This is a genomic window from Ruegeria sp. E1 (assembly GCF_056534225.1).
The window spans coordinates 57,672-114,891 of record NZ_JBQFPE010000006.1; the positions used below are offsets into that span (position 1 = coordinate 57,672).

The window sequence follows — 57,220 nt, forward strand, 5'->3', positions numbered from 1 at the left end:
TTTCGCCAGTTGCCATATTCAGCCGTGATTTGCAGCGGCATACCACGCCGTTTGAAAACCCAGTCGATTCGATGGGTCAGGGACGGGCCGCGCCGTACATTGCCCTCGGCCGCTTTCATCGAGACATAGCGTGGCAACGGCAGGTTCGTGACCGGGCCGCGCTGATCCTGCGCCGAAGCCATCAGAGGGCAGCACGCTAGAAGAAACGCAGAGATAATCGCCAAACAAAGGCGTTTCACCAAAAAAATAGCACTCACTGCCTGCCTGCTCTTATGCCTGTTTGTCGTGCTTCTAAAAAAGGTCGCGTCAATGCGCATGGGGTTCTTGTGCCCCGTCTGATCCTGCGCCACGATGCCATGGCGCGCAACTGTTTGCAAAGCGGTAGGAGGTCCCGGGTGCCAAGAGAACGTCTGAGTGTTGTTGTTACGCGACGGTTGCCTGCGGCGGTTGAAACAAGGCTAAGCGAGCTTTTCGACGTCAAACTGCGCGACACCGACATACCGATGACGCGCGAGGAACTGACAGCTGCCGTGAAGCAGGCAGATGTGCTGGTTCCGACCATTACCGACACGATTGATGCGCGGATTCTGGGGCAGGCGGGCGATAAACTGCGCCTGATCGCCAACTATGGGGCAGGGGTCGACAATATCGATGTGGCAACGGCCCGGCAGCGGGGCATTCTGGTTTCCAACACCCCCGGCGTGTTGACGGATGATACAGCGGATATGACCATGGCGCTGATTTTGGCGGTCACGCGGCGCATCCCCGAAGGGCAAAGCCTGATGCAGAAAGGCGATTGGAACGGCTGGGCCCCGACTGCGCTTTTGGGTGGCCGACTTGGCGGCCGGCGGCTGGGCATTCTGGGCATGGGCCGGATCGGTCAGGCCGTGGCCCGCCGCGCCAGTGCGTTCGGAATGCAGGTCCACTATCACAACCGCAAGCGCCTGCGCGCCGAGATTGAAGATGCGTTAGAAGCCACCTATTGGGACAGTCTTGACCAGATGGTCGCCCGGATGGACGTGATTTCGATCCACTGCCCCTCGACGCCCTCGACGTTCCACCTGATGAATGCCCGCAGGCTCAAGCTGTTGAAGCCGACTGCTGTGGTGGTGAACACCTCGCGAGGCGAAGTGATCGATGAAAACGCCCTGACGCGCATGATCCGGGCAGATGAAATCGCGGGTGCGGGGCTGGACGTGTACGAGCGCGGGACAGATGTGAACCCGCGCCTCAGACAATTGCCGAACGTGGTTTTGCTGCCGCATATGGGCTCGGCCACATTGGAAGGCCGGATCGAGATGGGCGAAAAGGTCATCATCAACATCAAGACATTTGAGGACGGCCACCGCCCGCCGGATCAGGTCGTGCCGGCGATGTTATGAACATATTCTGAGATCAGGGGAAACAGGATGGTGCAGGCAGCCACTTTGCCGCGCAATGACACGGGCATCGAAACTGTGGTCGGTATTCTCAAGCAACGTTTCGGGGACAGGCTGCAAACCGGCGCGGCGATCCGTGAACAACACGGGCACACGACCACTTGGATCGAAAACCAGTCCCCCGACGCCGTGGTTTTCCCTCATTCGACCCAAGAAGTGTCCGAGATTGTCAAAACCTGTGCCGCGCACAAAGTGCCGGTGATTGCGTTTGGCACAGGCACTTCTCTGGAAGGGCATGTAAATGCACCGGCAGGTGGTGTTTCGGTGGATCTGAGCCAGATGAATAAGGTTCTTAAGGTGAACTCGGGTGATCTGGACTGTGTTGTTCAGCCCGGTGTGACCCGCGAAGATCTGAACACCCATTTGCGCGACCAGGGTCTGTTCTTCCCCATCGATCCGGGGGCCAACGCGTCTCTGGGCGGCATGGCGGCGACGCGTGCCTCGGGCACCAACGCGGTGCGCTATGGCACGATGAAAGACAACGTCCTGAGCCTGGAAGCCGTCATGCCTGACGGGCAGATCATTCGCACCGGGCAACGCGCCAAGAAGTCGTCGGCCGGATATGATCTGACCCGCTTGCTGATCGGGGCCGAGGGTACGCTGGGCATCATCACGGAACTCACCTTGCGTTTGCAGGGCATCCCCGAAGCGATCACCTCAGCCCGCTGTTCCTTCCCTACAGTAGATGCGGCCTGTCAGGCGGTGATGATTACGATCCAGTACGGCATCCCCGTAGCGCGGATCGAACTGCTGGACGAGATGTCGGTGCGCGCCGCCAACGCCTATTCCGGGCTGGCCCTGCCCGAAACGCCACTGTTGTTGCTCGAATTTCATGGATCAGACAACGGTGCCGCCGAACAGGCGGAAACCTTCGGCCAGATTGCCGAAGAGTTTGGCGGCGCGGATTTTACTGCCACATCGACCACGGAAGAGCGTAATAAGCTGTGGCAAGCCCGGCACGACATGTATTGGGCCAGCCTGCAACTGCGCCCGGGCGCGCGTGGTATCTCCACCGATGTCTGTGTGCCGATCTCGCGGTTGGCTGAATGCGTGACCAAAGCTCAGTCAAAAGCCGAAAAGCTTGGTCTGCTGGCCCCTATCGTGGGCCATGTGGGCGATGGCAACTTTCACACCTTGCTGCTGATCGATATGGAAAACCCCGATGAAGTCGCCAAGGCCGATGAATTTGTTGGCTGGCTGAACGAACTTGCGATCTCGATGGAGGGGACCTGCACGGGCGAACATGGGATCGGTCAGGGCAAACGGCCCTATCTTGTCAAAGAACTGGGTGCGGCAACACAGGTGATGGCTGCAATCAAGGCCGCGCTGGACCCGGACAACATCATGAACCCCGGCAAGATCGTCTGAAAACGAAATTCATCTTTTCCCAAATACTCAATCGCAACGGCGGCCACGCTGTAAAAGGCCGCTAGTTTTTCACCGGCGTCGGTTTTGTGCGCAATTGCGTCGGATGGACTTGGCGGTTTGGGCTCTGGTTGGGCATAAACCTTGCCAAACAGACTCAATCCGGAGAACGGGCTCATGAAAACCCAAGTCAAAGCACTGGTCGTTGGCGGCGGCGCCGTCGGGACGTCGATCGCTTATCATCTGGCCAAGGCAGGTTGGGATGATGTGATGTTGATCGAACGGGACGAGCTGACGTCCGGGTCGACCTGGCACGCAGCTGGTCTGCTGCCGCTGTTCAACATGTCCTACGCGACAACGCATATCCACAAATACTCGGTCGATTTCTACAAGCAGCTCGAGGAAGAGACCGGCCTGAACGCGGGCTTTGCTGTCGTCGGCAACCTGCGCATGGCGCAAACGCAAGAGCGCATGGACGAATACATGCTCTATGCCTCGACCGCCGAAACCTGCGATGTCGCCTATGAATGGCTGACCCCCGAACAGATCAAAGAGCGCTGGCCGCTGATCGAAACCGGCGATCTGAAAGGTGCGATCTATCACACCGAGGATGGCTATATTAACCCTGCCGACGTGACACAGGCGATGGCCAAGGGCGCGCGCCAGCGCGGGGTCGAGATCGTGCGCAAGCTACAAGCCGATGCTTTCCACTGGACCGGCACGCATTGGGAAGTCACCTGCACCAAGATGGTGGAGAAGGGCGGCAACCTGGTTGAAAGCGACGAGCAGGTGGTGATCACCGCCGAGCATGTCGTGACCGCATCGGGCAACCACGCGCAGCGCACGGCCAAGATGCTGGGCATCAAGATGCCAGCGATCCCGGTCGAACACACTTTCATCGTCATGGACAAAGACCCTGAGCTGGTCAAATGGCGCGAAGCAGGCAACCCGGAACATCCTGTCGTGCGCGACGCCGACAATGAATCCTATGCGCGCGAAGAACGCGGCGGTTGGATTTTGGGCATCTACGAACACGGCGCGCCGGCCCGGTTCGAACATGGTGTACCGGACAGCTTCCGCGCCGACCTGTTCCCGCTGGATATCGACCGGATCGCGGATCAGTACATGGCAATGGCCGAACGCGTGCCGTCTTGCGCTGAATCGGGCCTCAAAGACGATTTCAACGGCCCAATCTGCTACACCCCCGACGGCAACCCGTTGGTTGGTCCGGCTCCGGGCCTGCGCAACATGTGGCTGGCCGAGGGCTTCAGCTTTGGGATCACCGCAGCAGGCGGCACCGGCTATTATCTCGCGCAGATGATGGTTGATGGCGAAGCCGAAATCGACATGGCCTCGCTGGACCCCAAACGGTACTCGTCCAACTGGATGACCACCGAATTCGCGGCGCGCAAGAACGAAGAGTGCTATGAGCACGTCTACATCCTGCACCACCCCGACGAAGAACGTGAGGCCTGCCGCCCGCTGCGTACGGTTCCGGCCTATGACCGGCAGAAAGCGCGCGGTGCTCAGTTCGGCTGGGTCAATGGCTGGGAGCGCCCCAACTACTTTGGCCCCGTCGACGCGCCAGAGAACTTCGACCATGACGCCCGCAGCTTCCGCCGCGGTGGCTGGTGGCAATATGCCGTCGACGAAGCCAAGGCGATCCGCGAAGGCGTTGGTCTAATCGACGCGTCGGCCTTTACCAAGCACGTCGTCAAAGGCCCCGGAGCGACTCAGTTCCTGGATTGGTTCACCTGCAACAAGCTGCCCAAGGTCGGTCGGATCAACCTGACCTACGCGCTGACTTCGCACGGCACCACCCGCACCGAATACACCATCGTCCGCAATGGCGAGAATAACTATTACATTGTCTCTGCCGGTGCCTGGACCGAGTATGACGCCGACTATCTGCGCAAGGCGGCCGAGGACAAGATGGAGGAGTTCGGCTACATCGAGATCCAGGACGTAACCACGCAGTGGGGCGTCTTTGCCATCGCCGGACCCAAATCGCGTGACGTTCTGAAAGAGGTCATCAAGGACGCCGATCCGGAAACCGCTCTGTCCAACAAGCGCTTCCCATGGCTGTCGGCCCGTCAGATCGAACTTGGTATGTGCCCAGTCAACGCAATCCGCGTGGCCTACACCGGTGAGCTAGGCTGGGAACTGCACCACCCGATCGAGATGCAGAACTATCTGTTCGACCTGCTGGAAAAAGCCGGTGAAAAGCACGGTATGAAGCTGGTTGGCGCGCGCGCCCAGAACTGGCTGCGTCAGGAGAAATCCTATCGCGCATTTGGCACTGAATTGGGCCGCGACGCGACCCCGCTTGAGGCCGACCTGCCGCGCTTTGTCGATCTGTCGAAAGACTTCTACGGCAAAGTTAAGCTGGAAGAGACCGGCGTGCGCTTTAAGTGCTGCACCATGCTGATCGATGGGCCGGATGATGCCGACCCTTGGGGCCGCGAGGCGCTTTATACCCCGGAAGGTGAGCGTGTGGGCCGTCTGACCTCGGGCGGATATTCCGTCGCATTCGAGAAATCCATCGGTATGGGCTATGTGAAGCCTGAGCTGGCGGTCGAAGGCACCAAGCTACAGGTCAAGATCCAGGACAAGCTGTGGGATGCGGTCGTAACCTGCGACAGCCCTTATGATCCGAAGAACGAAACCATCCGCAAGGACGGCTGAGTTTGGTCTGATCCAAGCGCGGCGCATCGTGAATGTGCCGCCTCTGGCGGCCCATGCCTCCGGCGGAGGTATTTATTAACAGAAGAAGCGGGGGGCTGGTCACAAGATCCAGCCCCCCTGCTTTTGGCGAGGGGGGCCTTCTCCTGTTGCGGCCATCGGCGCCTCCGCCTGTGCCGCAAAGACACTATGCGCCTTGGTAGGTTAACAAACCGTTTCTTCTTCTGTTCAAAAATACCTCCGCCAGAGGCAAGCCTGCGTAAGCAGGCTTTGAAGCCGCGCCGATGTGCTCAGGTCTTGGGTTTGCTTGCTATGAAGGCCAGATTATTTGCGGGCATCTCTACAGCATCAACCATGATCAGTTTGCAGCTCTGCAGCAGATCGATCATGTCGGTGTCGTTCTTGTAACCGATTTCTATATCCTGCTGGATCAACGCGTCATGGAACCGTTTGTCCCCGTCGCTTGTCAGAGTGCCGTTGCGCATGAATGGGCCATAGAGGATCAAAATCCCCTCAGACCGCAGCGCTTGCGCCGCTTCCGCAACCAATGTCTGAACCTCCGCCCAACTGATCAGGTGCAGTAGGTTGATCAAAACGATCAGGTCCTTCTCGCCATGATGTTGGTGCCACCCTTCAGCGGTCGCGTTCAGGTCGACAGCCGGGGCGACGTTTGGCAGGCCCCTGGCGTAGACATCGATGCTGTTACGGCGTTCGCGATCCACTTCGCTGGGCTGCCAATGCAACCCGGTCAAACGCCCGGCGAATGCGGCGGCGTGTTGCCCGGTACCGCTGGCAAGTTCCAGCGCTCGACCTGAGGGTGGCGCGTAACGGGCCACAAGATCGCACAAGGCGTCGGCATTGCGGCTTGCGGCGGGTGCGACAAGGCGGCCATCCTGACCTTGGGTTGCAACGCTTGCATTTGGTGGCAGTTTTCGTCCTGTCATGCGCGTAACCTGTCCGGTCGTAGGGCTGTTATATCCGCCATGTCCAGATCAGGTTGATCGCCAACCGTCAGGTCCGCAACCAGCCGAGACGCCGCGGGTGAGGTCTGGAACCCATATCCCCCCTGACCTGCGGTCCAGACAAAGCTGCGATCTGCCGGATCAGGCCCCAGAACTAGCGTTCCGTCTGGGGCAAAGCTGCGTAGTCCCGCCCAATTTGTTTCGACCCGCGTGACCGTTTCTGTAACCAGCGCCTCATACCGGGCCAATCCTTCAGCCAGAACCATATCGTCAGCATATGCGTCCTGCGGCGGGACCGGGTCGGCGTCTGCCGGGGAAACCAGAAGTTTTCCAGCGTCGGGTTTGGCGTACCAGCTTTCTCCTGCGCCCAACATCATGGGCCAGCCCGATACGTCATGTCCGCCGGGGGCAGGAAGCCGTGCCATGGATCTGCGGCGGGGGGTTATTCCGATTGGATCGATCCCGGCCATGACAGCAATTTCATCCACCCAGGCACCGGCCGCGTTCACAATAATCCGGGCGTCAAAACTATCCTGCGCTTCGACGATCCAGTGACCATCCTTGCGGATGCGGGATACCTTGCGGCGGGTCAGAACCGTACCGCCATTGGCCCGTATGGTTCGTGCAAAGTCTTGCAGCAGACGATCGGTGTCGATGTCGGATGCGGTCTCATTGAGGGCGGTGAAAGCGACAGTTTCAGGGTTAATGATCGGCACGCGGGTACAGGCCTGATCCAACGGGATCGGATCCAGCTTCAGTGCTTCGATGTCGGTTTGGAATAGATCGGCCTGATCGGCTCCGGCCAGCAGCATAAGACCGCGCGGGGTCAGATACCCACCATTTTCAGACTTCAGAAACTGTGCGCCGGCCCGGTTCAGGGCTGTCACGGAAGGCGGCCCGTAGTCTTCCTCGAACATAGCAGCAGACCGCCCCGAACTGTGATAGCCAAGCGCGTCTTCCCCTTCGAGTACCGTAACAGACCCATGGCCGGACAGGCGAGCGCCTGCGCTGAGCCCTGCAATTCCACCGCCGATAACAAGAAAATCGATCATGGCCTTTGATCCCACACGAACAGGACGACTGCAATCAAGTTGCGCTTTTGTCGACCATTGGGGGCTTGCCAGAAACAGGCAAAAACCTTCAAGGACCACAAGCAGCCTTGAATTTGTGCACCAACCGCTCCAAACAAGATGCAGTTAAAAGACAGGAGGACAGGGTGAGCACTGCGGATCTACACCCAATGGCCACGGGGCATATTCCGTCCTATGTGACCCAGGCGGATGGAAGCGATTTTCTTTTTACTTTCATGCTCATATTCACGGTTGTCGTGATTATATTGATCGGGGTGGGCTATTTCACCCTGCATTCGATCCCCGAAAAGATCGCGCATGAATCGAACCATCCGCAGTTTCAGTTGGTTGGTATTCTGGCTCTGCTGGCACTGTTTACCCATAACGGCCTGTTCTGGGTGGCGGCCATACTGGTGGCAGGTTTCCAGTTCCCGGATTTTGCGGCGCCCCTGCGTGGGATTGCCGATGCGATCCGGTCACTTGCGCCACAAAGACCGCCCGAGCCCGCGCCTGTAGTCGAGGAGCCCGCTGCCGTTGAACCCACCGCGACGCAGGAGCACTAGGATATGTTGGAAACATTGATGTGCGCCCTGGTTACGGTGCTGCCTGACTATCTGTTCCGTCGCTTCGTTCAGGGCAAGCGGATCGGGCACGAGATTACCCTGTTCACGATGTGGTACGAGTTGCGCTGGGGCCTGACCACCTGTGCCATTCTGGCGCTGACGGTGATTACGACGCTGTTCTACTTCCATCCCTCAAGCAGCGCCGCAGCGTCCTTCTTTCGCACCGTGACGATCCTGCCGCAGGTCGGCGGGCGCGTGTCCGAGGTGTATGTGCGCAATAACGAGCAGGTCGTTGCCGGTCAGCCGATCTTCCGGATCGAGGATTTTACCCAGAAAGCACAGGTTCAGGCCGCAAACGCGCAAATCGCGCAGGTTCAGGCCTCGCTGAAGGTTGCCCAGACCGATCTTGCCGAGGCCGAGGCGGGGATCGCAGGGGCCAAAGCCTCGCTGGATCAGGCGCTTGAGGATCTGGAACGTAACACCACCCTGCGTGACGAAGGATCAAGCGCCGTTCGCATGGCCGAGATCGACCGGCTGGAAAATCTGGTCGCCGAGCGTGAAGCTCAGGTGACAGCTGCGGAATCCCAGCGTGCTGCGGTTGTGCAGCAGATTGAAGAGTTGATTCCGGCGCAGTTGACCAGCGCCAATGCGCAGCTTGATGCGGCGCTGACCGAATTGGACAAGACGGTGATCAACGCTGGCGTCTCGGGCCGGGTCGAACAGTTTGGCCTGCAGGTTGGCGATTATGTTAATCCCCTGCTGCGGCCTGCGGGTATTCTTGTGCCGTCGCATTCCGGCCATGACCGGTTTCAGGCGGCGTTCAATCAGCTTTCGGCACAGGTTATCAAACCCGGCATGATCGGCGAACTTGGGTGCATGACCAAGCCCTTCACCGTGATCCCCGTAGTGGTGGTCGAGGTGCAGGATGTCATCCCCTCGGGCCAGATCAGACCGTCGGACGAGTTGCGGGATGTGCAGACCAACACCAATCCGGGATCGATCCTTGTGTATCTGGAACCTCTTTACAAAGGCATGGCGGATGACATTCCACCGGGCAGCAATTGTCTGGCGAATGTCTATACCGACAACCACGAACGGCTTGAACATGGCGAACATGGTTTTTGGGAGGGTGCGTTCCTGCATGTGGTCGATACGATCGGCGTGGTTCATGCGGCGGGGCTGCGTTTGCGGCTGATCCTGATGCCGGTGAATACGCTGGTTCTGAGCGGCCATTGATGCCTGATCAGGGGCGACTTGGGCTGCCAAATAACCTCAGTCGCCCGCAGGCCAGTGTGAAATGTCTGTAGTTCACAGCGACAGGCCCCTGCTGGCCGCGGGACTGATGATCGGCGCGATGGTGATTATCGGGGTGATCGACAATTTCATCGCGCCCCTGTCCCAACATATCGGATTGTGGCAGTTTCACCTGTCGCGCGCGTTGATGGCCTGGCCACTGGTGGCTGTACTGCCTCTGTTGGGGTTGGGTAGCCTGATGCCCGTCCGGTTCTGGACCGTGGCCCTGCGCAGCCTGTTGGTCGCCATCTCGATGCTGTTCTACTTTTCAGCGCTTGCGATGATGCCGATTGCACAGGCATTGGCCGGGTTGTTCACCTCTCCTATCTTCATCCTGTTGATTTCAGCCGGAGTGATGGGGCAACGCATCGGCATCTGGCGGATACTGGCCGTCGCAGTCGGGTTTCTGGGGATTATACTTGTGCTGCAACCAGACCCGTCAGATTTTGACCTGAACGTTCTGATCCCGGTTTGCGCGGGGTTCTTCTATGCGCTGGGCGCCATTGCCACACGCAGCCTGTGCGCCGGAGAAAGCACCGTAGCGCTGTTGGCCGGAATGTGGATCATGCTGGGGCTGTCTGGGGCGGTGGGCACCGCCGCTCTGGCTGTTTGGCCGATCTGGCAGCCCGGTGATGAGGTGCTTTTTGTAACCCGGCCCTGGGTCTGGCCGATGTGGGACGCTGTGCCGCTGATCCTGATGCAGGCCGTGGGGTCCGTGTGCGGTGTTTTCATGATCATCAAGTCTTACCAACTGGGCGAGCCTTCCTATGTCTCGGTGTTCGAGTATTCGGTCATGATCTCAGGCCCAATGTTCGCCTGGATCGCCTTCGATCAACCGGTCGGAGGTTGGCAGGCTATGGGGATCGGCTGCATTGCTGCCGCAGGATCGATTATCGCCCTGCGCTCGCGCTGATCCGTGCAAGCATACTGCGTTGGAGGGCGGTGGGGTTGATTGTTGCTTTGCGGACAAAGCCGAAATTCATTCGTTGCGAATTTGTGCATTTGGAAAGAGCTTCTGGATAACAGAGCGTCGCATTTGCATGGCAAGTGGATCATGAAAGATTTCTAGTGCGTTGGCTGCCTGTTCTGACGTTAACCAGCCGTCCGAAATACGCCACCGACGAAAGAACAACCAATCGATACTATTGCTTCTTGATAAAGCCAGACCACGTCGTGCCCGTTCTTCTGTCCAAGGCTTACCGAGTTGGGCCTTCGAGCCGTACCTTGCTCGCATCTGTTCGATTGACGCCTTGCTTTGCGCCACGCTGTCATCAACATCTTCGTCGGTTATTACTGTAAGGCGGGTCAGTTCATCTCGAATGTCAGCAGGCATCGTTTCACAAGCCTTTGCCAGAGCATCAACAAAACGCGGGTCAGTTGAGATGCTCATGTCCCAAGTCTTGGGTTGAACGCGCCAGAAAAGCAGCTCCGCTTTTTTTGTCCAAGTGTTAGTTCCAAAAAGACCTAATGCACCGAGAACCTTAAGAACTTTATCGTCAGCGTGTGCACAGCCAAGTCCGTTGGAACGGTTTATGTTTACACTAGGAAGCGGAGGGCCACCTACTAGAGTTACGACAAACTGTTCCTTTTTGGGTGGCGGCAGGCTTCCGTCAAGTAGTCTGTACGACAGTTCATTTCGCTGGCTTGCCAGATAAAGCACTGCAACGCAGATATCGTCCCAACGAGGTAACACAGCAGGACGTCTAGGCGCATCAAGTGGAACTGCGCCCCATTCGGTTTCGCGGGCATAGCCGAGTTTTGCGAGCGCCTCACAGCCCATTTGGAATGCACTTGAAAAGCTGTGATCCCAGCCCTTGCCGTTGTGAGCCAATGGCAGGGCATTCGATAAATAATCACAAGCCGCTTCGGGCCATTCAGGGTTTATGTTGTCTGAAAACATTGCTGGTTTGGCTACTTACTTTCCTTGAGATAACCACCCAAAACTATTTGTGCTTATACGTCAATTTGGGCTCATTGCGGCCCTCTGAAAGTAAGTTGAGCATCCGCGCAACAGGCTAATAAACTTCACGGATGTCCACACAAAAAAAGACCCGCGCAAGTCGCGGGTCTTTTCTAAGTCTTGATGGGTCATCCGTTACTGCGGAATTTCGCCTTCCAGCCCTTCGACATAGAAGTTCATACCAGCCAGAGTACCGTCATCGGCCACTTCGCCCTCAGCCAGCCAGTCGCTGCCGTCCTGCTTTTTCAGCGGGCCGGTGAACGGGTGGTATTCACCCGCAGCCATTGCTGCTTTCAACGCCAGTGCTTCTTCTTTGACGTCGGCCGGAACCGCGTCCGAAATCTCGCCGATTGCAACCATGCCTTCCCGGATGCCATCCCAGGTGTTCGCGGTTTCCCAGGTCCCATCCATCACGGCCTTTGTCCGCGCGATGTAGTACGGAGCCCAATCGTCGATGATCGAAGACACGCGCGGGAAGGGCGCGTATTCGCTCATGTCCGAGGCCTGACCGAAGGTGACAACATTGCCAGCCTCTTGCGCAGCCGCTTGCGGCGCGGTCGAGTCGGTGTGCTGCAGGATCACGTCTGCGCCCTGTTCGATAAGAACGGTAGCGGCGTCAGCCTCTTTTGCCGGGTCAAACCATGTGTAGGCCCAGACGATCTTGAACTCGACATCAGGGTTTACCTTTTTGGCATGGACATATGCCGAATTGATGCCCCGGATCACTTCGGGGATCGGGTACGAGCCGATGTAGCCGATGATGTTCGACTTGGTCATCTTGCCCGCGATGTGGCCCTGAACAGCGCGACCTTCGTAGAAGCGTGCCGAATAGACCGAAACGTTCGGCGCAGTCTTATAGCCGGTGGCATGTTCGAACTTCACGTTCGGGAATTTCTTGGCCACGTTGATGGTCGGATCCATATAACCGAACGAAGTGGTGAAGATCAGATCCGCCCCTTCCAGCGCCATCTGAGTCATGACACGCTCGGCGTCCGGGCCTTCGGGAACGGATTCGACAAAGACGGTCTCAACTTTGTCGCCGAACTCCTCTTCAACGGCCAGACGACCCTTGTTGTGTTCATAGGTCCAGCCTCCGTCACCCACCGGGCCGACATAGACGAAACCGACCTTGGTCTTATCCTGGGCCATGGCCCCCGAGGCCAGACCCAACGCCATGGCGGCGCTAGCTAAAAGTGTAGTGAATTTCATGTGTTACTCCCCAAGTTGGTTCAGTTGGCCCCTAGTGTGAGGCATGGAAGGTTCGGCCCAGCGAGGCAGGTGCACTGCTCTTGTCCGCCGAAAGGATCACAAGCACAAGGATCGTGATGATATAGGGCGACATTGCCAGATACTCGACAGGGATGGCAACGCCCGCTGCCTGCAAATTAAGTTGCAAAACGGTGATGCCGCCGAACAAATAGGCGCCCAGCAAGACACGCCACGGTTTCCAACTGGCAAAAACCACCAGCGCAAGGGCGATCCAGCCGACACCGGCGGTCATACCCTCGGTCCATTGCGGCACGCGGATCAGGCTGATGTAAGCCCCGCCCAGACCTGCGCAGGCCCCACCAAACAGGATCGCCATGATGCGGATCTTGATGACCTTGTACCCCAGCGCGTGTGCGGCATCGTGGTTTTCACCCACCGCGCGCAGGATCAGACCAACGCGGGTGTATTTCAGCGTGGCCCAGACAGCGGCGGTCAATGCGATCCCGACATAGAGGATTGGATCATGCTGGAACAGGATCGGACCAAGAACCGGAATATCACTGATCAAAGGGATGTGAATGTCCTCCATATCCGGCGGTTTGATCCCGACATAACGCTGCCCCATCAGGGCGCTGAAACCGAGGCCAAAGAGCGTCAGCGCGAGACCGCTGGCCACTTGGTTTGCAAGCGCCACCTGCGTCAGCACCACGAACAGCAGCGACAGGACAGCCCCGCCAATGGCCGCCGCGACAAAACCCAGCCAGGGTGAGCCGGTCTCGACCGAGATCGCAAAGCCGCTGATAGCGCCAACGATCATCATGCCTTCGACCCCAAGGTTCAGAACGCCTGCCTTCTCGACAACCAGTTCTCCGATCGCTGCCAGCAGCAGGGGGGTTGCGGCCACCATCAATGAGGCCAGCAAGAGCACGGGATTGATTTCAGTAAGATCCATGTCACGCTACCTCGCTACGGGCCGCACGAATGCGGTAATTGGTCAAAAGGTCGAAGGCCAACAGGAAGAACAGCAACATCCCCTGAAACACCTGAATGGCGGCAGCGGGCAGACCCAGCTGAGACTGCGCGATTTCCCCGCCGATATAGGTCAGCGCCATCAGGAAACCGGCCAGCAGGATGCCCACAGGGTGCAGGCGGCCCAGAAAGGCTACGATAATCGCGGTAAAGCCATAGCCCACGTTGAAATCGATGCTGACCACGCCAGACGGTCCGGAGACCTCGAACATCCCTGCCAAGCCAGCCAATGCGCCGGACATGCCAAGGCAGAACAGGATCAGCCGCGCCGGATTCACACCTGCGAATTTCGCCGCCCGCGGGGCTTCACCCGTCAGGCGGATGTGAAAGCCCAACATATGGCGGTTCAGCAGAACATAGGCGAAAATCACCGCGACAAAGGCCGCCACGACCCCCCAATGCATCCCCGAGCCCGCAATCAGCTCGGCATTATGCGCACTCTCATAGGATTGCAGATTGCGCGACCCCGGAAAGCCGAACCCTTCGGGGTTTTTCAGAAGCCCCAACGAGACCGAGGCCAACATCTGCTCGGCCACATAAACCAGCATCAGTGAGACAAGGATTTCGTTGGTGCCAAAGCGGACCTTCAGAAAGGCTGGGATCATTGCCCACAGCCAGCCACCAAAGGCGCCCGCGATGACCATGATCGGAAAGATATAGAACGCGTCTAGGGGATAAAAGGCCAGCCCGGCTCCGGCCCCAAAAATGGCGCCCATAATGTATTGCCCCTCAGCACCGATATTCCAGATACCCGCGCGAAAGCCCAATGAAAGGCCAATTGCGATCAGCACCAGCGGGGCACCCTTCACCAGCAATTGCGGCCGGTAATAGAACGAAAACTCCCCGAACAACGGTTCCCAGAAGATCGTCCCGATGGCCTGCACCGGGTTTTTGCCCAATACGGCAAACAGAATGCCACCAAACACCATCGTCGCGATCACCGCGACCAGCGGTGTAGCATAGGACCATGCTTTTGACGGCTGTGGCCGTTTCTCCAACACAATCATCTGCTTGCTCCCCAACGTTTTTCATCTTTTTCCAAATACTCTCGCCGAAGGCGACGCCACGGATCACACATGCGCCACCTCCATCCCATGGGCTCCACCCATCATCAGGCCGATCTCGTCCACGGTCAGACCCCTGGTTTCGCGCGGCGCGCTCAGCCGTCCTTCGTTCAGGGCGGCAAAACTGTCCGAGATTTCCATCAACTCATCCAGATCCTGAGAAATACAGACTACGGCGGTGCCTTTGGCGGCGAGGTCCAGAATGGCCTGTCGGATGGCGGCTGCGGCAGCGGCATCCACACCCCAGGTCGGCTGGTTCACCACCAGTACATCAGGGTCTTGCAACACCTCGCGACCGATCACGAATTTCTGCAGGTTCCCGCCCGAAAGTGACCGCGCAGCATTGTCCGGACCCGGAGTGCGCACATCGAACGCCTCAATGATCTTCTCGGCAAAGCTCTGTGTTTCAGTCCATTTCAGAAAACCGTTTTGTTCCAACCCTTCCCGAACCGATCCGGTGAGCAGGGCGTTTTCCGTCAGGCTCATATCCGGAGCAGCCGCGTGACCCAGCCGTTCTTCCGGCGCGGTCAGCACACCCAGCTTGCGCCGCGCGGTTGGGCCCAGCTTGCCGATGGCCCGTCCGTTGAATTTGATCGCATCTGCAGCGGTCAGGATTTCACCGGACAGCACGCCCAGCAATTCGTCTTGTCCGTTCCCGGCGACGCCGCCGATCCCCAGAACCTCGCCCTTGCGGACGGTCATGTGGATATTCCTAAGCGCAGTCCCGAACTCGGACGGAGAAGGCACCGACATTCCACTGATATCCAGCGCAACGTCTCCGAACTCCCGCCCCGAACGCTCAGGGGTTTGCAGGGTCGAGCCCACCATCATCTCGGCCATGTCCCGCGCCGAAGTCTCAGACGGAACGCATTCACCGACATTCTTGCCCAGACGCAGAATGGTCGCGTGATCGCACAGTGTCCGGATTTCTTCCAGCTTGTGCGAGATATAGAGGATCGATGTGCCCTCGGACCGCAATTTGTTCAGGGTTTCGAACAGAATTTCGACCTCTTGAGGGGTCAAAACCGAGGTCGGTTCGTCCATGATCAACAACTTTGGATCCTGCAACAGGCACCGAATGATCTCGACCCGTTGCCGCTCGCCCGCCGACAGATCGCCGACAGTGCGATAGGGATCAAGCGGCAGACCATAGGTTTCCGATACTTCGCGGATGCGCGATGCCAGATCACCCATCGGTGGCGGGTTTTCCATCCCCAGCGCGATGTTCTCGGCCACGTTCAGCGCGTCGAACAGCGAGAAGTGCTGGAACACCATTGCGATCCCGTCAGCCCGCGCTGCACGGGGTTCGGGCGGGGCATATGGCTGACCGTCCAACCGCATCGTACCGCTGTCAGGCTTCACCAGCCCATAGATCATTTTCACCAACGTGGATTTGCCTGCGCCGTTTTCGCCCAGCAGGGCGTGAACTTCGCCCTGACCGATGTCAAAGGACACCTGATCATTGGCCACAACGCCGGGATAGGCTTTGGTCAGCCCTTGCAAGCTTAGCAATGGAGTGGTCACGCGCTTTGGTCCTTCTTCAAGTCATTCTGCCGAGCCGGGCGCAGAATCTGCGCAGCGACGCCCACGGCAATCATTTGCGGGTGCTTGCCCAGACCTGGATCGCCAATCGGGCAGATGATCCGGCCGATCCGCTCGTGCGGATGCCCAAGGGCCGCCAGCCGCGACCGGAACCGCGCCCATTTCGTAGCCGAGCCAATCAGCCCCGCAAAGCGGAAATCCTGCAAAAGCAGCCGGTTGCACAGCTCCAGATCCAGAGTGTGCGAATAAGTCAGAATCAGATGTTCGGCATCAGATGGGGCGTGGCGGACCAACTCGGCAGGTTTTGCCGTGGGAATGTCGGTTACACCTTCGGGAATAATGTCTGGAAATCTCTCAGGGCCGGTATCGATCCAGGTGATTGCAATGTCTGGGAGAGGAGACAGAACATCCACCAGCGCTCTGCCTACATGGCCCGCGCCCCAGATCCACATGCTGCGGGTCGGTTTGTGAACCGGTTCGATCATCCAGTCATCGATCAGTTGCGGCTTGGGGGTGACGCCCTGATTGCGCGCCTGTGCAAGAACCCGTTTGACCGCCATCGGTTCGGCGCCGGAAACCTTGAAGGTTTCCGGACCGTTTTCCGGTACGGAAAACGGCACCGCAGGTCGGGCGATGTACTCCCCACCAAGACGGGCGACGGATACGGCGTCGTAGCTTTCTGACAAGAGCGAAACCGCACCGCCACAGCATTGCCCCATCTCAGGTCCCAGCGCGTGATGTGTCAGACAGGATGCCACGGTCTGTGCCCGCGCGGCCTGCGCCGCCTGATATTCCAGCGTACCACCCCCGATCGTGCCGCTTTGCCCGTCTTTCCAGACAAGCATCGCAGCCCCTACCTCACGCGGGGACGATCCCTTGATACCGGCGATGACCACCCGGACCACGCGCCCGTGGGTTTTGACCGCCTCCCTCAAAGCTTCCAGATCAAATCCCATCAGATGCCTCCCTTCATCCTCTGGACGCCATTCCAGACTTCCTCGGCTGTGGCGGGCGCGTCCAGCGCGGGGTAAGCGTCTCCGCAGGCTGCTACCGCATTCGACAGCGCAAGCCAGGCGGAAATACCGAGCATAAATGGCGGCTCACCCACCGCTTTCGAGCGATAGATCGTGTCCTCGCGGTTCTCGCCATCCCAAAGTGCGACGTTGAAAATATCGGGCCGGTCTGAACAGGCGGGGATTTTATAGGTCGAGGGTGCGTGTGTGCGCAGATTGCCTTTGCCGTCCCAGACCAGTTCCTCGGTCGTCAGCCAGCCCGCACCCTGAACATAGCCGCCTTCGACCTGCCCGATATCCAGTGCCGGGTTCAGCGATGCGCCCGCGTCATGCAGGATATCGGTGCGCAGGATGCGGTTCTCGCCAGTCAGCGTGTCCACAGCGACCTCGGTGACCGAGGCACCGTAAGCGAAGTAGAAGAACGGGCGTCCGCGTCCGGCGATCCGGTCCCATTCGATCTTGGGCGTCTTGTAAAACCCGGTCGCCGACAGGCTGATGCGGCCTTGATAAGCCAGCGCAGCGGCTTCGGCGAAGGAATAGCGTTCTTCGCCAACTGAAACTTGGCCGTCAGAAAAGGTAACAGTCGACGGATCGGCCTGATGACGCTCGGCCAGATAATCGGCCATCCGGTCGCGGATCGTATCGCAGGCCGCTTTCACCGCCATGCCGTTCAGGTCGCTACCCGACGAGGCCGCAGTTGCCGAGGTGTTCGGCACCTTGGCGGTGTCGGTGGCGGTGATCTTCACCATCTCAAGCGGGATGCCAAAGCGCGAGGCCGCCACCTGCGCGACCTTTTGGAACAGACCCTGTCCCATCTCGGTGCCACCGTGATTCAGGTGGACCGAGCCGTCCTGATACACATGCACCAGCGCGCCCGCCTGATTGAGGTGCGTTAGCGTAAAAGAAATCCCGAACTTGACCGGAGAGAAGGCGATGCCCTTCTTGATCACGCTGTTCTCGGTATTCCATTTCGCGATGGCGGCTTTCCGCGCGGCATAGTCGCTTGATTTCAGCAAGGCTTCGGTCATGCCATGCAGCTCGAAGTCGCTGACCTCCATGCCGTAGGGGGTTGTATTGCCCCCTGCGGGTAACGGGCGAATGGGTGCGTCGCCCATCTCAACCGCGCCCCGGCTGGTCAGGTCTTCGTGCGGGTCGGGATGGCCCAGCGGTTTCTCTGCCGGTTCGGTTTCGGCAACTTTGTGCGCCGGTTCATAGTAGTTCCGAAGGCGCAGTTCGACCGGATCCAGCCCCAGCACATACGCGGCGTGGTCCATCACGCGTTCGATACCAACCATACCCTGAGGGCCGCCGAACCCGCGATAGGCGGTGGCGGATTGGGTGTTGGTCTTCAGCCTATGGCTTTCGATCCGGGCATTTGGCAGCAGATAGGCGTTATCCGAATGTAGCATCGCGCGGTCGGCGACGGGCAGCGACAGGTCCTGCGCCCAGCCGCAGATCGCGTGATGCAGGAAGGAAACTCCCTGAATATGACCGTGCTCATCAAACCCGGCCTTGTAAGAGATGCGGAAGGCGTGGCGCTTGCCAGTGATGATCATGTCATCATCGCGATCATAACGCATCTTGCACGCCTTGCCCGTCGCGCGCGCTGCCACGGCGCAAGCAACCGCCAAAGCGTTGCCCTGACTCTCCTTGCCGCCAAAGCCGCCGCCCATGCGCCGGGTCTCAACCCGGATTGCGTGCATGGGAACACCCAAAGCGTCTGCCACCTTGTGCTGTATCTCGGTGGGGTGCTGGGTCGAGGAATGCACCAGCATATCCGCGCCTTCGTTCGGCACAGCAAGCGCGGCCTGACCTTCAAGATAGAAATGCTCCTGCCCGCCCAGTTCGAAAGACCCCTCGATCACGTGGCGCGCGCTGGCAATAGCCGTGTCGGCATCACCTTTGACATAAATGCGGGGACCATCTTCAAACCGGCTGTTGGCGGCCAGCGCTTCTTCGACCGTCAGTATGGGGGTCTCTTCGGCGTAGTCGATCTTGCCCAGACGCGCGGCTTTGCGGGCGGCCAGATGACTGGTTGCGACCACAAGAAATACCGGCTGGCCAATATAGTTTACCGTGCCATCAGATAGTAGCGGCTCGTCATGGATCGAGGGCGAGACATCGTTGGCAAAGGGCAGATCAGCCGCCGTCATGACCATGACGACGCCTTTCGCGGAGTTGACTGCGGACAGGTCCATCGAGGTGATCTTGCCCTTGGCAATCGGGCTGAGTCCAAACGCCAGATGCAATGAACCTTTAGGCGTCGGGATGTCATCTACATACCGCGCTGAGCCAGACACATGCAGAGGTGCCGCGTCGTGGGGGAGGGGCTTGGTCACACTCATGCCGACACCTCCAGCACATTGGTCACTTCACCCTGATCTTCGAGGAAGTAGCGTTCCAGCATGGCCTTAGCCGTTTCCAGACGATAAGTGGCCGAGGCGCGCATGTCCGTGAGTGGTGAATAATCGTCGGCAAAGGCAGATTGCGCGCTCTCAATGGTCTCACGCGTCCACGGTTTGCCGACCAGCGCGGCCTCGACATGGGTTGACCGCTTCGGAGTTCCGGCCATACCGCCAAACGCGATGCGCGCTTGCGTGACCGTGCCGTCCGAGACGGTGATGTTGAAACAACCGCAAACGGCGGAAATATCCTGGTCGAACCGTTTGCTGAGCTTGTATGTCTTAAGTCTGTCCGGTTGACGGGGGAAGCTGACAGCCTCGACGAACTCACCGGGTGCGCGGTCTTGTTTCCCGTAGTCGATGAAGAAATCTTCGAGCGGGATGGAACGGCGTGTGTCGCCCTTACGCAGATGCAGGGTTGCGCCCAATGCGATCAGAGCGGGCGGGTTGTCTCCGATGGGGGAGCCGTTGGCGATATTGCCGCCGACGGTGGCGGCGTGGCGCACCTGAACACTGGCATAGCGGCGGATCATCTCGGCATAGGACGGGTGGTGGTCTGCCAGAGCTTCGCCCATGCGATTCATGTCGACCATCGCTCCGAAGCGAATTTCATCTTCGGTGATCGTGATCTGTTTCAGGTCCTCACAGCGGCTGAGGAAAATCACGGGGTCGAGGTCGCGCAGTTGCTTGGTGACCCAGAGGCCAACATCGGTGGCGCCAGCGATGAGGGTCGCGTCGGGGTATTCTGCATAAAGCGCCGCCAGTTCGTCGGCGGTTTCGGGTAGGAAGGGGGGCTCTGCCCCCCGGCCTGCGGCCTCCCCCCGAGGTATTTCCGAACAAGAGAAGGACTGGTCGTTGGTGACCCATTTGGGGACGGGGTGGGGTTCGGCGGCTTGAGCCGCGCGGATGATCGGGGCGTAGCCAGTGCAGCGGCACAGGTTGCCTGCAAGCTGGGTGTCGTGGTCGGTCGCGCCATTGGCGTGGCCTGCGACCATCGACATCACAAAGCCGGGGGTGCAGAAGCCGCATTGTGAGCCGTGCAGATCGACCATCGCCTGTTGTACAGGGTGGGGTTCCTGGTTGGGACCGCTGGCACCTTCGACGGTGCGGACGGCTTTGCCGTGTAACTGCGGCAGGAACAGGATGCAGGAGTTCAGGGCCTTGGCGCCGTCCTTGTCGGACACCATCACCGTACAGGCCCCGCAGTCGCCTTCGTTGCAGCCTTCCTTGGTGCCGGTCAGGCCGCGATCCTCGCGCAGCCAGTCCAGCAGGGTGGCTGTCGGATCGACATCCGCCAGGTCCACTGTCTCTCCGTTCAGAAGAAACGTGATATTCATTCGAGAAACCCGTCGCCTTACCCTGTTGCGCCCGTTGGGCCCTCCTTCGATGCGACGTAGAAAGAGTGGCGGGCGTATCGCTTGCCGTTTGATGTTAGAAACAGCGCGGGTTGTCTGGCAAGAAAAACTACCTATGTGATGCACCATTAACCAGCAGCAGCGCGTCCGCGTCGGTGTTTTTCAGTGTTCAGGCGTTTGAATCTAAAGCGATTTCTGGAACTGGGCGCTGCTAATCCCCGAAGCACCTTCTGGAAAAGCCGAATAATCAACGTCGATCTTTTTGGCGTCTCAGCGCAATGGTTCCTGCTTTTGCAGCGCGTTCCGGTAATGTAGCGTGACGGGTATGAGCAGTTCCCCCCGATTCATTCACCTTCGCGTTCACACCGAATATTCCCTGCTGGAAGGCGCCGTGCGGCTGAAAAAGCTGCCCGGCCTTTGCGAGAAGGCCGAAATGCCTGCCGTAGCAGTGACCGACACCAATTCAATGTTCTCAGCGCTGGAGTTTTCAGTGACCGCCAGCGGCGCTGGAATTCAGCCGATCATGGGGTGTCAGGTCGATTTGACCTTTGTGCAGCCGCAACCCGGTGAGAAACCGAAAGCACCCGCGCCGCTGGTGCTGTTGGCGCAGTCCGAAGTTGGGTATGAGAACCTGATGAAGCTCAGCTCATGCCTTTACGTGGATAAAGGCGGGCAGTTGCCGCAGGTCACTTTGGATGAATTGTCCGAGCGGTCTGATGGTTTGATTTGTTTGACTGGCGGGCCGGATGGGCCGGTTGGCGTGTTGCTGCAACAGGGTCAGCGCCCGGCGGCCGAGGCTTTGGTCGACCGTTTGGCCGGGATGTTCCCGGATCGGCTCTATGTCGAGTTGCAACGCCATCCGGGCGAGGATGGCCAGCCCGAGGCCGAGCGTTTGACCGAGCGCGGCCATTTGGAGATGGCCTATGCCAAGAACCTGCCTCTGGTCGCCACCAACGACGTGTATTTCCCGACCTCGGATATGTATGAGGCGCATGATGCGCTGATCTGTATCGCCGAGGGGGCGTATGTCGATCAGCAGGAGGGCCGCCGTCGCTTGACTGCACAGCATTATTTCAAGTCGCAGCAGGAGATGGTGACTTTGTTCGCCGACCTGCCCGAGGCCGTCGAGAACACGGTTGAGATCGCGCGTCGTTGCGCCTTCATGGCCTATCGCCGCGATCCGATCCTGCCGAAATTTGCCGATGATGAGGTCGCCGAACTGCGCCGTATCGCCAATGACGGCCTGCAGAAACGTCTGGCCGTGATCCCACATGCCGTGACGCCCGAGGAATATCAGGAACGGCTGGATTTCGAACTTGGCATCATCGAAGGCATGGGCTTCCCCGGCTACTTCCTGATCGTTGCTGACTTTATCCAATGGGCCAAGGATCACGACATCCCGGTTGGGCCGGGACGGGGCTCGGGCGCGGGGTCGCTGGTTGCTTATGCGCTGACGATTACCGATCTTGATCCGCTGCGCTATTCGCTGCTGTTCGAACGGTTCCTGAACCCCGAGCGGGTGTCGATGCCTGACTTTGATATCGACTTTTGCATGGATCGCCGGGAAGAAGTGATCCGCTATGTTCAGCAGAAATACGGGCGCGACAAGGTGGGGCAGATCATCACCTTTGGTGCGTTGCTGTCCAAGGCCGCCGTGCGCGATATCGGGCGGGTTTTGCAGATGCCTTACGGGCAGGTGGATCGCCTGTCCAAGATGATCCCGGTGGAGGGTGTCAAACCTGTTTCCATCGAAAAGGCGCTGAAGGATGAGCCGCGCCTGCGCGAAGAAGCGCGCAGCGAAGAGGTTGTAGATCGCCTGTTAAATTATGGCCAGCAAGTCGAGGGATTGTTGCGCAACGCCTCGACCCACGCCGCTGGGGTTGTGATCGGAGACCGTCCGCTGGATGCATTGGTGCCGATCTATCAGGACCCGCGCTCCGATATGCCGGCGACCCAGTTCAACATGAAATGGGTGGAGCAGGCCGGTCTGGTGAAGTTCGACTTTCTGGGTCTGAAGACGCTCACCGTGATCCAGAACGCGATGGATCTGATCTTCAAATCCGGGCGGGACTTGCACATCGCCCCTGACGGCACCGAGCTTTATGAACCCGCCGAAGGCGCGGTGAATGAGATCAACGCCATCCCGCTGGATGATGAGGCGACGTATAAACTCTATTCCGCAGCCAAGACGGTTGCGGTGTTCCAGGTGGAAAGCTCGGGCATGATGGATGCGCTCAAGCGGATGAAGCCCGACTGTATCGAGGATATCATCGCCCTCGTCGCGCTGTATCGCCCCGGTCCGATGGAGAACATTCCCAAGTTCTGCGAAGTTAAGAACAAGCTGAGCGAGCGCGACACGCTGCACCCCTCCATCGACCATATATTGGACGAGACCCAGGGTATCATCGTTTATCAGGAACAGGTGATGCAGATCGCGCAGGAAATGGCGGGCTACAGCCTTGGTGGCGCCGACCTGCTGCGCCGTGCGATGGGTAAGAAAATCCAAGAGGCGATGGATGCCGAACGGCCCAAATTCCTAAAAGGCGCTGCCGAAAATGATGTGGACGAGGCCAAGGCGACTGAGGTGTGGAACCTGCTGGATAAGTTCGCCAACTACGGTTTCAACAAATCGCACGCTGCGGCCTATGCGGTGGTCAGCTACCAGACCGGCTGGTTGAAGGCGAACCACCCGGTCGAGTTCATGGCCGGTGTGATGAACTGCGATATCCACCTGACCGACAAGCTGGCTGTCTATTTCGAAGAGGTCCGCAAGGGGTTGGAACTGCCATATGTTCCGCCCTGCGTGAACCGGTCTCAGGCGACATTTGATGTGGTTGACCAGCATTTGATCTATGCGCTGGGCGCGCTCAAGAATGTGGGCGTCGAAGCGATGAACCTTGTTGTTGAAGGGCGTCGCATCGGAAGCGCACAGGATGAAAAGAGCGACAAACCATTTGTGAATCTGTTCGACTTTGCGCGCCGGGTCGATCTGAAGAAGGTCGGCAAACGTCCACTGGAAATGCTGGCCCGCGCCGGGGCCTTTGACGAGCTCGACAAGAACCGCCGCCGGGTTTTCGAAAGCCTCGATCGGCTGGTGCAGTATTCGGCAGCGATCCATGACCAGAAAAACTCGAACCAGGTTTCGCTATTTGGTGAGGCAGGGGATGACCTGCCGGAACCGCGCCTGTCTCCGTCGCCCGACTGGTTGCCCGCTGAACGGCTGAGCGAGGAATTCAAGGCGATCGGATTTTACCTCTCGGGTCATCCGCTGGACGACTACATGCCCGCGTTGAAGCGCAAAGACGTGCTGACGCTGGATCAGGTGACCGAAAAGGCGCGCTCTGGCCCGTTTATGGCCAAGATGGCCGGTGTCGTCGCCGGACGGCAGGAGCGGAAATCAGCACGTGGCAACCGCTTTGCTTTCGCGCAGTTGTCGGACCCGACAGGCGCGTACGAAGTCACACTGTTCTCAGACACGCTGGAAAAATCACGCGAGTTTCTGGAAACCGGCGCGCAGGTGGTTCTGACCGCCGAAGCGACGATGGAGGCGGACCAGTTGAAACTGCTGGGCCGCTCGGTCGGTCCGGTCGACGCGGTTGTGGCCGAGGCCGGGGCGACAGGGCTGCGCATCTTTCTGGATGACGCGCAGGTCCTGCCCACTGTTGCCAAGGTTCTGGCCGATGCGGCGGACGCAGCCAAGAATGCCGCGCGCGGGCCGGTTCAGCTGCTGCTGATGGCCCAGGGCCTGCCCGGCGAGGTCGAGATGGATCTGGGGCAGGGCTTTCCGATCAACCCGCAGATCAAAGGCGCGATCAAATCGCTGGAAGGCGTGATCTCGGTCGAAGAGATCTGATCCGGGCTTTGTTGCCAGACAGTTGGCACCCCGCTAGGCTGGACGAATAAAATTGGTTTCGGAACAGGGCACGGGAGGGTGTTCACATGACGATTTCAGGTATTGGGGTCAGAACGATCACGTTGGCGGTGATCGCGTCGTTTGCAGTCGCCTCCGCCGGTTTGGCGGATGACAAGAAGAAGAAAAACACAATCGAAGGCGCGCTGATCGGTGCCGGTGTCGGTGCCCTGATCGGAGACGGCAAGGGCGCAGCCATCGGCGGTGTAGCCGGGGCGATTATCGGACATAACTGGAAATGAATGCGATGCGTATGACCGTAGCTAAATCCGCTATTCTTGGGCTTTGTGTTTCTTTGCCAAGCGCTGTTTTGGCCGATGAGACGGCCGAGCAGATGGTGCAGGACGCCTTGCCGGTGATGCACTATACCTGCGCCTCGATTGCAGAAGAGGCAGATGGCGACGAAGCCTTTGTGGTGGAGGTTGTCGGAAAGATGACGGCCCTGTCGCTCTATAATCGTCAGATCAATATCGAAGATCATGCGACGAATGACGAGGACAAGGCCCAACTGCGCGAAGCTTTCATCGCCGCGCTGTCCGAGGGCTGCGCTGCGGACAAGGATGCCCTGTTGGGCGGCGTGGTCGATAATGCTGTGAAAACGACGTTGGGGTTGTGACCCTTCAATAATGCGGCGGACGTTCGTCGCCTAGAATGATGCCGCCCGAGCCTTCCTGTGCCCGTTCCGCCTCGCGCTGTAGCAACATCTCAACCCGGCGGGTCAGGCGGTCGATCTCGGCCTGTTGTTTCGTCACAACCGCGTTCAACTCGTCCACGGTGCGGGTCAGGTGGGCGATCTGTTCTTCCAGATGTTGCATGGCGGTCTCCTTCTCCGCCGGTCATAACGGCCCTCATAGCTCAACGCCAGCGAAACCCCGCCTTGCCCCGATGCGGGGCATGGGATAGACCGCGCGCGGAACACTAAGCCCCAAGGACGCCCCACATGGCCAAGCCCAAGAAACAGCCCCGCCCCAAGGCCGTCACGCCGAAAGGGTTCCGCGACTATTTCGGCCAGGAAGTCTCGCAGCGCACCGAGATGCTGCGGACGATTGCGGGTGTCTATCATCGCTATGGGTTCGACGCCTTGGAAAGCAGCGCGGTTGAGACCGTCGAGGCGCTGGGCAAGTTCCTTCCAGATGTGGATCGCCCCAACGAGGGCGTCTTTGCGTGGCAGGAGTTTGACGAGGGTGGAAACGGCGACTGGATGGCCCTGCGCTATGATCTGACCGCGCCTTTGGCACGTGTCTATGCGCAGCACCGGAATGACCTGCCCACGCCTTATCGCCGCTATGCGATGGGTCCGGTCTGGCGGAATGAGAAGCCGGGGCCGGGGCGTTATCGTCAGTTTTATCAATGTGATGCGGATACGGTGGGTACAGCCTCGATGGCTGCGGATGCCGAGATTTGTGCGATGCTGTCGGATACGCTGGAGACCGTCGGAATTCCGCGCGGCGACTATCTGGTGCGGGTCAACAACCGTAAAGTTCTGAATGGCGTCCTTGAGGCGATGGGTCTGGGCGAAGACGCCGCCGCCCGCGACAATGTCCTGCGCACCATCGACAAGTTCGACAAGGTGGGTGAGGCCGGTGTGCGAGAGCTGCTGACCAAGGGGCGTCTGGATGCCTCGGGCGCGTTTATCGATGGCGTGGGACTCAGCGAAGATCAGGCCGAACCAGTGATTGCCTTCCTGACATCTAAGGCCCCGGATACTGCGGGAACGCTTGCGAACCTTCGAGCAGCCGTGGGTGACAGCAAGATCGGCGCCGCTGGGATCGCCGAGTTGGAACAGATCGGTGCGTTGCTGGATGCGGGCGGCTATGGCTCTGACCGGATCGAGATTGACCCATCGGTTGTCAGGGGCCTCGGATACTATACTGGGCCGGTTTACGAGGCCGAACTGACCTTTGAGATATTCGATGAGAAAGGCCGCAAACGGCAGTTTGGATCGGTGTCAGGCGGCGGGCGCTATGACGATCTGGTCAAGCGGTTCACAGGGCAGGAAGTGCCTGCAACAGGTATCTCAATCGGCGTGGACCGCCTGCTGGCCGCCCTGCGCGAGAAGGGCCGGATCACCGCGCAGGCGACGGGCCCCGTGGTCGTCACGGTGATGGACCGTGACCGGATGGCAGACTATCAGGCGATGGTGGCCGAGCTGCGCAATGCGGGTATCCGGGCCGAGGTTTATCTGGGCAATCCGAAGAACTTCGGCAACCAATTGAAATACGCGGACAAGCGGAACGCGCCGATTGCGGTGATCGAAGGTGGCGACGAAAAGGCCAGCGGGATCGTGCAGATCAAGGACCTGATCCTAGGCGCGAAGATCGCCGAAAGCGCCACGCTTGAGGAATGGAAAGAACGCCCCAGCCAGTTCGAGGTGCCGCGCGCTGATTTGGTCGCCAAGGTGCGCGAAATTCTGGACAGTCAGGACTGAGCGATGCCCAACCGTTCCCAGATACAGGCCCGCGCCGCGATGATGCGCGTCCGGTTCGAGGCAGCGGGCGCGCAGGTGGTGGATACGCCTCTGCTACAACCCGCCGGGACGTTGCTTGACCTTTATGGTGAAGATATCCGCGCGCGGGCCTATGTGACCTCGGACGCGCTGCGCGGCGAGCAGATGCTGCGCCCGGATTTCACCCTGCCGGTAGTGCAGATGCACATGTCCGAAGGGGCCGAGCCCGCGCGCTATACCTACTCTGGCGAGGTATTCCGTCGTCAGGAACACGACCCGGATCGCTCGAACGAGTACATTCAGGTCGGGTATGAAGTCTTTGACCGCAATGATCCCGCCGGGGCCGATGCCGAAGTATTCTCGTTGTTTGCCCTTCAATTGCGTGGGATACCATTGCGCGCGGCGACCGGGGATATTGGCATCCTGACTGCCGCCGTTGCGGGGCTGAAAACCACTGACCGGCGCAAAGCCGCGCTAATGCGGCATCTGTGGCGTCCGCGTCGGTTCCGGGTGTTGCTTGATCGCTTTGCGGGTCGCAAGCCGGGTCCCGAGGGGCGCGACGCCCTGCTGGACGCAGCGGACCCATTGGCAATTGACGCGCCCATGATCGGCAAACGCCGTGCCTCTGAGATTGAGGCGCGCATCGCCGCGCTGCGTGAGGACCGGGATACCCCGCCTATTTCAGATAGTGAACTGGTGGGGCTGGAAACGCTGCTGAACGTGCGCGAAACCATGCCCTTTGCTTTGGAACAACTGCGCGACGTCGCGGTGGATCTGCCCCAGATCACCCCTGCGCTGGATCGGCTGGAAGGTCGGATCGCCGCGCTGCAGGCGCGGGGCGTCGATGTCGAGCGGTTGGATTTCGAAGCCTCCTATGGCCGTACGTCGATGGAGTATTATGACGGTTTTGTCTTTGGCTTTTACGCCGAAGGCCGCCCGGACCTGCCGCCGATCGCCACCGGTGGGCGCTATGATGCACTGACCCGGCAATTGGGTGGCGGCGCAGAAATCCCCGCAGTGGGCGGCGTACTGCGCCCCGACCTGATGCTCGAGATCGAGGAGGGCGCGCAATGAGCCTGAAGCTAGGCGTGCCCTCGAAGGGCCGGTTGATGGACAAGACCTTCGCGTGGTTTGAAAAGCGCGGCATCACTTTGTCGCGTAGCGGATCGGATCGGGAATATGCGGGCAAGGTCGAAGGGATCGACGGTGTTTCGCTGATCCTGTTGTCGGCCGGGGAAATTCCGCGCGAACTGGCGGCAGGGCGCATTCATCTGGGCGTTACCGGCATCGATCTGGTGCATGAGAAACTGCCGCGGTGGGAGCAACAATTGGAAGAGGTCGCAGCACTGGGGTTCGGCAAGGCGGACCTGATCATTGCGACCCCGGCCTGTTGGGTCGACGTAGATACGCTGGATGATCTGGACGCGGCAGCAGCGGCGTTTCGCAAGACACATGGTCATAGGTTGCGGATCGCGACCAAATATCACCGGCTGGTGCGCGAGTTCCTGACGGACGCGGGCGTGGCCGATTATACTCTGGTCGACAGTCAGGGCGCGACCGAGGGCACGGTGATGAACGAAACCGCCGAGGCGATTGCAGATATCACCTCGACCGGCGAGACGTTGCGGGCGAACCACCTGAAAATCCTGACGGATGGGCAGATTTTGCAGTCACAGGCGACTTTGTGGCGCAGTCGGGTGGCGAAATACGACATGGGTGAAAAAGCAGTTTTGAACGACCTGCTGGACCGACTGGGTTAAAGCACGCCGATATCGGCCAGCGCGCGGTTCAGATCGTCGGGCAGAGCATCGTCCTGCTCGCGGGTTTTCGGCAGATCGGCGGGCGTGTCTTCGGGTTTCAGATAGCGCCAGCCCTGAAACGGGCGCTTCAACGCGTTTTGCGTGCGATGCACCTCGGGGTCCAGCACGATGGCGCAGCGGCGAATACCGTCCTCGCCGCGCACTTCGTCCAGACGCAGGATACGCTGTCGGCATTGGACAACGCCTTTGATCACCCAATAGATTGATCCGCCATTCAGAATCTCGGCCTCGCGCTTGGGCCACATGCGGGTCACGTGGCGCGGGCAGCCGTCCTGATACAGCGGTTTGCGGCTGTCCTGCCACGCCATCAGCGTGTCGACGCTTTCTGATCCGACGGATAGTTTGATGAGGTTAACGTACTTATCCACAGCTTTCCCACAGAGTCGTCCATCGACTATCTATCCATTGTAGCTCATGCGCGATTGTCATCAAGGTATAGTGGATGATAGTCTATATCTCTTCGCCAACACAGGGAATCACCAATGAGCCGCTTTGCCGCCCCCATCGCCGAGCAGATCTGGGACATGAAATACCGCTTTAAACAGGCGGATGGGACACCCATCGATCAGACGGTCGAGGACAGCTGGCGGCGCATCGCCCGCGATCTGGCGCGGGTGGAACAGGACCCGGCCCATTGGGAAGAAAAATTCTACACCGCATTGGAGGATTTCAAATACCTCCCCGCCGGGCGCATCACCGCAGGCGCTGGTACCGCGCGTCAGGTGACGCTGTTCAACTGCTTTGTCATGGGCACCGTGCCCGACAGCATGGGCGGCATTTTCGACATGCTGAAAGAGGCCGCGCTGACCATGCAGCAGGGCGGGGGGATCGGCTATGATTTCTCGACGATCCGCCCGCGTGGCGCGGATGTGAAGGGGGTCGCGGCGGACGCATCGGGGCCGTTGTCGTTCATGGATGTGTGGGACGCCATGTGCCGCACGATCATGTCCGCAGGCTCGCGCCGGGGGGCGATGATGGCGACCATGCGCTGCGATCACCCCGATGTCGAACAGTTCATCACGGCGAAATCCGACCCGGCGCGGCTGCGCATGTTCAACATGTCGGTGCTGGTGACCAATCCGTTCATGGAGGCCGTCAAGGCCGACGGCCCGTGGGAGTTGGTGTTCGACGGCAAAATCTATCACACCATTCAGGCCCGTGATCTTTGGAACAAGATCATGCAGGCCACCTATGACTATGCCGAGCCGGGTGTGATCTTCATCGACCGGATCAACAAGGCCAACAACCTAAACTACGTCGAAACCATCGCCGCAACCAACCCCTGTGGCGAACAGCCTTTGCCGCCCTATGGCGCGTGTCTGCTGGGTTCGATCAATCTGGCGCGTCTGGTGGCCGAACCGTTCGAAGGATCGGCGCATTTGGACGAGGCGGCTTTGCAGGAGTTGGTCGCCACTGCCGTGCGGATGATGGACAATGTGGTGGATGCGTCCAAATTCCCGCTGGCCGAACAAGAGGCCGAAGCGCAGGATAAGCGCCGCATCGGGCTGGGCGTGACCGGTCTGGCCGATGCACTGCTGATGCTGGGCCTGCGTTATGGGTCCGACGAAGCGGCGCGTCAGACCGAGCGCTGGTTGCACGCCATCGCCCGCGCCGCGTATCTGGCGTCGGTCGATTTGGCCAAGGAAAAAGGCGCGTTCCCCCTGTTCGAGGCCGAGAAGTATCTGGCCAGCGGAACGATGCAGCAGATGGACGAGGACGTGCTCGACGCGATCCGGAAACATGGCATCCGAAATGCTTTGCTGACCTCCATTGCTCCGACGGGGACGATTTCCCTTTATGCGGGCAACGTGTCGTCGGGGATCGAGCCGGTCTTTGCCTATGCCTACACGCGCAAAGTGCTGCAAAAGGATGGCTCGCGCACCGAGGAAGAAGTTGTGGATTACGCCGTCCAGATGTGGCGCGACAAGTTCGGCGATGCCGAGTTACCTGACTATTTCGTCAACGCGCAGACGCTGACTCCGGCGGATCATGTGAAGATGCAGGCGGCGGCGCAGAAATGGATCGACAGTTCGATTTCCAAGACGATTAACTGCCCCGAGGATATCAGTTTTGACGCCTTCAAGGATGTCTACATGCAGGCTTGGGATCAGGGCTGCAAGGGATGCACGACCTATCGCCCCAACGATGTGACCGGATCGGTCCTGACCGTATCGGAAAGCGACGACAAGGCCCCCGGCGAAAGCGCCGATGCCCCGCATGGGACGGACGGAGGTGAGGTTGTCTATATGTCCGAACCTCTGGACCGTCCGCAATCGCTGGAGGGGTCGACGTATAAGTTGAAATGGCCCGATAGCGAGCACGCGATCTATCTGACCATCAACGACATCGTCATCGGTGGGAGGCGGCGTCCGTTCGAGGTGTTCATCAACTCGAAGAACATGGAACACTACGCCTGGACACTGGCCCTGACCCGGATGATTTCGGCAGTGTTCCGGCGGGGTGGGGACGTATCCTTTGTCGTCGAAGAGTTGAAGGCCGTATTCGACCCGCGCGGCGGCGCATGGGTCAAGGGTAAATACATCCCGTCCATACTGGCTGCGATCGGCGGTGTTATCGAGCAGCACATGGTCAATATCGGCTTTCTGGAAGGTGAGGGCATGGGCCTGAAATCTGACCCTCAGGCGCAGGTGGTGAACATGGACGCCCCGCGTGGCAAGGCGTGCCCGTCCTGTGGTCAGTTTGACATGGTCATGATCGAGGGCTGCATGACTTGCCGCAGCTGTGGTCATTCCAAATGTGGTTGAAACTGTGAGCCTGACGCCAAAGACAAATCCCCGAACCAGCTGTTCGGGGATTTGGAGTTTCAGAAACTGATCGGCATTGATGCGCTCGGCGGAGGGTCAGGCAGCGACGACCTTCTGTCGTTGAACGCCTAACCCTTCGATCCCCAGTTCCATTGTGTCGCCGGGTTTCAGATAGGTCTGTGGATTCTGACCCATGCCCACGCCCGGTGGGGTGCCGGTGGAAATCACGTCTCCGGGCTGCAGCGACATGAACTGTGACAAATGCGATATGACGGTCGCGACCCCAAAATGCATCGTGCGGGTCGAGCCGTTCTGATAGCGGTGGCCGTTTACCTCAAGATACATCGGCAGGTTCTGTGGGTCGGCAACCTCGTCCCGCGTTACCAGCCATGGGCCGATGGGGCCGAACGTATCCGCCGACTTGCCTTTGACCCACTGGCCCGAGCGGTGCAGCTGAAAATCGCGTTCAGACAGATCGTTGACTACGCAGTATCCGGCGACGTGATCCAAAGCTTCGGATTCCGAGATGTATTTGGCCTCTTTCCCGATGACTACACCCAGTTCGACCTCCCAATCGGTTTTGACCGATCCGCGCGGGATTTCGACAGTGTCGTCGGGGCCGATGATCGCCGAGGTCGCCTTGAAGAAGATGACTGGTTCCTGCGGCAGTTCCATGCCGCTTTCGGCTGCGTGATCGGCATAGTTCAGGCCGATGCAGATGAACTTGCCCACATGACCAACACAAGCTCCGATCCGCGGTGTCCCGTCGACCTTCGGCAGGCTGAAAGGATCCACTGTGCGCATCCGGGCAAGTGTTTCATCCCCAAGCACATCGCCCGAGATGTCATTGACCACACCCGAAAGGTCGCGGATTGCACCCTCGGAATCCAGCAGTCCGGGTTTTTCAGCGCCCTTCGGGCCAAAGCGTAGCAGTTTCATGTTTTCTTCCCTTATTGCTTAGATCGTCCAGCCGCCATCGATGGCAAACGGCTGGCCGGTGGTGTATTGGCTGGCGTCGCTTGCCAGATACAGGGCAAGTTCGGCAATTTCGTCGGCTGTGCCGATGCGGCCCATTGGCTGGCGCGCGATGAAGTCGGTCATGGCCTGATCGTAGTCACCGGTGGCGCGCAGCCGGTCATGCAGGCTGGGGCTGTCGACGGTGCCGGGGCAGATCGCATTGCAGCGAATGCCCTGGGTCACAAAATCGGCGGCCACCGATTTGGTCAGCCCGATCACTGCCGCCTTCGAGGCGCAATAGGCAAACCGGTTGGGCACGCCTTTCATTGACGATGCGACTGACGACATATTGATGATCGATCCGCCGCCGTGTTCCAGCATTTTCGGCAGGGTCAGCCGGATCAGCCGGTACATGGCCTTGACGTTGAGGTCGAAGCTGAAATCCCAATCCTTCTCGTCACAGTCAAGAATCGAGCCCCCGGCCACATAGCCGGCGCAGTTGAACAAAACGTCCAGTTTGGGTAGCGCTGCCGTCGCTACATCGACAGCCCCTGCATCGGTAACGTCCAGTCTAAGGGAGGTGATGCCATCAATGCCGTCGAGTTCGGCAAGCGCGATGTCATTGATATCGCTGGCGATCACATTTGCGCCTTCGCGGGCGAAAAGCTCGGCAGTTGCGCGACCGATGCCCTGACCGGCTGCGGTGATCAGAGCGGTTTTGCCAACAAGCCGGTTGGCGGGGGTGAAAGATGTCATTCGAGGCCTCATGGTTTCTCGGGTAGCAGGTCGTTTGGGATATCCTGATAGCAAACTGGCCGCAGAAAACGGCGGATTGACAGTGTTCCCACCGAGGTTGCGCCGAAATTGGTCGACGCAGGGTAAGGGCCGCCGTGGACCATACTGCCGCAAACCTCGACCCCGGTGGGGAAGCTGTTTGCCAGAAGGCGTCCGGCCTTGCGTTCCAGCAGTGGTAACAAGGCACGAGCGGCAGGTTTGTCGCCCTCATCCAGATGCAGCGTGCAGGTCAGTTGGCCTTCGATGGCACGGGCAATCTGCTGCATCTGCGTGAGGTCCCTTGCCCGAACGATCATGCCCAGCGGGCCAAACACCTCTTGCTGCAAATCATGGTCCGCCAGCCAGTCGTCGCCGGAAACGGTGAACAGATAGGGGGCGGCAGCGCGCGACTCGCAGTCGTGGCCCATGACCTGACTGACACCGGTGCCCGCCGCAACCTGCGATACGCCCTGACGGTAGGCATCGGCAATTCCATCTGTCAGCATCGTCTGGTCGGCCACTGCGGACAATCCGATTTCGGCCGCAGTCTGAAACGCTTCTGCACCCGGGCCATCGACCACAACGACGATGCCGGGATTTGTGCAGAACTGACCAACGCCCATGGTCAGCGATGCCGCCCAATCCGTACCGATCTCGGCACCGCGTGCGGCAGCGGCTTGCGGCAGGATGAACACTGGATTGACCGAGCCAAGTTCACCGTAAAATGGAATCGGTTCGTCACGTTGCGCACACAGGTCGAACAGCGCCCGACCACCGCGCAGGCTGCCGGTAAAGCCGACCGCCCGGATCAGCGGGTGCTGCACGAGACGCGCGCCCACCTCGTGCGCGCCATCCTGCACCAGTGAGAACACACCCGGATGCACTCCGGTTGCCTTGATCGCCGCATCAATGGCTTGCGCAGCGATTTCCCCAGTGCCCGGATGGGCGGGGTGGCCCTTGACCACCACAGGGCATCCGGCGGCCAACGCCGCAGCCGTGTCGCCTCCTGCGACCGAGAAGGCCAGCGGAAAGTTGGACGCGCCAAACACGGCGACCGGCCCCAACGGGCGCTGGATTAGGCGCAGGTCCGGGCGAGGCAGAGGCGCGCGATCGGGTATTGCCGGGTCGTGACGCAGGTCCAGATACGCTCCGGCTTCGATGTGATCGGCAAATAGGCGCAACTGCCCCACCGTGCGGCCGCGTTCGCCCTGCAGGCGGGCGTCGGGCAGGCCGGTTTCCTGGGTTCCTATTTCGGTTATTACCTCTCCGCGCGCATCGATCTCGTTGGCAATTCTGCGCAGCAGAGCAGCCCGCTCGTTGCGGCTGGACCAGCCGTATGCGGCAAAGGCTTCTTCGGCGGCCTCGACCGCAGCATCAACAATCGCTGGCGTGCCCATCGCAAAATCGTGGCGGGGGCCGTGGGCGGGGTTCGAGGCGAACGTGGTCCTGGAACCAACCCATTCGCCAGCGATCAGGTGCTTTCCGGTCAACATATTCAAATCCCTCTCAAATCAGACCACGTCGAGCGAGGTTTCGCATCAGGTGGGACGCCGCAAATGACCATTCAGGGCATTCGGTTGACAGGCGCACCGTATTGGTCAATGCCCCAAGCTGGTCATTGGTGATGGTAACGACGTCGCCCAGTTTGTGCGTGAACCCTCCGCCGGGGGTATCACGGTCCTGTGTCGGGGCAAACAGGGTGCCAAGAAACAGCATCAGCCCGTCGGGGTACTGGTGATGGCGTCCGATGGTCTGTCTCACCAGATCGGCAGGGTCGCGGCTGATCTGGGACATGGACGAACTGCCATTCAAAACAAACCCGTCCGGCCCAGTAACCGTCAGCATCAATTCGGCCCTGCGCACGTGATCCAGCGTGAAGGTATCGTCGAGCAGCCGGATCATCGGCCCTATTGCGCAAGAGGCGTTGTTGTCCTTGGCCTTGCTGAGCAACAGGGCAGAGCGCCCTTCGACATCGCGCAGGTTCACGTCATTGCCCAGCGTGGCACCTTTGATTTCACCTTGCGAGGTCACAGCCAGAACCACTTCGGGTTCGGGATTGTTCCAGGTCGAGATCGGATGCAGGCCGATTTCCGCACCAAAGCCCACCGACGACAAAACCTGCGCTTTTGAGAACACTTCGGCATCGGGGCCGATCCCGACCTCAAGATACTGGCTCCAGAGGCCCTCGGATGTCAGTGCTTCTTTGACCTTTGCGGCCGCGTCCGACCCGGGCACGATATCTGACAGGCTGTCGCCGATCCTGTCTCCGATGCGCAACCGGATCGCGTCTGCCTTGGCCGGATCACCTGCCGCCTTTTCCTCGATCACACGTTCCACCATGGAACCCGCGAAGGTGACGCCGCAGGCTTTGATGGCTTGCAGATCACAAGGGGCCAGCCATTCATGTTCTGCACCAATCGGGCCGATATCCTCGCCTTGCGCCGAGCGGATGTAGTCTACGGCGTTGTTCTGCTCCAGAACGTCGCGGGTGGTGGGCGCAGATCTGGATGTAATATCCACAACACGCCCATCGCGCAGCGTTACAACGCAGGGGCCAATCCCCTGACGTTCGATACGACCGAGCCACAGCCCGTTTGGGTCCAGGAAGGGTAAGGTCATGTCAGCCCCTGAGATCATAGGCCCGTGCAGCATTGCCACCCAGTATGCCGTCGCGCTCGGCCGTGCCAAGGTGGCCCAGCAACATGTCAGTGGCTTCAAGCCAGCGTTCATAGCTGCCAGCCAGAGTGCAAACCGGCCAGTCACTGCCCCAGATCAGGCGCGCGGGGCCGAACGTGTTCAGCAGGTGGTCGACATAGGGGCGCAGATCATCGACGGTCCAATCAGGGGTCGCCTCGGTTATCAGGCCCGACAATTTGCACCATGCCTTGGTGTCGCGGGCCAGTGCCGCCATATCCTCTGCCCAATCGTGCAGGATCGCGTCGCGGATCAGAGGCTTGGAGCCATGGTCGACGACCACCCGCATATCCGGATGACGTGCCAACAGTTTCCTGAGTGGACCAAGATGTTGTGGAAGGGTCAGCGCATCGAATGTCAAGTTGTGTTGTTGCAATTCGGCAAAGGCCGGGCTCAGCAGGTCGCCAAGCATCCAGAGCGGATCGTCGATGTCCTGTATCATCGGACGCAGGCCCACCAGTGCCGGGTGAACGGCCAGTCGGGCGATCTGGACGGGCGCATCCGGGGCTTCAAAATCAACCCATCCAACTACGCCTTTGATGAATGGCGTCTGATCTGCCAGAGACAACATGTATTCCGTTTCGGCAACCGTAGGGGCCGCCTGTACCAATACGGTGCCATCGATTTCGGCAGCTTCCAGCAGCGGAGCCAGATCGTCAGGAGAAAAATCCCGATAAAGCGCCGTCAGTTCTGGCGTGAGCCAGCCATAGTCGCCTCGTGCCAAAGCCCAGAAATGCTGATGCGCGTCAATCCTCATTCAACGACGCCCTTTTTCAGGATGATGTTGCCATAAAGCCTGCGCTCACCCGTCTGGATGATGGCAAAGGCGTTTGCGGCCCGCTCGTAGAATGAGAATCGTTCGAGTCCCTGAATCTTGGCAGGATTGTCAGCGGTCTCGTCGATGATGCGCTGAAAATCGGCGACCGCCTCGGGAATGGTATCCGGGTCGCCAACCACCTGCATGGTCAGGGCCGGATCGGTGACGAACGTGTCCAGCGGCATGACAGACAGCACGGCCTGCAGGATATCACTGGCCGAGGACCCATCGGCCCGAATACAGTCCGGCCCGCTGCTGGTGCCGGGATAATTTGCATCCGCGATTACGATTTCATCGCCGTGGCCCATTGCCCTGAGCGCATATAGAAGGTCCGGCGACAGGATAGGGTCAATGTTACGCAGCATGGGCAGCCTCATTCGGTAGCGGTGCGTCGGGGCGGATCAGAGCTTCGGACCTTAGATCAGACCAAAGGCCTGGTGGAATTTCATGCTCCATCAATGCGACGTTGGATTGCACCTCGGCCGCGCTAACCGCACCCGGAACCACTGTTTTGACGCAGGGATGGCCCAGAACAAATTGAAGCGCCGCCGCGATCAACGGGGTGTCATGCGCCGCACAAACGGTTTCGATCCTGCGGACACGGTCCAGAATATCCACGGGCGCTTCCGCGTAATTGTATTTGGCTCCGGGGATCGCTCCGGTGGCAAGAATGCCCGAATTGTAGGGCCCGCCCAGAATGATCCCCACGTCGCGTTTTTCACAAAGAGGCAGGAAACCGTTCAGCGCCTCTTGCTCAAGCAAGGTATAGCGACCTGCCAGCAGGAAGCCGTCGAAATCGCCAAGGCCCAGCAATTTCTCGCAAACCTGCCATTCGTTCACACCAGCGCCGATGGCGGCGATCTCACCGGCATCGCGCAGTTCTACCAGCGCCTTGTAGCCGCCGCCGTCAAAAAGTTCGCGCACTTTGGCGTCCGAGATTTCCTGACTTCCCTGGCTAAAAACGCAGACATCATGCACCAGCAGGATGTCTGCGTTGGCCACCCCAATCCGGTCGCGGCTCGCCTCATAAGACCGCATCACCCCATCATAGGTATAGTCAAACACGATGCGTTTCTGCGGTACGTCCACAAATGCCTCGGGCGTGACTTCGTGTGGCTCGCAATCCATCAACAGACGCCCGATCTTGGTCGACAGCTGGATGTTATCGCGCCCGAACCGGTCGATGGCTTTGCCGAACCGCTGTTCGGACCGCCCCAGCCCATATTGCGGCGCAGTGTCGAAGAACCGGATGCCCGCGTCATAAGCCGCTTGCAGCGCAGCCTGCGCATCATGATCCGATACCTTGCGATAAAGATTTCCAAGCGGAGCACCGCCAAATCCCATCTGAGTCAGCGGGACGGGCCGGGTCGTGCGGTTGTTGAGCAATTCTGTTTCTGAAACGGTCATCCTGCCTCGCGATCCGACTGTTGGCTGGTATTGAACAGATGGGGCTGTTGCAGCTCCAGTTGTTCTATTCGGGGCATCAACTGCCCAAGGTGTCTGTGCATTGCCTCCTGTGCCCCCTGTTCATCCCGCGCCGAGATTGCGTCGAAGATTGCCCGGTGCTCGGTGAGCGTTTCTACGATCCGGCCTGGGGTTGGCAACAGCAGCATCCGGGCCCGGCTGACCTGCAGCGAAACGGTCTGGGCCACATCTGAGAGGCGGCGGAAGCCGGTGAATTCCATCAGCAAGCCATGAAATTCTTCGTCGGCCTGATAAAACCCGGGAATGTCCTCGTCTTCGATCAGCAACTCTTGCAGGCGCATGTTGCGGCTTAGCCGTTTGCGCTGATCATCGGTGATGTCGCGCGCCACTTTGGCGACGGTCGCAAGCTCGAGTGCTTCGCGCAGGAAAACGCCTTCGCGGATTTCGTCCATCGAGAAATAGGATACTCGCGTGCCCGACTGCGGCACAACATCCACCAACCCCTCCGAGGCAAGGCGCGCAATCGCATCGGCGACAGGTGCCCGCGACACGCCAAGGCGCGCGCAAACCGGTGCCTTGCGCAGATTCGCGCCCGGCGGAAAGTCCAGCGCCAGTATTGCCTGCTTGAGGGATTGGTGAACCCTCTGCGTCAGAGATCCTTCCGTCGCTGAGATCTCGGGCAGCAATGTTGCGTCGATATCCTGGAATTTGTTCATGCTGCGTTATTTAGCATTCTAACATGTTAGTTGACAAGTGCCGAAATTCCTTTTAGCAAAAGGGCCAATCAAGCGGGGAAGAGATGCAAGCACAGGGCGGCACAACTGTTTTGGGAGAGGCGACGCGCGACGTTGTCAGGCTGAATCCGCAGGACAATATCGTCATTGCCCTGCGTGACCTCAAGCCGGGCGAGCAGCCGCCGCACGTCCCCGTGCCTCTGGCCGCATCTGTTGCGCGGGGGCACAAGATCGCTGTGCAGCCCATTCGCGCGGGTGAGAATGTCATCCGCTATGGGCAGATCATTGGTCAGGCGAAATGCGACATTACGCCGGGGGAACACATCCATGTGCAGAACCTCGGCATGGGTGCGCATCAGCAGGACTATGCACATGCCAGCGCAAATACACCGCTGCCTGCCTTGGCCGAAGGGCGGACATTTCAGGGCTATCACCGGGCCGATGGCAAGGTGGGTACCCGGAACTATATCGGCATCCTGACCACCGTGAATTGCTCGGGCTCGGTCGCGCGCTTCATTGCCGAGGCGGCGGAAAAGACCGGCCTGCTGGATGCATTTCCCAACGTCGATGGCGTGGTTCCGATCGTGCATGGAACCGGCTGTGGCATGTCGGGCAAGGACGAAGGCTACGCCACCCTGTTCCGCACGCTGGCCGGGTACGCGCAGCACCCGAATTTCGGAGGCATTCTGCTTATCGGGCTGGGCTGCGAGGTCATGCAGGTGGCCGATCTTGTCGGCGGTCGTCCAATCCGCCCGGATGGCGCGTTGCGTTACATGACAATTCAGACCGAGGGCGGAACACGCCGCACAATCGAGCGCGGGCTGGATGAATTGCGCGGCATTGCAGGGCTGGCCAACCAGGCGGCGCGCGCGCCGGCACCGATCGGTGCTATCACGGTGGGTATGCAATGCGGCGGATCGGACGGGTATTCCGGAATTACGGCGAACCCGGCACTGGGCTATGCCTCGGACCTTCTGGTGTGTCATGGCGGGACAACGATCCTGTCGGAAACTTCGGAAATCTACGGTGCCGAACACCTGCTGACCCGGCGTGCAGAAACCGTCGAGGTCGGAGAGAAGCTGATCGAACGTATCCATTGGTGGGAGGATTATACCGCCCGCAATGGCGGTGAGATGGACAATAATCCCAGCCCTGGCAACAAGCGGGGCGGGTTGACGACCATTCTGGAAAAATCGCTGGGCGCTGTCGCCAAAGGTGGTACAGCGCCGCTGCGCGATGTCTACAAATTTGGCGAGAAGATCGACAAGAACGGCTTTGTATTCATGGACAGCCCAGGCTTTGATCCCTGCTCGGTTACGGGGCAGGTGGCCTCGGGGGCCAATCTGATCGTGTTCACCACCGGGCGTGGTTCGGTTTCTGGCTATCAGCCAACGCCGTGTATCAAACTGGCGACCAATTCCGAGATGTACGCACGTATGGCCGAGGATATGGACCTGAACTGCGGCGATATCGTCACCGATGGGGTGAGCATCGAAGCCAAAGGCGAAGAGTTATTCGAAATGCTGATCCGGGTCGCTTCGGGCGAGAAAACCAAAAGTGAGGAGTTGGGCTTTGGGGGCGTAGAATTCGTACCCTGGCAAATTGGCGCGGTAATGTAGGCGCTATGCCCTTGGGGAGAGGGGCACTATGACAAAAAACAAGACAAAATTGGTCGACATGACGGGGATCGACAAACACTTCCCCGGTGTGCATGCGCTGAAATCTGTGCAGTTCGATCTGTATCCAGGCGAAGTTCACGCGCTGATGGGCGAAAACGGGGCCGGGAAAAGTACGCTCATGAAAATCCTGTCAGGGATTTATCAGCGCGACGGTGGTGATTTGGTGATCGAAGCCAAGTCCGTCAGCCCGACCACCCCGCGCGAGGCGCAGGATCTGGGCATCGGCATCATCCATCAGGAACTGAGCCTGATGAACGACCTGACGGTGGCGCAGAACATCTTTATTGGGCGCGAGCCGCGCAAGAGCTTTGGTCGCCTGGACGAAGCCGCGCTGAATGCGCAGACCGCCGAGATTTTTGCCTCGATGAACCTGTCGCTCGATCCAAAGACACTGGTCGGCAGTCTGACAATCGCGAAACAGCAGATGGTCGAGATTGCCAAGGCGCTGTCTTACCGCTCGAAGGTATTGATCATGGACGAACCGACGGCGGCGTTGAATGACGCCGAGATCGCCGAATTGTTCGTGATCATCCGTCGCCTCAAGGCCGAAGGTGTTGGCATCGTCTATATCAGCCACAAAATGGATGAACTGAAACAGATCGCCGACCGCGTCACCGTGATGCGCGATGGGGAATATGTCGGCACCGTGGGCGCTGCGGAAACCCCGATCAGTCAGATCATTGCGATGATGGTGGGTCGTGAGGTGAACGAGGAACCTCTGGACGTGCCGGATTTGGGTGATGCCGAGGTCTCACTGCAGGTTACAGGTCTGAGCCGTAGCAACGAAATTCACGATGTCAGCTTTTCGGTTCAGAAGGGTGAAATCCTCGGCTTTGCCGGGCTCATGGGCGCGGGACGAACCGAGGTCGCGCGGGCCATTTTCGGGGCTGATCCAAAGGATGGCGGCGAAATTCAGGTGCATGGGCAGGTGGTCTCGATCAAGACACCAACAGATGCTGTTAAGGCGGGAATCGGATACCTGTCCGAGGATCGCAAACACTTCGGTCTCGCCACAGGTATGAACGTGCGCGACAACATCGCGTTGGCCTCGATGGACCTGTTCATTAGCAAGGGAGGCGTGCTGAGCGGTGCCGAAATGGCAACGACCGCGCAAAGCTATATCAAGCAATTGGGTATCCGTACCCCATCTGACACGCAGGAAGTACGCCTGCTGTCAGGGGGTAATCAGCAAAAGGTGGTCATCGCCAAATGGCTACTGCGCGATTGCGATATTCTGATCTTTGACGAACCCACACGCGGCATCGATGTCGGCGCGAAATCCGAGATCTACAAGCTGTTGGAAGATCTGGCGGAACAGGGCAAGACGATCATCGTGATCTCGTCCGAGCTGCCCGAAATCATGCGCCTCAGCCACCGTATTGCGGTGATGTGCGAAGGCCGGCTGACCGGCATTCTGCCCGGCGGAAAAGACACCACTCAGGAAGACATCATGCATCTGGCCACGCAACGGGCGGCGGCGATGCAGGTAACAGGGACAGTCCAATGACCACAGCCACGGATATCGACAAAAAGAAACCCATTGCGGGCCTGTCGGAAAGCGGCGCCTATCAAAAACTGCTGGCGTTCGCGAGTTTGATTGCACTGCTGATCGGGTTCTCGATCGCGTCCCCGAACTTCATGCAGACCTCGAACATGATCGCGATCCTGCAGGCGACCTCGGTCAACGGAGTGCTGGCCGTCGCTGCGACACTGATCATCATTACCGGCGGGATCGACTTGTCGCTGGGCACATTGATGACCTTCTGCGCAGTGATTGCGGGCGTTGTTCTGACCTATCTGGGGATGCCCTTACTGTTAGGTGTCGCGGCGGCAATCGCGGCGGGGGCGCTTTGCGGTCTGTGCTCGGGCACGTTTGTGGCCAAGATGAAGATTCCGCCCTTTATTGCGACCTTGGGCATGATGCTGATCCTGAAGGGCATGTCGCTGGTGATCTCGGGCACAAGGCCGATTTATTTCAACGACACACCCGGCTTTGACCAGATCTCGCGCGGATCGCTGATCGGAGAGGTTTTTCCCGCACTGCCTATCCCCAACGGTGTCCTGATCCTGTTTCTGGTGGCAATCGCGGCCTCGTACATTCTGGGTCGCACGGTTCTGGGGCGTTACACCTTTGCGCTGGGGTCCAATGAAGAGGCGGTGCGTCTGTCGGGCGTAAACACCGACATGTGGAAGATGCGCATCTATGCGCTGGCAGGTGCCATCTGCGGTATTGCCGGTATCCTTATCGCGTCGCGCCTCAACTCGGCCCAACCCGCGCTGGGTCTGGGCTATGAGCTGGAGGCCATTGCAGCGGTGGTCATCGGCGGCACGTCCCTGTCCGGTGGGCGTGGCACCATTCTGGGAACCCTGATCGGCGCACTGATCATGGCGGTGCTGACCAACGGGCTGCGCGTGCTGTCTGTTGCGCAGGAATGGCAGACTGTTGTCACCGGCGCGATCATCATTCTGGCCGTATATGCCGACATGGCCCGCAAGAAAAAGTCGGGCTGAATTTACACAAATACAAACGACCAACTGGAGGAGAAGAACATGTTTTCACGTCGTTTCATTCTGGGCGCGCTGAGTGCCGCCACAATCGCAGGTCCAGCCTCGGTGGCTGCTGCTGATGAAATCTATATCCCGCTGGTATCGAAGGGCTTCCAGCACCAGTTCTGGCAGGCGGTCAAATCCGGTGCCGAACAGGCCGCGGACGAGTTTGATGTGACCATCACATTTGAAGGTCCCGACAACGAAACCATGGTTGACCGTCAGATTGACATGCTGGCTGCTGCGCTGGCCAACAATCCCAAGGCTATCGGTTTTGCTGCACTGGACAGCCAGGCGGCGATCCCGCTGCTGAAACAAGCCAACGAAAAGGGTATCCCGATCGTGGCCTTCGACAGTGGTGTTGACAGCGACATCCCGGTTGCAACCGCAACCACCGACAACCTGGCCGCAGCCGGTCTGGCTGCAGACAAGATGGCCGAAAAGATCGGCGGCAAGGGCAAGGTCGCCGTTGTGGCCCATGACCAGACCAGTCGCACCGGGATTGACCGTCGCGACGGGTTCGTGAACCGCATCGCCGAAAAGTACCCGGATATCGAGGTTGTGACCGTTCAGTATGGTCAGGGTGACCACCTGAAGTCGACCGAAGTCACCAAGGCCATTCTGACCGCGAACCCCGACCTGAACGGCATTTTCGGCACCAACGAAGGCTCGGCCATCGGTGTTGTGAACGGCGTACAGGAACTGGGCACCGAAGGTCTGGTCATCATTGGCTATGACAGCGGCAAGGCCCAGAAGGACGCGATCAAAAGCGGTCTGATGGCAGGTGCGATTACGCAGAACCCTGTCGGCATCGGCTATGAGACCGTCAAAGCCGCGGTAGCCGCCATGAAAGGCGAAGAAGTTCCGGCGCTGATCGATACCGGCTTCTACTATTATGATGCGTCGAATATCGACGATCCCAAAATCTCGGCCGTACTTTACGACTAAGAAAATCCACTCATGCAATCTTGTCCGGCCTGCCCATTTGGGTGGGCCGGATGCTTTGATCGACTGCACGTTGGCGTGAATTGGTGCCTACGTGCCAGAACAAATCGACCTGCGGCCCGGATCTTGAGATGTTGAGTCCCCGATTGGTTGGAGCGTTGCGAATTCGGACGAATTCCTGTTTTTCGCAGAGAATTGTGATGATTGCCTTTTTATCCCCACCCGCCTTTGACTCTTCAACGGCACGGGATGTTTTGCCGCGGAGGCCGACAAAAAAAGTAACCTCGGAGAAACGCGAGCCTCGAGTTGTCCGGAAACAGAAGACCGGCGCCCCCACGGCGTCGCCAACGGTATCTTTGGGGGGATTTGTGGTAGCGGAGGAGGGACTTGAACCCCCGACACGCGGATTATGATTCCGCTGCTCTAACCAACTGAGCTACTCCGCCACGAGTGAGAGGCGATTTAAGCGAGGGGCCCGATAGGGTCAAGAGGAAAAAGCCTGTATCTGCTGGGTTTCTTACGCCATTTCGATGAAGGGGTGGTATCAGGCCCGACTGGATTGCGCGATCTTACGTATGAACGATGCGCAGGCGTCATGGGCGGTGATTTGGATCATGTGGCCGCGCCCCTCCATCTCTTCGTAGATTAGGCCATACTCGGTCATGGATGCGCCATGTCGATGGGCGGACAGTACGGGGTCTTCGGCACCGAACAGGATGCCTCCGGGCACTTTCAACTCTGCATAGCGCTTGCTCAGCGCTTCGATGCTGGCTTCGGCCCCGATCACATCCTGCGAAGCGGTAATGAAAGCTGAGGGGCGCAGACCCAGCGCGCCGCCCGCGCGATCCAGAAAGTCAGCAGGTGCGGGTTCTGGCGCAAATACATCTTTCAAAACCAACGGCGCGGTTTTTCTGGCCAACGGGACTGCGATGGTATGTCCGATCAGATTGCGTAACCATTCGGTCCGGATCTCAAGCGGTTTGAATGCAGCAGGCGTTCCCGGCATCTTCTGGGTCAGCGGCGATAGCAATGCCAGCGCTTGGGTGTTTTCTGGGTAGTCCAAAGCAATCGCCAGCGAAACGGCACCTCCCAGAGAATGTCCGACGAGTACGGCCTTTTCGACATTCTTGGCTTGCAAGAACTCGTGGATCATCCGTCCCTGTTCAGGCAGGGCCGCAAGTTGCGCAGTGTCACGTGTGGAATAGCCGCATCCAGGACGGTCCACTGCGATCACGTGATAGTCGTCTGCCAGATCGTCCATCATGGCATAGGTAAAGTGCTGAAGCTGGCCCGAGAGACCGTGGATCATCACGATGGTCGGGTTCTGTGGGTCGCCACGTTCGACATAGTGGATCGATCCGCCGCCAACTGGCATGATTTGACCAAGCTGAGGCACAGCTTCCTGGCCCTGACGGGTCAATCGACGTGTCCAGAGGTTCATGAGGACCAAAAACAGTCCGAAGAGTACCGCGATCATCAGCAGGATTGTCATGTCAGGCCTTTTGGGTGCGGGCGCATTGCGTCAGTGAATTCTATGTTTGTGATCCCGACTTTGCCACACAGATTCTGGTTCCGGGTTCTCACGAACCGGTACAGTGACCTTTGGGGCAATCTGATTTCTTTAATCTGCCTGGTTCAGAATTTCAGGCGCCGGACGGGGTAGGGTATCAAGCATGTCGGCAACGGCTGTCCGACAATCCTGACCTACCCAATCCGAAGGAAAGAACATCGACGGTAAATCAGGCTGGCGAAGGACGACACGACGCCAGCGATGCACCAGAAGAGTTCGGAGCGTTGCGCATTGAACCGGAGTCAGGACACTCTTTGCCCGTCTCGTTCGTGCCGCACGATCGATTGCATCCAGAAAGGAACGGCACGCGGCGCGCAGATCGGTCGGGCAAAGCCGATCTTGCAGCCACGCAGGGACGGCCTGCGGCGTCACTTCAAACGCCAACAAGGTATCGGTCTGTATGGGAACTGGTCCCCGGCCCAGCGCGACGGTTCGGCTGATCGGGATGTAGTCACGGCTTAGCATGATGTCCTCAAGCACTCGGGTACCGGTGCCGTCTTCGGTAATCAACAGGTGCCATTGATTGCCGGGTGCCGGATCGCGCGCATAGATCCGTGGGGTGACGGCACTTGATTGAGAACGCCCATAGTCGGTGAGGTAGTGTCTTGAGACACGCCCAATCCGGTCACTTTCGATCCAGCGATCCTTGCGTAGCCGGTGCAGGGCGACCCGGATCGCTTCGGGCTTGATGCCGATGGGCTCGATGATACGCGTCAGCGCACCACCTGAAATCTGCGCACCCGGTTCTTGGGCAAGATCACCAAACAGAGAGACGATGACCGACCAAACCCGCAAATCCTGCGGATCTGCCAATTCGGCCAGGGTCGTTTCGAACCACGTATCTCGGCTGGTCATGTATCCAGTTTAACTTATTATCATGAATAAGAAAAACACATTCCCCGCCAGAACATGTGTCAGCAGGCACACATCGTCAGAAGCTCGTACTCGGCAACCATTTCACCATCCTGATTGGTCAGTGTGACGTGCCAGCGAACCTCGCCATAGTCGTCATTGCGCTGGGTCTTTTGTTTGACAGTCAGGCGGACTTTGATTGCATCGCCGGCCACGACCGGCTTCATAAATCGCAACCCGTCCAGCCCGGTATTGGCCAGGACAGGGCCTTCGTTTGGTTCAACAAACAGCCCGGCGGCAAAGCTCAGCAGTAGATAGCCATGGGCGACGCGACCGGGGAAGAACGGGTTTCGCGCGGCGGCGTCCTCATCCATATGGGCATAGAAAGTGTCACCGGTGAATTGGGCGAAATGTTCAATGTCATCCAGCGTGATGGTGCGAGCGGCAGTGTGCAGGGTCTGTCCGATGCTCAGCTCGCCAAACTTGCGGGTAAAGGGATGCGCGGGCTCTAGAACCTCGGGTGCGCCGGGCACCCATTTCCGGCCGATCTCGGTCAGCATCCGCGGGGATCCCTGTATCGCCGTGCGCTGCATATAATGTTTGACCCCACGCACGCCGCCCATCTCTTCACCGCCGCCTGCACGGCCCGGTCCGCCGTGGATCATGTGCGGCAGAGGCGAGCCATGGCCAGTGGATTCCGCCATGGAGTCGCGGTCGTTGATGTAGATACGCCCGTTATACGCCGCTGCCGCCATAACTACGTCGCGCGCGACCTTTGGATCGTGGGTGATCAGCGAGGTGACAAGCGAGCCTTGACCACGGTTGGCCAGCGCCGTGGCGTGCGCCAGATCGCGGTATCCCATGATGGTTGAAACGGGTCCAAAAGCTTCGGTGTCATGTACGCGCTGCGCATTGTCAGGGTCGCTGCAATGAAACAGCATGGGCGGTACAAACGCACCTGTTTCCGGCCCCTGAACGCTGAACGAAGACGGGTCGCCGAACACGCGTTGCGCTTCGGATGCGATCAGGTCAGCCTTGGCCAACACATCCGCCTTTTGCGCGTTTGAGACCAATGCGCCCATGCGGGTGGTATCCTGACGTGGATCGCCGATTGTCACTTTGGACAGTTTGGCCGACAGGGCGTCGATCACGGGCTGAACCTGCGTTTCGGGCACAATGATCCGGCGGATGGCCGTGCATTTTTGTCCGGCCTTGGTGGTCATCTCGCGGACGACCTCTTTTATAAACAACTCGAACTCAGGCGTTCCTTCCACCGCGTCCGGACCGAGGATCGAAGCATTCAGGCTGTCCTGTTCGGCCACGAACCGGACCGAGTTCCGGACAATCGCAGGCGTTTGGCGCAGTTTCAGTGCGGTATCGGCAGAGCCGGTGAAGCTGACCACGTCCTGACAGTCCAGCCGATCCAGCATATCTCCAAGACCACCCGAAACAAGTTGCAACGCGCCGTCGGGAAGCACTCCGGCATCCAGCATGACGCGAACGGCCAACTCGGTGACATAGCAGCTATTGGTTGCCGGTTTCACGATGGCGGGCATTCCGGCCAGCAGAGTTGGGGCCAGTTTTTCCAACATGCCCCAGACGGGAAAATTGAACGCGTTGATATGGATCGCCACGCCCTGCAATGGCGTGCAGATATGCTGCCCCAGAAACGTGCCGTTGCGCGAAAGCTGTTCGACATCGCCGTCCAGATACACTTGCGCATCCGGCATTTCGCGCCGTCCTTTGGATGAAAAGACGAACATCGTGCCGATGCCACCGTCGATATCGATCAGATGGTCCTTTTGCGTCGCACCGGTCTCAAAGCTTAGTTCATAGAGCGCCTGTTTATGCTCGGACATCGCCTGCGCCAGCGCCTTGAGCATTCGGGCGCGGTCGTGGAAGGTCAGAGCGCGCAGAGCAGGGCCGCCGGTGTTACGCGCATGATCCAGCATGGCCTGAACATCCAGACCATCATTGCCCGCGGCTGCAAAAGGCTCACCCGTGATGGCCGAGGTGATGGTGCGCGCACCGGGTCCGGGTGCGACCCACGCACCGGCGGCAAAGCTGGAGATCTGATGCAGGGACATGGTGTCCTCCTGTTCTGAAGCAGGGCCTAATGCCCCAGTGCGCCCATTTGTTGCGGCAGGTAAAGGACCACGATGGGGACAAGCACGATCAGTGCCAGACGAAAGATATCGGCGACCCAAAACGGGGTGACGCCGCGAAAGATTGTGCCTGTGGAAACATCCCCGACAACGCCTTTCAGGATAAAGACGTTCAGGCCCACGGGCGGGGTAATGAGCGAAATCTCGGTGACGACGACAACCACGATGCCGAACCAGATCGGGTCGTAGCCCAGCGATGTGACCAGCGGGAAGAAAATCGGGACGGTCAGCAACAGCATCGACAGCGATTCAAAAACGCAGCCCAGAATGATGTAGATGCCAAGGATCATCAGGATCACCACAAAGGGCGATACGTCATAAGCCGTGACCAGCGCGATCAGGGCTTCGGGCAAGCCCGCCAGATTGATGAAATTGGAAAAAATCTGCGCTCCAATCAACACCGCAAACAGGGCCGAGGCGGTAAAGCAGGTTTCTTTCAACACTTCAAAGGTCGAGCCAACTGTCAGCCCGCCGCGAAACAGGGCGATCAGAAAGGCCCCGGCTGCGCCCATGCCTGCGGCCTCGGTCGGGGAAAAGGTCAGGTTCAGCGGCTCGAAATCAAACGCGCCGTATAGCCCGCCGATCACCAGAAAGAACAGCAGCAACACCGCCCAGACCGACCCCAGCGCGCGGATGCGTTCGGACCAGGTGGCGCGTTCCCCAGCAGGTCCGGAGTCGGGGTTGCGCCAGACGGTCCAGCGCACGGCAAAAAGATAGAACAGAATGCCGAGGATGCCGGGAATGATCCCGGCCATGAACAGCTTGCCAATCGAGGTTTCGGTCAGCAGGCCATAGATGACCAGAATGACCGATGGCGGGATCAGGATACCCAGCGTGCCGCCCGCCGCAATCGAGGCGGTCGAGAGTTCATCCGAATAGCCATAGCGCCGCATTTGCGGCATGGCGACCTTGGACATGGTGGCGGCGGTCGCCAGCGACGATCCGCAGATGGCCGAGAACCCTCCGCAGGCTGCAACCGTCGCCATGGCTATGCCACCTCGCATATGTCCCAGAAAGGCGTTCGAGACCGCATAAAGCTCACGCGCCATACCGCCTTTGTTGACGAACAGGCCCATCAGGATGAACAGCGGCACCACCGACAGGCCATAATCCTGCGCGGTGTCGGTGATCTGTCGGCCTACCATCGACATGGCGGCCTTCAGCCCGCGCTCGGACAGGATCGAACCGCCGCGTTCGTAGGCAAAACCCAACGTGCCCACCAGCCCCATGGCAAAGACAATGGGCAGGCGCATCAGGACAAGGATCAGGACAATTGCGAAGCCAATCAGTGCAGCGGTCATTTGGCGGGCTCCGACAGGGTGTGGGGGGCAAAAAAGCGCAACAGTCCGGTGGCGATCATCACCACCCCGGTCACGGTGACGGACAAGGTGATGAACCATCCGATCAGATAGGTCGGGATCGACAGATATTCGGTCACATCCCCATAGTCGCGAGCGCGTTCAGCCAAAATCCAAACCCGTTGAGCAGGCCAGTACAGCATGACGCCGCAGACCAGATAGATCACCAGATCGCGGATGCGCGACAGGTGCAGCCTGTGGAATATCCCATCAGTCAGGTCAACCGCGATGTGCCCGTTTGTTGTCGACACAATCGGCAGGACCGAGAACACGAGAATGGCCATAAGGATGCGGGTCAATTCAGTCGCCGCCTCAATCGGCGCGTTAAAGACCGACCGCAGGATAACGTCGCAAAAGGTCATCACCATCAGGATGAACAGCGCGACGCTGGCGACGATCACCGGCAGGATGCTGGCGCGGCGCAGGAACCGAATGAATTGGAACATTACTACCTCGGGCTTGAGGACGAAGCGGCCATCGGGCCGCTCCGGGCGTTGATCAGTTCGACGACATTTCCGATTTGATCATGTCATAGGCGGCCTGCGCGTCGACACCGGCTGCGTCAACCTCGGCAATTACTTTGCCGCGAATGTCTTCGGCGATGGCCGAGAATTTTTCCATGTCGGCATCGCTGGCTGCATTGATCGCATTGCCTTCGGTGGCTTCGGTTGCTTCGCGGCCCGTGGCGTCGATCTCATCCCAGATTTTGCCGATTTCACGGCTGAGCGGCTCGCCGAACACCTGTTCGTCCAGCGCCTTTTGCAGGTCCTCGGGCAGGTCAGCAAACGTATCTTCGTTCATGATGAAGGCAAACGAGCCGCGATAGAGACCGCCGGGCATTTCATAGACGTTCTGCGCCACTTCGGTCAGCTTGAAACCCTTGCGGGATTCCAGCGGCATGACCACGCCGTCTGCGGCTTTCGAGGCCAGCGTCTCATAAACTTTCGGGGCCGGAACCTGAATGCCGGTTGCGCCCAACGCCGCGCCAACATCGCCGCCGACACCACCCGGAATTCGCACTTTGAGACCCGAAACCTCGTCCAGCGAGGTCACAGGGCTGCTGGAATGCAGTTGCGCCGGTCCATGGGTGTGCAGCGCGATGACTTTGACACCGCGATGCTCATCAGCGGCCTTGAGATGCGCATCATAGGCGCGCCAATAAGCGACCGAGGCCTCTTCGGCACTGCCCTCGTAGCCGGGCAGCTCAATCAGTTTTGTGGTGACAAAGCGACCCGGCTGATAGCCGTGGAAAATGATCGACGCATCCGCAGCGCCGTCCATGATCAGGTCCATCTGGGCGGGCGGCGGTGCGATGCCCAGTTTCAACTCAGCTGTGACCTGCCCATCGGTTGCCTCTTCGACCATCTCGACGAATTTGGGCCACATCTTGGCGTTGATGCCATGTGTCGGCGGGGCCCAGCTGGAAATTGTCAGGGTGTAGTCGGCAGCAAATGCGATACTGCCAGATACCGCCAGCGTCGCCGAGGCCAACAATGTTGTGAGCTTGGTTAATTTCATGACCGGGTCTCCTCCTCAAAAGCGCAAGTCGTGAACATCGTTATTGTTGGTTTTGTAACCATCAATGCTGTTTTGTCGGGTCTGTCACTGGGTTTCCGTCAAGACCGCTCGGGCGGCTGGCGCCCATAGTTGTGGAATTTATTGACCAACCGTTCGGTTTATGCAAGATGTTTGTTGTAACGAATGCAAAGCGAACGGGCAATGTCTGATACGATTCTTTCGCAAAGCCACGGAAACTGGGTCGAAATTACCCTGAATCGACCTGACCGTCTGAACAGCTTTACCGAGGAAATGCACTTCGCACTCAGGTCAGCAATCGAAGGCGCGCGCGACAGCGCAGCCCGTGCGATTCTGTTGACCGGTGCAGGGCGGGGCTTTTGCGCGGGGCAGGATTTGTCTGACCGGAACCCGGCCAAAATGGATGGCCCGCCGGATCTTGGACAGACGGTTCGCACATTCTATGCTCCGCTGGTGCGTCTGATCCGGTCATTGGAATTCCCAGTGGTCTGCGCCGTAAATGGCGTCGCGGCGGGGGCAGGGGCGAATGTTGCCTTGGCCTGCGATATCGTTCTGGCGGCGGAATCGGCCAAGTTCATTCAGTCCTTTGCAAAGGTCGGTCTGATCCCAGACACGGGCGGCAGCTGGCATCTGCCGCATTTGGTGGGCGAGGCGCGCGCGAAAGGACTTGCTCTGACGGGCCAGCCTTTAGCGGCGCCACAGGCGGCAGAATGGGGATTGATCTGGAAGGCCGTCCCGGACGCCGAATTGATGGCCGAGGCTCGCACGTTGACCGAACAACTAGCCAACGGCCCGACGCTGGGTCTGGGCCTGACCAAGCAGGTGATTCAGGGTGCAGCGACAAACACCTTGTCCGACCATCTTGAGGTCGAGGCCGACGCAATGCGTACCTGCGGCCAGAGTGCGGATTATGCCGAAGGCGTAACCGCATTTCTTGAAAAACGTGCGCCGGTCTTTCGGGGGAGCTGAGATGACACCCAAAGCCCGTGCGGAAAAAGCAGCCGCCACCTTGTGGGGGCGTGACAGGGCTTCGGCCTGGGCTGGAATGGAGCTCATAGAGATTGATGAAGGAACGGCAGTGTTGGAGTTGCTGATCGAAGATCATCATTGCAACGGACACGGAATTTGCCACGGCGGGGTGACCTTCATGCTGGCCGACAGCGCCTTTGCCTTTGCCTGCAACAGCCGCAACCGTTCGACCGTGGCCCAGCATAATGTGATCAGCTATGTCGCTCCGGCCAGAACCGGTGACCGTCTGACTGCACGCGCGACTGAACAAAGCCTGACCGGGCGCAGTGGAATTTACGATGTGACGATGACCAATCAGAATGACGTGAAAATTGCCGAGTTTCGGGGGTTTTCCCGCGCAATTGGTGGAACTGTCTTTGACGAGACCAAGGGGGAATGATGAAGGATTTGACTCCGAACAAGGCGGATCTGGACCCGATCGAGATCGCGTCGATTGACGAAATCCGGGCATTGCAGTTGCAGCGCCTGCACTGGTCGCTGCGCCATGCCTATGACAATGTCCCGATGTATCGCCAACGATTTGATGAAGCGGGCGTTCATCCCGACGATCTGAAAACGCTTGGCGATCTGGGCAAATTTCCTTTTACCTACAAAAATGACCTGCGCGATAATTACCCCTTTGGTCTGTTTGCCGTGCCGCGGGAACAGATCATCCGCATCCATGCTTCATCGGGGACAACGGGCAAGCCGACGGTTGTGGGCTATTCTCAGGGCGACATTGACAACTGGGCGGACCTAGTGGCGCGGTCCCTGCGGGCCAGCGGGTTGCGGCGGGGTGATATCGTGCACAACGCCTATGGCTATGGCCTGTTCACCGGCGGATTGGGCGCGCATTATGGAATCGAACGTCTGGGCGCAACAGTCGTGCCGATGAGCGGTGGGCAAACGGCCAAGCAGGTCGACCTGATCACCGATTTCCGGCCTGACGGTATACTGGTTACACCGTCCTACATGCTCAACATTCTCGAACAGTTTCATAAGGTCGGGCTGGACCCGCGCGAATGCTCTTTGTCCGTGGGTGTGTTCGGGGCCGAGCCGTGGACGGATTCGATGCGGTCCGAGGTTGAACAAGCCTTTGACATGCACGCGGTTGATATCTACGGCCTGTCGGAAATCATGGGACCGGGCGTGGCCAATGAATGTGTGGAAACCAAGGATGGCCCGGTGATCTGGGAAGATCACTTCTACCCCGAGATCATTGACCCGGAAACCGGAGACGTCCTGCCAGATGGCGAAATGGGAGAGCTTGTTTTTACCACTCTGACCAAAGAAGGGCTTCCGATGATCCGCTATCGCACCCGCGATCTGACGCGGCTTTTGCCGGGAACTGCGCGATCCATGCGACGGATGGAAAAGATCACGGGACGCTCAGATGACATGATCATCCTGCGCGGCGTCAACGTGTTCCCCAGCCAGATCGAGGAACAGGTTCTGGCGACGGGTGGTCTTGCGCCCTATTACCAGATCGAATTGTTCCGTTCGGGGCATATGGATGCCATGCGCGTCTTTGTCGAAGCGATGCCGGACGCAGCGGATGACCTCAGCAGGACAGCGGCGGCGCGGATGCTGACGCGGCGGATCAAGGACATTGTTGGCATTTCCACTGAAATTCATGTCGGCGATCCCGGTACAGTGGAACGAAGTCAGGGCAAAGCCCGCCGCGTTATCGACAACCGCAATACCTGACCCCGGACCGGAGACAATATATTGGCCCGAACGATTGCAAAGGACCACGACCATAAACGCGCCCGTATTCTGAAATCGGCTGCGCATGTTTTTGCACGGGAAGGGTTTGACCGGGCTTCGATGTCGCAGCTTGCCAAGGAATGCGGCATATCGAAGGCCAATATCTATCACTACTACGACAGCAAGGATGCCATTCTTTTCGACATCCTCGACACCTATCTGAGACAGCTGCGCGACGGGATTTGCGGGTTGGACATGGCAGGGCTTGCACCGCCCGATCAGCTGCGCAAGGTCGTGTGCGAAATCCTTCTGGCTTATCAGGGTGTAGACGACGAACACCGGGTGCAGACCAGCGGCATGTCTGCGCTGCCCGCTGAACAACAACGGCTTTTGCGCGGATATCAAAAGGACCTGGTCGACTTCCTGAGCGCTATTATCGCCAGCAATGCCCCCGGCACTGTCGGCAGCGATCCGGCCAGGCTGCGCGCGACGACCATGTCGGTCTTTGGAATGCTGAACTGGTTCTACATGTGGAACGCGGGCGCGGATGCCAGCGCGCGATCGGACTATGCCGAACTGGTCAGCGACCTGACGCTGGACGGGCTGCGCGGGCTGTAACGGCGCGGCGGGGCAAGCAGACGTGATTTGGCTTAACCTGCCATCTGGTGTTAACCAGACTTGGGAGGCCTGCCATGAACACCCCGGAACGCTTTGAAAAATTCTACTTTGCCAAGGTTGGACTGGGCGAAGCGTGCGGTTGTGCCGAAAAGGTCATCGACGTCTATGAATTCAATCGCCAAGGTGGTGCCGCAGCAAAGCGTGGCGTGAAGCGCGGAAAGCGCAAGCGCCGCTCGCTTAGATCTTTTGCGCTGAAATACGGCCTTATCGGCCGCAAGCGCCCCGAATAAGGATCAGGGCGTTCTCAGACCCAATTGGCCCACGACGCGGGTCGCCTTGGCGCTCCAGCGCGCTTTCAGCTCGGCCCCGGACAAGCGTCGCAGCCCCAACTTGCGCAGGGCCTCGGTCTTGTCCGCGCTGCCCGCGCCAAAGCTGGCCGCGACGCGCGACCACCAATAGTCGACCGAGCGCTGCATCTGTTCAGCCGCGCCCTGATCGGCCAGCTTTACCGCGCCTTCCAGCGCCAGTTCGCCATGATGCGCCTCGATGGGCGCGATTGTGCGGAAGGCTTCGGCCAGCGGCTGATATGAAATCGTTGAGAATTCAGCCAGCTGTTCGGCCACGGCACAGCTCATCAACAGGTTCATAATGACCGCATCGGTCCAACCTTCGATTGGATAGTTAAATACCGCCAGTCGCATGTCATGTTCGCTGCGGACCGCGCCGATATCCGCGTCGCGATCCAGACGGGCCGTCCATGGGTGATGCGTGGCGTATCGCTCGGTATCGGCGCCAAACTCGCCCATGATTTTCAGGACGCGGTCGGCATTGTCGGTTTTCTCAAGCACGATCCGTGCAGCGGCGATGCGTTCCTTGATCCCAGGCCCCTCATTGATGACATCAGCAAACCCGGCGGCCCCGGCCAATTCGCTGTCGACAAAAGTCGCCATCAGCTTCATCAGTTCCGCTCGATAACGCGGTGGCACATTGGTTGGGTTGGTCAGAACTCCGCCAGCGGCCAGATAGCTTTCGATGGTCATGGTGTCAGACATAAGCTCTCTCCGTTCACTGGTCGTAGTCGACAACGACGCGGTCGGTAATCGGATAGGCCTGACAACTCAGGACATAGCCCTTTTCGACCTCGTAATCCTCAAGCGCATGGTTGGCGACCATCTCGACATCGCCCTCTAGCACCTTGCAGCGGCAGGTTGAACAGACCCCGGCCTTGCAGGCATAAGGCGCGTCCATGGCGTTTTCCAGTGCGGCTTCGAGTATGGTTCGATCCTTGGGCAGGGTGACGGTTTGCGTGGCACCGTCCAGGGTAATCGAGGCCGATGTCTGATTGGCCTGCGACGCTGCATCCACAGGACCGGTCTTGCGTTTCGCCCGACCCGGCTGGGCACTGGCGAACAGTTCGAACCTGATCTGGTCATCGCCCAAACCATGGGCGCGCAGCGCTGCAGCGATACCCAGCATCATCGGCTCGGGACCGCAGATGAACGCCGTGTCAACATTGTCGATATCGACCCAGTGCCGAAACAGATCAGCGCATTTTTCCTGCGTGACCAGCCCGGTGAACAGATCGATATCCTGCGCGTCGGTCTCCAGAATATGGATCACGTTCAGGCGGCCCATATACTGGTTCTTGAGATCCTCAAGCTCCTCGCGGAACATGATCGTGTTGATGCCCTTGTTGGCATAGATCAGCGTGAACCGGGACTGCGGTTCGCGGGCAAGCGTGGTTTTCAGGATCGACAGAACCGGCGTTATGCCCGACCCGCCCGCGAAGCCCAGATATTGCTTTTCAGCAGCCGGATCGATAGCGGTATGAAAGCTGCCCATCGGCGGCATCGCCTGCAAGGTATCGCCGATCTTGAGGTCCGTATTGGCCCATGTCGAGAACGCACCACCCTCGACCCGTTTGATCCCAACCTGCAGAATACCG

Annotated in this window: 51 protein-coding genes and 1 tRNA gene (2 of these 52 only partly in view); 22 read left to right on the forward strand and 30 right to left on the reverse strand. The window is 59.1% G+C overall.

Annotation, left to right across the window (positions count from 1 at the left end; translation table 11 throughout):
- Positions 1 to 182, reverse strand: the start of a protein-coding gene (locus ACR0FG_RS09000; RefSeq protein ID WP_480892599.1) for an SH3 domain-containing protein. It extends 265 nt beyond the left edge of the window; the window shows 182 of its 447 coding nt (coding positions 1-182); it begins with the start codon at positions 180 to 182; its stop codon lies beyond the left edge, outside the window.
- A 213-nt stretch (positions 183 to 395) separates the two neighbouring features.
- On the opposite strand from ACR0FG_RS09000, the gene ACR0FG_RS09005 reads away from it, so the two are divergent.
- From ACR0FG_RS09005 to ACR0FG_RS09015, 3 genes are all read left to right on the forward strand, one after another.
- Positions 396 to 1,382: a 2-hydroxyacid dehydrogenase gene (locus tag ACR0FG_RS09005; RefSeq protein ID WP_480892186.1), complete on the forward strand. Its 987-nt coding sequence runs from the start codon at positions 396 to 398 to the stop codon at positions 1,380 to 1,382.
- 27 nt (positions 1,383 to 1,409) lie between these two features.
- Positions 1,410 to 2,807, forward strand: coding sequence for an FAD-binding oxidoreductase (locus ACR0FG_RS09010; protein WP_480892188.1), 1,398 nt, complete (start codon positions 1,410 to 1,412; stop codon positions 2,805 to 2,807).
- A 174-nt stretch (positions 2,808 to 2,981) separates the two neighbouring features.
- On the forward strand, positions 2,982 to 5,489 hold the full coding sequence (locus ACR0FG_RS09015; RefSeq protein ID WP_480892191.1) for a GcvT family protein: 2,508 nt from the start codon (positions 2,982 to 2,984) through the stop codon (positions 5,487 to 5,489).
- A gap of 287 nt (positions 5,490 to 5,776) precedes the next feature.
- Here ACR0FG_RS09015 and ACR0FG_RS09020 read toward each other — a convergent pair whose 3' ends face one another.
- Complete coding sequence (locus tag ACR0FG_RS09020) at positions 5,777 to 6,430, reverse strand: DUF938 domain-containing protein (protein WP_480892193.1); 654 nt, start codon at positions 6,428 to 6,430, stop codon at positions 5,777 to 5,779.
- A complete protein-coding gene (locus ACR0FG_RS09025; RefSeq protein WP_480892195.1) occupies positions 6,427 to 7,500 on the reverse strand; it encodes an NAD(P)/FAD-dependent oxidoreductase in 1,074 nt (357 codons plus the stop codon). Before ACR0FG_RS09025 ends, ACR0FG_RS09020 begins: the two co-directional genes overlap by 4 nt.
- A gap of 164 nt (positions 7,501 to 7,664) precedes the next feature.
- Here ACR0FG_RS09025 and ACR0FG_RS09030 point away from each other — a divergent pair, with 164 nt between their 5' ends.
- The 3 genes from ACR0FG_RS09030 to ACR0FG_RS09040 all read left to right on the forward strand — a co-directional run bounded on the left by ACR0FG_RS09030 (position 7,665) and on the right by ACR0FG_RS09040 (position 10,287).
- Positions 7,665 to 8,081 carry a hypothetical protein gene (locus ACR0FG_RS09030; protein ID WP_480892197.1) on the forward strand — a complete coding sequence of 139 codons (417 nt, stop codon included), beginning with the start codon at positions 7,665 to 7,667 and terminating at the stop codon, positions 8,079 to 8,081.
- Positions 8,082 to 8,084: 3 nt separating this feature from the next.
- Entirely contained in the window at positions 8,085 to 9,317 is a 1,233-nt protein-coding gene (locus ACR0FG_RS09035) for an HlyD family secretion protein (RefSeq protein ID WP_480892200.1), read from the forward strand.
- A gap of 61 nt (positions 9,318 to 9,378) precedes the next feature.
- Entirely contained in the window at positions 9,379 to 10,287 is a 909-nt protein-coding gene (locus tag ACR0FG_RS09040; protein WP_480892202.1) for a DMT family transporter, read from the forward strand.
- 66 nt (positions 10,288 to 10,353) lie between these two features.
- On the opposite strand, the gene ACR0FG_RS09045 is transcribed toward ACR0FG_RS09040, so the two are convergent.
- The 8 genes from ACR0FG_RS09045 to xdhA all read right to left on the reverse strand — a co-directional run bounded on the left by ACR0FG_RS09045 (position 10,354) and on the right by xdhA (position 20,930).
- Positions 10,354 to 11,274: a hypothetical protein gene (locus tag ACR0FG_RS09045; protein ID WP_480892203.1), complete on the reverse strand. Its 921-nt coding sequence runs from the start codon at positions 11,272 to 11,274 to the stop codon at positions 10,354 to 10,356.
- A gap of 195 nt (positions 11,275 to 11,469) precedes the next feature.
- Positions 11,470 to 12,543, reverse strand: coding sequence for a BMP family ABC transporter substrate-binding protein (locus tag ACR0FG_RS09050; RefSeq protein WP_480892205.1), 1,074 nt, complete (start codon positions 12,541 to 12,543; stop codon positions 11,470 to 11,472).
- Positions 12,544 to 12,574: 31 nt separating this feature from the next.
- A complete protein-coding gene (locus ACR0FG_RS09055) occupies positions 12,575 to 13,495 on the reverse strand; it encodes an ABC transporter permease (protein ID WP_170713344.1) in 921 nt (306 codons plus the stop codon).
- A 1-nt stretch (position 13,496) separates the two neighbouring features.
- On the reverse strand, positions 13,497 to 14,579 hold the full coding sequence (locus ACR0FG_RS09060; protein ID WP_480892208.1) for an ABC transporter permease: 1,083 nt from the start codon (positions 14,577 to 14,579) through the stop codon (positions 13,497 to 13,499).
- A 63-nt stretch (positions 14,580 to 14,642) separates the two neighbouring features.
- The gene (locus tag ACR0FG_RS09065) at positions 14,643 to 16,160 is read right to left on the reverse strand and encodes an ABC transporter ATP-binding protein (protein ID WP_480892210.1); all 1,518 of its coding nucleotides are present in this window, start codon (positions 16,158 to 16,160) and stop codon (positions 14,643 to 14,645) included.
- Positions 16,157 to 17,134, reverse strand: coding sequence for a xanthine dehydrogenase accessory protein XdhC (xdhC, locus tag ACR0FG_RS09070; protein WP_480892213.1), 978 nt, complete (start codon positions 17,132 to 17,134; stop codon positions 16,157 to 16,159). The genes ACR0FG_RS09065 and xdhC overlap by 4 nt, the downstream gene beginning before the upstream one ends.
- Positions 17,134 to 19,536 carry a xanthine dehydrogenase molybdopterin binding subunit gene (xdhB, locus tag ACR0FG_RS09075; RefSeq protein WP_480892215.1) on the reverse strand — a complete coding sequence of 801 codons (2,403 nt, stop codon included), beginning with the start codon at positions 19,534 to 19,536 and terminating at the stop codon, positions 17,134 to 17,136. The genes xdhC and xdhB overlap by 1 nt, the downstream gene beginning before the upstream one ends.
- Positions 19,533 to 20,930 (reverse strand): xanthine dehydrogenase small subunit, encoded by a 1,398-nt coding sequence (gene xdhA, locus ACR0FG_RS09080; RefSeq protein ID WP_480892218.1) that lies wholly within the window; start codon positions 20,928 to 20,930, stop codon positions 19,533 to 19,535. Before xdhA ends, xdhB begins: the two co-directional genes overlap by 4 nt.
- A gap of 343 nt (positions 20,931 to 21,273) precedes the next feature.
- Between xdhA and dnaE the strand changes: the two genes are divergently transcribed.
- The 3 genes from dnaE (at position 21,274) to ACR0FG_RS09095 (ending at position 25,474) form a co-directional block, all read left to right on the forward strand.
- Positions 21,274 to 24,801 (forward strand): DNA polymerase III subunit alpha, encoded by a 3,528-nt coding sequence (gene dnaE, locus ACR0FG_RS09085; protein ID WP_480892221.1) that lies wholly within the window; start codon positions 21,274 to 21,276, stop codon positions 24,799 to 24,801.
- An 86-nt stretch (positions 24,802 to 24,887) separates the two neighbouring features.
- Positions 24,888 to 25,100 carry a YMGG-like glycine zipper-containing protein gene (locus ACR0FG_RS09090; protein ID WP_170713329.1) on the forward strand — a complete coding sequence of 71 codons (213 nt, stop codon included), beginning with the start codon at positions 24,888 to 24,890 and terminating at the stop codon, positions 25,098 to 25,100.
- An 11-nt stretch (positions 25,101 to 25,111) separates the two neighbouring features.
- A complete protein-coding gene (locus tag ACR0FG_RS09095; protein ID WP_480892223.1) occupies positions 25,112 to 25,474 on the forward strand; it encodes a hypothetical protein in 363 nt (120 codons plus the stop codon).
- Positions 25,475 to 25,478: 4 nt separating this feature from the next.
- On the opposite strand, the gene ACR0FG_RS09100 is transcribed toward ACR0FG_RS09095, so the two are convergent.
- A complete protein-coding gene (locus ACR0FG_RS09100; protein ID WP_170713322.1) occupies positions 25,479 to 25,673 on the reverse strand; it encodes a SlyX family protein in 195 nt (64 codons plus the stop codon).
- A gap of 125 nt (positions 25,674 to 25,798) precedes the next feature.
- On the opposite strand from ACR0FG_RS09100, the gene hisS reads away from it, so the two are divergent.
- The 3 genes from hisS to hisG are packed head-to-tail and all read left to right on the forward strand — an operon-like array spanning position 25,799 to position 29,064.
- Positions 25,799 to 27,286 (forward strand): histidine--tRNA ligase, encoded by a 1,488-nt coding sequence (gene hisS / locus ACR0FG_RS09105; protein WP_480892226.1) that lies wholly within the window; start codon positions 25,799 to 25,801, stop codon positions 27,284 to 27,286.
- A gap of 3 nt (positions 27,287 to 27,289) precedes the next feature.
- Positions 27,290 to 28,378, forward strand: coding sequence for an ATP phosphoribosyltransferase regulatory subunit (locus tag ACR0FG_RS09110; RefSeq protein ID WP_480892228.1), 1,089 nt, complete (start codon positions 27,290 to 27,292; stop codon positions 28,376 to 28,378).
- A complete protein-coding gene (gene hisG, locus ACR0FG_RS09115; protein ID WP_480892231.1) occupies positions 28,375 to 29,064 on the forward strand; it encodes an ATP phosphoribosyltransferase in 690 nt (229 codons plus the stop codon). The genes ACR0FG_RS09110 and hisG overlap by 4 nt, the downstream gene beginning before the upstream one ends.
- On the opposite strand, the gene ACR0FG_RS09120 is transcribed toward hisG, so the two are convergent.
- Entirely contained in the window at positions 29,061 to 29,492 is a 432-nt protein-coding gene (locus ACR0FG_RS09120) for a DUF1489 family protein (RefSeq protein ID WP_480892233.1), read from the reverse strand. The two genes, hisG and ACR0FG_RS09120, sit on opposite strands and share 4 nt — an antisense overlap.
- A 114-nt stretch (positions 29,493 to 29,606) precedes the next feature.
- Between ACR0FG_RS09120 and ACR0FG_RS09125 the strand changes: the two genes are divergently transcribed.
- Entirely contained in the window at positions 29,607 to 31,889 is a 2,283-nt protein-coding gene (locus tag ACR0FG_RS09125; protein WP_480892236.1) for an adenosylcobalamin-dependent ribonucleoside-diphosphate reductase, read from the forward strand.
- 96 nt (positions 31,890 to 31,985) lie between these two features.
- On the opposite strand, the gene ACR0FG_RS09130 is transcribed toward ACR0FG_RS09125, so the two are convergent.
- The 8 genes from ACR0FG_RS09130 to ACR0FG_RS09165 are packed head-to-tail and all read right to left on the reverse strand — an operon-like array spanning position 31,986 to position 39,272.
- A complete protein-coding gene (locus tag ACR0FG_RS09130) occupies positions 31,986 to 32,828 on the reverse strand; it encodes a fumarylacetoacetate hydrolase family protein (protein WP_480892239.1) in 843 nt (280 codons plus the stop codon).
- An 18-nt stretch (positions 32,829 to 32,846) separates the two neighbouring features.
- Entirely contained in the window at positions 32,847 to 33,602 is a 756-nt protein-coding gene (locus ACR0FG_RS09135; RefSeq protein WP_480892242.1) for an SDR family oxidoreductase, read from the reverse strand.
- 8 nt (positions 33,603 to 33,610) lie between these two features.
- Positions 33,611 to 35,113 (reverse strand): aldehyde dehydrogenase (NADP(+)), encoded by a 1,503-nt coding sequence (locus ACR0FG_RS09140; RefSeq protein ID WP_480892244.1) that lies wholly within the window; start codon positions 35,111 to 35,113, stop codon positions 33,611 to 33,613.
- A 13-nt stretch (positions 35,114 to 35,126) separates the two neighbouring features.
- Positions 35,127 to 36,239 carry a fumarylacetoacetate hydrolase family protein gene (locus ACR0FG_RS09145; protein ID WP_480892245.1) on the reverse strand — a complete coding sequence of 371 codons (1,113 nt, stop codon included), beginning with the start codon at positions 36,237 to 36,239 and terminating at the stop codon, positions 35,127 to 35,129.
- A 1-nt stretch (position 36,240) separates the two neighbouring features.
- Positions 36,241 to 37,071 (reverse strand): amidohydrolase family protein, encoded by an 831-nt coding sequence (locus ACR0FG_RS09150; protein WP_480892248.1) that lies wholly within the window; start codon positions 37,069 to 37,071, stop codon positions 36,241 to 36,243.
- Positions 37,068 to 37,496: an RbsD/FucU family protein gene (locus ACR0FG_RS09155; RefSeq protein WP_480892250.1), complete on the reverse strand. Its 429-nt coding sequence runs from the start codon at positions 37,494 to 37,496 to the stop codon at positions 37,068 to 37,070. The genes ACR0FG_RS09150 and ACR0FG_RS09155 overlap by 4 nt, the downstream gene beginning before the upstream one ends.
- Positions 37,486 to 38,538 (reverse strand): aldo/keto reductase, encoded by a 1,053-nt coding sequence (locus ACR0FG_RS09160; protein WP_480892252.1) that lies wholly within the window; start codon positions 38,536 to 38,538, stop codon positions 37,486 to 37,488. The genes ACR0FG_RS09155 and ACR0FG_RS09160 overlap by 11 nt, the downstream gene beginning before the upstream one ends.
- Positions 38,535 to 39,272, reverse strand: a complete 738-nt coding sequence (locus ACR0FG_RS09165) for a GntR family transcriptional regulator (protein ID WP_480892254.1) — start codon at positions 39,270 to 39,272, stop codon at positions 38,535 to 38,537. The genes ACR0FG_RS09160 and ACR0FG_RS09165 overlap by 4 nt, the downstream gene beginning before the upstream one ends.
- Before the next feature lie 83 nt (positions 39,273 to 39,355).
- On the opposite strand from ACR0FG_RS09165, the gene ACR0FG_RS09170 reads away from it, so the two are divergent.
- The 4 genes from ACR0FG_RS09170 to ACR0FG_RS09185 are packed head-to-tail and all read left to right on the forward strand — an operon-like array spanning position 39,356 to position 44,464.
- Positions 39,356 to 40,909, forward strand: coding sequence for a UxaA family hydrolase (locus ACR0FG_RS09170; protein WP_480892256.1), 1,554 nt, complete (start codon positions 39,356 to 39,358; stop codon positions 40,907 to 40,909).
- A gap of 28 nt (positions 40,910 to 40,937) precedes the next feature.
- Complete coding sequence (locus ACR0FG_RS09175; RefSeq protein ID WP_480892258.1) at positions 40,938 to 42,476, forward strand: sugar ABC transporter ATP-binding protein; 1,539 nt, start codon at positions 40,938 to 40,940, stop codon at positions 42,474 to 42,476.
- The gene (locus ACR0FG_RS09180) at positions 42,473 to 43,480 is read left to right on the forward strand and encodes an ABC transporter permease (RefSeq protein ID WP_480892261.1); all 1,008 of its coding nucleotides are present in this window, start codon (positions 42,473 to 42,475) and stop codon (positions 43,478 to 43,480) included. Before ACR0FG_RS09175 ends, ACR0FG_RS09180 begins: the two co-directional genes overlap by 4 nt.
- A 39-nt stretch (positions 43,481 to 43,519) precedes the next feature.
- The gene (locus ACR0FG_RS09185) at positions 43,520 to 44,464 is read left to right on the forward strand and encodes a substrate-binding domain-containing protein (RefSeq protein ID WP_480892263.1); all 945 of its coding nucleotides are present in this window, start codon (positions 43,520 to 43,522) and stop codon (positions 44,462 to 44,464) included.
- Between the two features lie 366 nt (positions 44,465 to 44,830).
- Here ACR0FG_RS09185 and ACR0FG_RS09190 read toward each other — a convergent pair.
- The 7 genes from ACR0FG_RS09190 to ACR0FG_RS09220 all read right to left on the reverse strand — a co-directional run bounded on the left by ACR0FG_RS09190 (position 44,831) and on the right by ACR0FG_RS09220 (position 51,924).
- Positions 44,831 to 44,907 (reverse strand) — tRNA-Met (locus tag ACR0FG_RS09190).
- Between the two features lie 98 nt (positions 44,908 to 45,005).
- Positions 45,006 to 45,953: an alpha/beta fold hydrolase gene (locus tag ACR0FG_RS09195; RefSeq protein ID WP_480892265.1), complete on the reverse strand. Its 948-nt coding sequence runs from the start codon at positions 45,951 to 45,953 to the stop codon at positions 45,006 to 45,008.
- A gap of 129 nt (positions 45,954 to 46,082) precedes the next feature.
- Positions 46,083 to 46,886, reverse strand: coding sequence for a PaaX family transcriptional regulator C-terminal domain-containing protein (locus ACR0FG_RS09200; RefSeq protein ID WP_480892268.1), 804 nt, complete (start codon positions 46,884 to 46,886; stop codon positions 46,083 to 46,085).
- A gap of 59 nt (positions 46,887 to 46,945) precedes the next feature.
- Positions 46,946 to 48,970 (reverse strand): phenylacetic acid degradation bifunctional protein PaaZ, encoded by a 2,025-nt coding sequence (gene paaZ, locus ACR0FG_RS09205; RefSeq protein ID WP_480892271.1) that lies wholly within the window; start codon positions 48,968 to 48,970, stop codon positions 46,946 to 46,948.
- Positions 48,971 to 48,996: 26 nt separating this feature from the next.
- Positions 48,997 to 50,349 (reverse strand): TRAP transporter large permease, encoded by a 1,353-nt coding sequence (locus tag ACR0FG_RS09210; RefSeq protein ID WP_480892273.1) that lies wholly within the window; start codon positions 50,347 to 50,349, stop codon positions 48,997 to 48,999.
- A complete protein-coding gene (locus ACR0FG_RS09215; protein ID WP_480892276.1) occupies positions 50,346 to 50,852 on the reverse strand; it encodes a TRAP transporter small permease in 507 nt (168 codons plus the stop codon). Before ACR0FG_RS09215 ends, ACR0FG_RS09210 begins: the two co-directional genes overlap by 4 nt.
- Positions 50,853 to 50,904: 52 nt before the next feature.
- Positions 50,905 to 51,924, reverse strand: a complete 1,020-nt coding sequence (locus tag ACR0FG_RS09220; RefSeq protein ID WP_480892278.1) for a TRAP transporter substrate-binding protein — start codon at positions 51,922 to 51,924, stop codon at positions 50,905 to 50,907.
- Between the two features lie 201 nt (positions 51,925 to 52,125).
- On the opposite strand from ACR0FG_RS09220, the gene paaG reads away from it, so the two are divergent.
- The 5 genes from paaG to ACR0FG_RS09245 all read left to right on the forward strand — a co-directional run bounded on the left by paaG (position 52,126) and on the right by ACR0FG_RS09245 (position 55,565).
- Positions 52,126 to 52,911 (forward strand): 2-(1,2-epoxy-1,2-dihydrophenyl)acetyl-CoA isomerase PaaG, encoded by a 786-nt coding sequence (paaG, locus tag ACR0FG_RS09225; protein WP_480892281.1) that lies wholly within the window; start codon positions 52,126 to 52,128, stop codon positions 52,909 to 52,911.
- Between the two features lies 1 nt (position 52,912).
- Positions 52,913 to 53,350, forward strand: a complete 438-nt coding sequence (gene paaI, locus ACR0FG_RS09230) for a hydroxyphenylacetyl-CoA thioesterase PaaI (RefSeq protein WP_480892283.1) — start codon at positions 52,913 to 52,915, stop codon at positions 53,348 to 53,350.
- Positions 53,350 to 54,657, forward strand: coding sequence for a phenylacetate--CoA ligase PaaK (paaK, locus tag ACR0FG_RS09235; protein WP_480892286.1), 1,308 nt, complete (start codon positions 53,350 to 53,352; stop codon positions 54,655 to 54,657). Before paaI ends, paaK begins: the two co-directional genes overlap by 1 nt.
- A gap of 21 nt (positions 54,658 to 54,678) precedes the next feature.
- A complete protein-coding gene (locus ACR0FG_RS09240) occupies positions 54,679 to 55,275 on the forward strand; it encodes a TetR/AcrR family transcriptional regulator (protein WP_170713239.1) in 597 nt (198 codons plus the stop codon).
- Between the two features lie 74 nt (positions 55,276 to 55,349).
- On the forward strand, positions 55,350 to 55,565 hold the full coding sequence (locus ACR0FG_RS09245) for a hypothetical protein (RefSeq protein WP_480892289.1): 216 nt from the start codon (positions 55,350 to 55,352) through the stop codon (positions 55,563 to 55,565).
- Between the two features lie 3 nt (positions 55,566 to 55,568).
- Here the strand turns inward: ACR0FG_RS09245 and ACR0FG_RS09250 are convergent, their stop codons facing one another.
- Both ACR0FG_RS09250 and ACR0FG_RS09255 read right to left on the reverse strand, forming a co-directional pair.
- Entirely contained in the window at positions 55,569 to 56,327 is a 759-nt protein-coding gene (locus tag ACR0FG_RS09250; RefSeq protein WP_480892292.1) for a Phenylacetic acid catabolic protein, read from the reverse strand.
- A 13-nt stretch (positions 56,328 to 56,340) separates the two neighbouring features.
- Positions 56,341 to 57,220: the 3' portion of a 2Fe-2S iron-sulfur cluster-binding protein gene (locus tag ACR0FG_RS09255; protein WP_480892295.1), read on the reverse strand. 194 nt of this gene lie beyond the right edge of the window; 880 of the gene's 1,074 nt are visible here — the last part of the coding sequence; its start codon lies beyond the right edge, outside the window; its stop codon occupies positions 56,341 to 56,343.

Excerpts from the sequence above, each read along its gene's own strand:
- ACR0FG_RS09010 (WP_480892188.1), top strand. The coding sequence starts at position 1,410 with ATGGTGCAGGCAGCCACTTTGCCGCGCAATGACACGGGCATCGAAACT.
- ACR0FG_RS09015 (WP_480892191.1), top strand. The coding sequence starts at position 2,982 with ATGAAAACCCAAGTCAAAGCACTGGTCGTTGGCGGCGGCGCCGTCGGG.
- ACR0FG_RS09020 (WP_480892193.1), bottom strand. The coding sequence starts at position 6,430 with ATGACAGGACGAAAACTGCCACCAAATGCAAGCGTTGCAACCCAAGGT.
- ACR0FG_RS09025 (WP_480892195.1), bottom strand. The coding sequence starts at position 7,500 with ATGATCGATTTTCTTGTTATCGGCGGTGGAATTGCAGGGCTCAGCGCA.
- ACR0FG_RS09035 (WP_480892200.1), top strand. The coding sequence starts at position 8,085 with ATGTTGGAAACATTGATGTGCGCCCTGGTTACGGTGCTGCCTGACTAT.
- ACR0FG_RS09040 (WP_480892202.1), top strand. The coding sequence starts at position 9,379 with ATGTCTGTAGTTCACAGCGACAGGCCCCTGCTGGCCGCGGGACTGATG.
- ACR0FG_RS09045 (WP_480892203.1), bottom strand. The coding sequence starts at position 11,274 with ATGTTTTCAGACAACATAAACCCTGAATGGCCCGAAGCGGCTTGTGAT.
- ACR0FG_RS09050 (WP_480892205.1), bottom strand. The coding sequence starts at position 12,543 with ATGAAATTCACTACACTTTTAGCTAGCGCCGCCATGGCGTTGGGTCTG.
- ACR0FG_RS09055 (WP_170713344.1), bottom strand. The coding sequence starts at position 13,495 with ATGGATCTTACTGAAATCAATCCCGTGCTCTTGCTGGCCTCATTGATG.
- ACR0FG_RS09060 (WP_480892208.1), bottom strand. The coding sequence starts at position 14,579 with ATGATTGTGTTGGAGAAACGGCCACAGCCGTCAAAAGCATGGTCCTAT.
- xdhC (WP_480892213.1), bottom strand. The coding sequence starts at position 17,134 with ATGGGATTTGATCTGGAAGCTTTGAGGGAGGCGGTCAAAACCCACGGG.
- xdhB (WP_480892215.1), bottom strand. The coding sequence starts at position 19,536 with ATGAGTGTGACCAAGCCCCTCCCCCACGACGCGGCACCTCTGCATGTG.
- xdhA (WP_480892218.1), bottom strand. The coding sequence starts at position 20,930 with ATGAATATCACGTTTCTTCTGAACGGAGAGACAGTGGACCTGGCGGAT.
- dnaE (WP_480892221.1), top strand. The coding sequence starts at position 21,274 with ATGAGCAGTTCCCCCCGATTCATTCACCTTCGCGTTCACACCGAATAT.
- ACR0FG_RS09090 (WP_170713329.1), top strand. The coding sequence starts at position 24,888 with ATGACGATTTCAGGTATTGGGGTCAGAACGATCACGTTGGCGGTGATC.
- ACR0FG_RS09095 (WP_480892223.1), top strand. The coding sequence starts at position 25,112 with ATGACCGTAGCTAAATCCGCTATTCTTGGGCTTTGTGTTTCTTTGCCA.
- ACR0FG_RS09100 (WP_170713322.1), bottom strand. The coding sequence starts at position 25,673 with ATGCAACATCTGGAAGAACAGATCGCCCACCTGACCCGCACCGTGGAC.
- hisS (WP_480892226.1), top strand. The coding sequence starts at position 25,799 with ATGGCCAAGCCCAAGAAACAGCCCCGCCCCAAGGCCGTCACGCCGAAA.
- ACR0FG_RS09110 (WP_480892228.1), top strand. The coding sequence starts at position 27,290 with ATGCCCAACCGTTCCCAGATACAGGCCCGCGCCGCGATGATGCGCGTC.
- hisG (WP_480892231.1), top strand. The coding sequence starts at position 28,375 with ATGAGCCTGAAGCTAGGCGTGCCCTCGAAGGGCCGGTTGATGGACAAG.
- ACR0FG_RS09125 (WP_480892236.1), top strand. The coding sequence starts at position 29,607 with ATGAGCCGCTTTGCCGCCCCCATCGCCGAGCAGATCTGGGACATGAAA.
- ACR0FG_RS09130 (WP_480892239.1), bottom strand. The coding sequence starts at position 32,828 with ATGAAACTGCTACGCTTTGGCCCGAAGGGCGCTGAAAAACCCGGACTG.
- ACR0FG_RS09135 (WP_480892242.1), bottom strand. The coding sequence starts at position 33,602 with ATGACATCTTTCACCCCCGCCAACCGGCTTGTTGGCAAAACCGCTCTG.
- ACR0FG_RS09140 (WP_480892244.1), bottom strand. The coding sequence starts at position 35,113 with ATGTTGACCGGAAAGCACCTGATCGCTGGCGAATGGGTTGGTTCCAGG.
- ACR0FG_RS09145 (WP_480892245.1), bottom strand. The coding sequence starts at position 36,239 with ATGACCTTACCCTTCCTGGACCCAAACGGGCTGTGGCTCGGTCGTATC.
- ACR0FG_RS09150 (WP_480892248.1), bottom strand. The coding sequence starts at position 37,071 with ATGAGGATTGACGCGCATCAGCATTTCTGGGCTTTGGCACGAGGCGAC.
- ACR0FG_RS09155 (WP_480892250.1), bottom strand. The coding sequence starts at position 37,496 with ATGCTGCGTAACATTGACCCTATCCTGTCGCCGGACCTTCTATATGCG.
- ACR0FG_RS09160 (WP_480892252.1), bottom strand. The coding sequence starts at position 38,538 with ATGACCGTTTCAGAAACAGAATTGCTCAACAACCGCACGACCCGGCCC.
- ACR0FG_RS09165 (WP_480892254.1), bottom strand. The coding sequence starts at position 39,272 with ATGAACAAATTCCAGGATATCGACGCAACATTGCTGCCCGAGATCTCA.
- ACR0FG_RS09170 (WP_480892256.1), top strand. The coding sequence starts at position 39,356 with ATGCAAGCACAGGGCGGCACAACTGTTTTGGGAGAGGCGACGCGCGAC.
- ACR0FG_RS09175 (WP_480892258.1), top strand. The coding sequence starts at position 40,938 with ATGACAAAAAACAAGACAAAATTGGTCGACATGACGGGGATCGACAAA.
- ACR0FG_RS09180 (WP_480892261.1), top strand. The coding sequence starts at position 42,473 with ATGACCACAGCCACGGATATCGACAAAAAGAAACCCATTGCGGGCCTG.
- ACR0FG_RS09185 (WP_480892263.1), top strand. The coding sequence starts at position 43,520 with ATGTTTTCACGTCGTTTCATTCTGGGCGCGCTGAGTGCCGCCACAATC.
- ACR0FG_RS09195 (WP_480892265.1), bottom strand. The coding sequence starts at position 45,953 with ATGACAATCCTGCTGATGATCGCGGTACTCTTCGGACTGTTTTTGGTC.
- ACR0FG_RS09200 (WP_480892268.1), bottom strand. The coding sequence starts at position 46,886 with ATGACCAGCCGAGATACGTGGTTCGAAACGACCCTGGCCGAATTGGCA.
- paaZ (WP_480892271.1), bottom strand. The coding sequence starts at position 48,970 with ATGTCCCTGCATCAGATCTCCAGCTTTGCCGCCGGTGCGTGGGTCGCA.
- ACR0FG_RS09210 (WP_480892273.1), bottom strand. The coding sequence starts at position 50,349 with ATGACCGCTGCACTGATTGGCTTCGCAATTGTCCTGATCCTTGTCCTG.
- ACR0FG_RS09215 (WP_480892276.1), bottom strand. The coding sequence starts at position 50,852 with ATGTTCCAATTCATTCGGTTCCTGCGCCGCGCCAGCATCCTGCCGGTG.
- ACR0FG_RS09220 (WP_480892278.1), bottom strand. The coding sequence starts at position 51,924 with ATGAAATTAACCAAGCTCACAACATTGTTGGCCTCGGCGACGCTGGCG.
- paaG (WP_480892281.1), top strand. The coding sequence starts at position 52,126 with ATGTCTGATACGATTCTTTCGCAAAGCCACGGAAACTGGGTCGAAATT.
- paaI (WP_480892283.1), top strand. The coding sequence starts at position 52,913 with ATGACACCCAAAGCCCGTGCGGAAAAAGCAGCCGCCACCTTGTGGGGG.
- paaK (WP_480892286.1), top strand. The coding sequence starts at position 53,350 with ATGAAGGATTTGACTCCGAACAAGGCGGATCTGGACCCGATCGAGATC.
- ACR0FG_RS09245 (WP_480892289.1), top strand. The coding sequence starts at position 55,350 with ATGAACACCCCGGAACGCTTTGAAAAATTCTACTTTGCCAAGGTTGGA.
- ACR0FG_RS09250 (WP_480892292.1), bottom strand. The coding sequence starts at position 56,327 with ATGTCTGACACCATGACCATCGAAAGCTATCTGGCCGCTGGCGGAGTT.